This window comes from Rhodoferax sp., from assembly GCF_010365055.1.
Classification (GTDB): domain Bacteria; phylum Pseudomonadota; class Gammaproteobacteria; order Burkholderiales; family Burkholderiaceae_C; genus Rhodoferax.
In genome coordinates this window covers 1-55,680 of record NZ_JAAFHA010000010.1, presented here as the reverse complement: position 1 = coordinate 55,680, position 55,680 = coordinate 1, and the positions used below count along the sequence as shown (strand labels likewise).

Sequence of the window (55,680 nt, the reverse complement as noted above, 5' to 3'; positions counted from 1 at the left end):
GGAAAGGTGTTTTTTGATGACCGTGATGTGACCCAGATTCCAACGGCACAGAGAAATATCGCACAGGTATTCCAGTTTCCGGTGGTTTATCAATCCAAGACCGTGTTTGAAAATCTGGCATTTCCGCTGCAATGCCGCAAGTGGGAACGGTCCCGTATTCGCCCCAGAGTGGAGCAGGTGGCAGAGATGCTGGGCCTGACATCACGGTTGGGTCTGGCGGCACGGGCCCTGACGGCGGACGAAAAGCAGTTGATCTCACTGGGCCGGGGACTGGTCCGCGATGACGTCGCCTCGATATTGATGGATGAGCCGTTAACGGTGATCGATCCGCAAATGAAATTCGAGTTGCGCCGCAAGATCAAACAAGCGCATGTGCATGCGCGCCAAACGGTGATTTATGTAACGCATGACCAGAACGAAGCCATGAGCTTTGCCGATGAAATTCTGGTCATGATGGACGGTCGGATCGTGCAGCGCGGGACGCCAGAAGATCTTTTTGAGCGTCCGGCAAATACCTACGTTGGGAATTTCATTGGTTCGCCCGGCATGAACTTCTTGCCGATCAGGCGCGAGGCCGAGAAGTTGACGCTGGGGGGACTGCCTCTTCCCTATCCTCCAGTGAGGCTTCCAAAGGGTGAGATCACGTTGGGTGTAAGGCCAGAGAACTTGTCTTTCACATCGGACACAGACCCAGATAGTTTTCCGACAACTATCCTGTCCATTGAGGATCATGGCAGCGTCAGAATTCTGGAATTGGCGTTAGGTGACGCCCGTGCCCGAATGAAGCTTCCGAGAGAAAAGGCGGTGCCGCCTGGTAACACCACGTTGGCAGTGCGAGCCACCCGTTTCTGCTATTACGTGAACGGGGAACTTGTTGTCGAGCCTTCTTGACTGCCAATAGCCCACATCTGCGACATCATCCGCACCCCTTTCGGCCGCTACAGGAAGACTCGCAAGAGCGAGATTTCGTTTCCCTAAAGCGGTCGGCGACCACCGTCGAGATTTGGTCGGCTGTGTGAGTTCGCCTGGCCGCCCCGACTGCCCGGTAACGCAGCTTTGCGGGTATTGGAAGTGGCCGTCATTCCGGCCATTTATGCCTTGGTGAAGCAGTGGCGGCTGAAACGGGGGCTGGAGAGCTGAGCGGCACGATTTATAAAAATAGGCTCTAGCCCCCGTCTAAATTGCTCAAGCAGCTGCTATATTGATAGCAATTTGTGCCAGCAGTGTCATCCTTTTCTCCTCGTTTCGAACCCCACCACGAGCAGCAGACTCGCAGGGCAACGTCACTCTTCTTCCAGTCGTGGCGGCGACTGCCCCTCGGCAGGTTCTCCCGTTTCTGGGTCGATCCAGGTGGAGATTCCAATCTCTTCCTCGGCCTCCTGCAGCGTTTCGCCTGGCCCCGCATCCGGCTCATCAGATGCCGCCATATCGGCCTGGGCGAGCTCCAGGCTCTCGAAGGGACCAAACTCCTGTTTGCCATCAAGGGCCAGCCAATAATACCCATCCGGTCGCGCCATGATCCGTTCAATTTCACTGTCTGGGTCCGACTCTTTTTGGGCAAATGCTGGTTCGCTGACAGCGCCCGTGACTGGCACTTTGTGTTTCATCATGTTCCTCCGTTTGCAGTAATGTCCACGCTGGTCAGGCTACGCGCCATGAAGAATATTTGTTTGAGAAGAGTCAAGCGAGCGCGCTGCAGCACCGCCCTTTTTCAGTTGACAGTTATTTCTGCGGACTGCAACCGGATCGCCAGCGAGCGCTGCATTGAATTGCGCATGAACGTCAGCAATGGGGTTTCTGCGACGTCATTGACGAGCCTCCCGCAGGCCAGGCGCTTTGCGGCACCGATGAATGCTATGGTTGGCAGCTGTGCGCGCAGCCCCTGAACACTTGAATTAAGCCATGCGACCGTTGACTCCTGCCATGCTGCCAACCTTAGAGAGCGTTTTTGGCTATCCACAGTTTCGCCCCGGCCAGGCGACGGTGATCAGCGCGGTGCTGGCGGGCCGATCCGCCGCGGCGATTTTCCCCACGGGCTCGGGCAAGTCGCTGTGCTACCAGTTGCCCGCGCTGTTGCTGCCGCACCTGACGCTGGTGGTGTCGCCCTTGCTGGCGCTGATGCAAGACCAATTGGCCTTTTTGACACGCCATGGCATTGCGGCAGCCAGCATCGACTCGGCGCAAAGTCGCGAGCAAACGCAAAGCGTGATGGCGCAAGCCCGCGCCGGCCAGCTCAAGATCTTGATGATCTCGGTCGAGCGCCTCAAAAACGAGCGCTTTCGCAATTTCATCGTGCAAATTCCGATCTCGCTGCTGGTGGTCGATGAGGCGCACTGCATCTCGGAGTGGGGCCATAACTTCCGGCCGGACTACCTCAAGCTACCGGACTACCAGCGCCAGTTCGCTGTTCCCCAAACCCTGCTGCTGACCGCGACCGCCACGCCGCCTGTGGTGGCCGATATGCAAGCCAAGTTTGATATTGCTGCGGCTGATGTGGTCTGTACCGGCTTTTACCGCGCCAACCTGAATTTGCGGGTGGAGCCGGTCAGCGGCCGCGACAAGCTGCAGCGGCTCGTGAAGTGGCTGGCCGTGCGCGCCAAGCAGCCGACCATTGTCTATGTGACCCTGCAAAAAACCGCCGAGCAGCTGGCGCAGCAGCTAACTCAGCACGGTGTTGCCGCGCACGCCTACCACGCGGGCATGCTGCACGAGCAGCGCGAGTCCGTCCAAAAACAATTCATGGCCGGGCACATCCACTGCATCGTCGCCACCATCGCTTTTGGCATGGGCATTGACAAAAGCGACATCCGCAACGTGGTGCACTTTGATCTGCCGAAATCGATCGAGGGCTACAGCCAGGAGATTGGTCGTGCGGGCCGCGATGGCCTGCCGTCCGACTGTCTGGCGCTGGCCAACCGCGACAGCCTGCAGGTGCTGGAGAACTTTGTTTATGGCGACACGCCCGAAGCTGCGGGCATCCGCTGGGTGCTCGATGAGATTCTGGTGGTGGCGCCCGGTCAACCTTGGGAACTGATGCTCAATGCCCTCTCAGAGCAAAGCAACATTCGCCTGTTGCCGCTGAAAACCCTGCTGGTGCAACTGGAGCTGCGCGGCGTCCTGGCCGCGCGCTACGCCTATTTTGCCGAGTACCGGTTCAAATACCTGATTGAGCCCGAGGCGCTGCTGGCGCATCTCAAAGGCGAGCGCCAGCAATTTGTGCAGGCCATCCTGCGCTGCGCCAAACAGGCACGCACCTGGTGCACGCTGGACTTTGCGGCGCTGTACCAGACCTACCCGGCCGAACACAGCCGGGTGGTCACGGCGCTGGACTACCTGGCGACCCAAGGCTGGATCGAACTGGAGGCCAAGCAAATGACCGAGGTCTATACGGTGCTGGCGCCGGGCTTTGATGCGCAAACGCTGAGCGGGGAGCTGGCAGCGTATTTTCAGGCCAAGGAGGTCAGTGAAATTGCACGCATCCACGCCATGCTGGCTTTTTTCGCCAGCGAGCAATGCCTGAGCCAGCGCCTCGCCGCTTACTTTGGCGACAACGCCGGGCCGCTGCGCTGCGGGCATTGTTCGGTCTGCCACGGCCAGGTCGCGCGCTTGCCAGAACCCGCGCCACGGGCAGCGCTGGCCGGGCAGAACTTTCGGGCCTTGTGTGGCGACTTGATGGCTCGCCACCGTGCACTTAGCCCCAGCCCGATGAGCGCCGACAGTCTGACGCGTTTCTTGTGCGGCGTGGCCGCGCCGCTCTTGAGCCAACTCAAGGCGCGCAGCCTGGCGGGTTTCGCTGCGCTGGAACAGCACCCGTATGCCGAGGTGCGGCACTGGGTGGAGCAGCAATTGGCAGACCTTGAGCAGGGTCTGCCCCCAACTGATTAAGATGTGGCATCGCCTAGAGTCAGGCGACGCCTACCTGGCCCGCCCCAACCGATGAAAATGATCGCTACCCCCCAGTCCATGCAGTTCGATAGCATCTTGCCCCTGCAAAGTGGTGCCTCGCTGCGTGACTATGCGCTGAGCTTTGAGACCTACGGCGAACTCAACGCTGACAGGTCCAACGCCGTGCTGATCTGCCACGCCCTGAACGCCTCGCACCATGTGGCGGGCGTGTACGCCGGCCAGGACAAATCCGAGGGCTGGTGGGACAACATGATCGGCCCGGGCAAGCCGCTCGATACCGACAAGTTCTTTGTCATCGGCGTCAACAACCTGGGCTCCTGCTTTGGCTCCACCGGCCCGATGCACACCAACCCCGACACCGGCCGCATCTATGGTGCGGATTTTCCGGTGGTGACGGTCGAGGATTGGGTCAACGCGCAGGCCCGCCTGCTCGATGCCCTGGGCATCCAGACGCTCGCCGCCGTGATGGGTGGCTCCTTGGGTGGCATGCAGGCGCTGAGCTGGACGCTGCAGTACCCCGAGCGCGTGCGGCACGCGGTGGTGATTGCCAGCGCCCCGAACCTGACGGCCGAGAACATTGCCTTCAACGAGGTGGCGCGCCGGGCGATCGCGACCGACCCCGACTTTCATGGCGGGCATTTTTACGCGCACGGCACCGTGCCCAAACGCGGCCTGCGCATTGCCCGCATGATCGGCCACATCACTTACCTCAGCGATGACGTGATGAACGAAAAATTTGGCCGCCAGCTGATTGCCGCCAGCCAAAGAGGCGGCGGCGCCGACTATTTGTTCAGCACGCTGGAGGCGGAGTTCCAGATCGAGAGCTACCTGCGCTACCAGGGCGACAAGTTCGCCGAGTACTTTGACGCCAACACCTACCTCTTGATCACGCGCGCGCTGGACTACTTTGACCCGGCCCGCACCTATGGCGGCGACCTGAGCCACGCGCTGGCGCGCGCCCGCTGCAAATTTCTGCTGGTGAGCTTCACCACCGACTGGCGTTTTGCGCCCAAGCGCAGCCGCGAGATCGTCAAGGCGCTTTTGCACAACCGGCGCGATGTCAGCTATGCCGAGATCGACGCCCCCCATGGTCATGATGCCTTTTTGCTCGATGACCCCCGCTACAGCAGCGTTGTTCGCTCTTACTTTGATAGTGTCGAGGTATCGGCATGAGCGACCTGCAAACCATGGACGCGCTGGCCCAGCTGGTGCCGGAAGGTGCCCGGGTGCTCGACCTGGGCTGCGGCGACGGCGCCATGCTGGCGCACCTGCAGCGCACACGCGGCTGCAGCGGCTACGGCATCGAGATTGACGACGCCAACGTGCTGGCCTGCGTCAAGCGCGGGGTCAATGTGATCCAGCTCAATCTGGATGAGGGTCTGTCGATGTTTGAAGACGCATCCTTTGACGTGGTGCTGCAGATCGACACCCTGCAGCACCTGCGCAATGCCGAGGTGATGCTGCGCGAGACAGTGCGCGTCGGGCGCTTCGGCGTGGTGGCTTTCCCCAATTTTGCGCACTGGCCGAACCGCCTGAGCATTTTGACCGGGCGCATGCCGGTGACGCGCCGCTTGCCGTACCAGTGGTTTGACACGCCCAATATTCGCGTCGGCACCCATGCTGATTTGGGTATTCTGGCCGGGCGCAACGGCTTGACGGTGCTCGATAGCTTTGGCCTGCAAAACGGCCAGGTGGTGCGCCGACTGCCCAATCTGCTGGCCGGCACCTCGGTCTACAAGCTGTCAAGATAAGGCCGAGCTTTTTGGTCCCTTTGATTTCGCGCCTTTGCCCCCAGCTAGTTCATCCAACCCGTTAACCATGACTGCCTCCTATGCCACACCGCACCGCTACCCTGTTTGACCCGGTTCATGCCGGCGACTTGACGCTTGCCAACCGCATCGTGATGGCGCCGCTGACGCGCAACCGCGCGCCCGACGCCATCCCCACGGCGCTGATGGCCGAGTACTACACCCAGCGCGCCAGCGCCGGCCTGCTCATTTCTGAAGCCACCGCCATCAGCCACCAGGGTCAGGGCTATGCCGACGTGCCCGGCTTGTATGGCTCAGAGCAACTCGAAGGCTGGAAGCATGTCACGAACAGTGTGCACGGCGCCGGCGGCAAGATCGTGGTGCAGCTCTGGCATGTGGGCCGGGTCTCGCACACCAGCCTGCAGCCCGAGGGCGGCCAGCCGGTGGCGCCGTCGGCCATCGCAGCCAAAACCAAGACCGTGCTGCTGCAAGACGACGTGCCGGTCTTTGTCGACACCTCGGAGCCCCGCGCGCTTCAGGCCTATGAGTTGCCCGACATCGTGCACACCTACCAGGCGGCCGCGCGCAACGCGGTGCAGACCGCAGGCTTTGACGGGGTCGAGATTCACGCGGCCAATGGCTATTTGCTGGACCAGTTTCTCAAGGCAGGCTCCAACCTGCGCCGTGACGACTACGGTGGCAGCATCGAAAACCGCGCCCGCCTGTTGCTCGAAGTGGTGCAGGCCGTGACCGCTGCCGTGGGCGCTGGGCGCGTCGGCATTCGCCTGTCGCCCGTGACCCCGGCCAACGATGCCTTTGACCCCGATCCGCAACCTTTGTTTGACTACGTGGTGCGCGAACTGGCGGCGTTCAAGCTGGCTTACCTGCACATCATTGAAGGGGCCACCGGCGGTGCCCGCGAACTGCCTGACCGCCCGTTCGACTACACCGGTTTGCGCCGCGCCTACCGGGCCGCCGGTGGCAAAGGCGCCTGGATGGTCAACAATGGCCTGGACAAAGAGTTGGCGCAAGCCGCCATTACCGTCGGTGCTGACCTGGTGGCCTTTGGCCGGCTCTTCATTGCCAACCCGGACTTGGTCAAACGTCTGCGCGTAGGCGGCCCGTTCAACCCATGGGACAGCAATACCTTCTACGGCGGCGGCGCCAAGGGCTATACCGACTACCCCGCTTTGAAGGGCGCCTGAAGGCCGCTGCCTTCAAGCCACCGAGAGGCGCGCGCTCAAAGTGTGCGCGTGGCCCGGGGCAACGGTGATCTGATCCGGCCCGGCATTGCAGGTTTCCACGCACAGCATGCCCAGGTACTCACCTGCCGCCATGTCAGGCAAGGCTTTTTCGCGCTCGCGCCAGGGGTTCCACACCACGGTGGAGGTGCTGCCGGTTTTGGCAATTTGCAGGGTACGCTGCCAGGCGCGGTCTTCAATCCGGCAATCGGCCGTTGTGTTGATGTAAATGCGGTCGGTTTCACCCGTGAACTCAACCGCGCCCGATTGTTTGGCCAGAGCAAAATTTTGCACCTTGTCCAGGTAGTCGGTGTCGTCCAGCCCCTGCACTGATGTTTGCCCGATGTTGCCCACACAAAAATACGTGTGCAAGGCCTGCGTGATGGTGAAGGGCTTCTCCCCGGTGTTGCGGGTCGTCAGGGCCATGGCCAGGGTAGCGCCAACCGTGACCACCAGTTCCAGATCAAACGGAAAGTCCCAGAGCGCGCGGGTGCTTGCGTCGTCGCCCAGCCCGAACCGCAGCACCACTTGGCTGGCCGCATCCATCGCGGCTTCGCGCAGCGCCCACAGGCGGGTGCGTACCAAGCCATGGGCGGGCAGGCCGCCCTGCGCACCAAACCACGGCCAGCACACCGGCACGCCGCCGCGCACCGCTTGGCCCGGTTCAAACACCGCCGCCTGCGACAACCAGATCACCGGCTTGTGCCCGGCCGGCTGCCAGGCCAGCACCTGCGCGCCTTGCAGCGCCACGCGTGCGCTGGCTTGCGGCGTCTGGATGTCAGCCACCGGCAGGCCGTTGCCGTTGTCCACAAATTGAAGTTGGCCCGCCATTCGAAAACGACGGTTGAGAGTGTCAATGATTGATTTCATGGTGGGACTTTGCATGCGATAATTACTATTAAATATATAGCTATATACCCATATAAATAAAGGGCTAGAGGCCTATTTTGCTTACAATATCGCAGAATCTGCCTGAGCATGGGCGGTGCGCCGCTTGACGCGCTCAAGCACGCTCAGATTGTTTGAAACGCTGTGGCCGCGCAGGTGCACCGCAACCGGCCCCCCAGGCGCCCCGTGCCCATTTGGAGGGCGGCGCGCCGTGGCATGATGACGGCCATTGTGGCCCAACCACGCAAGGAATTTTGTATGAATGCACGCAGCCCCGCCTCGGCCTTGAACGCCGCCCAGGCGCTCAACGAAGTCGCCCAAGCCTGGGACGATGACCTGGTCGACCAACTCAGCGACTACATCGCCATCCCGGCCAAGTCGCCCATGTTCGATGCCGATTGGGTCAAGCACGGCTTCATTGACACCGTGGTGCGCAACGCCGCCGCCTGGGTCGAGTCGCAAAAGGTCGCCGGCCTGAGCCTGGAAGTCATCCGCCTGCCCGATCGCACGCCGGTGCTGTTTTTTGAAGTGGCGGCGTCCACCGGCAGCGCCAACCAGGCCGCGCCCAGCCAGACGGTGCTGATGTACGGCCACCTGGACAAGCAGCCCGAGGTCACCGGCTGGCGCAGTGACCTCGGGCCCTGGAGCCCCAAGTACGAAGACGGCAAGCTCTACGGCCGCGGTGGTGCCGACGATGGTTACGCCATTTATGCCGCCATCACCGCCGTCCAGGCGCTCAAGAGCCAAGGTGTGGCGCACCCGCGCATCGTCGGCCTGATCGAGACCTGCGAAGAAAGCGGCTCCTATGACCTGCCGCCCTACCTTGACCTGCTGCGCCCCCGGCTGGGCGATGTGGCGCTGGTGATCTGTCTGGAGTCGGGCGCGGGCAATTACGACCAGCTCTGGCTCACCAACAGCCTGCGCGGCATGGCCAGCGGCACGCTCAAGGTGCAGGTGCTGACCGAGGGAGTGCACTCGGGCGATGCCAGCGGTCTGGTGCCGTCGAGTTTTCGGATCCTGCGTCACCTGCTGGACCGGCTTGAAGACAGCGCCAGCGGCCGCCTGCTGCCCGCACCCTTTCACTGCGAAGTTCCGGCCGACAGGTTGCGCCAAGCCCAAGCCACCGCCGCCATTTTGGGCGAAGAGCTCTACAAACGATTCCCCTGGGCGCACGCGGACTGCGGCGGCGCCAGCCAGACCATGCTGCCCACCAGCACCGACCCGCTGCAGGCCCTGCTAAGCCGCACCTGGGCGCCCACGCTCAGCGTCACGGGCGCCGAGGGCCTGCCCGATCTGAAAAGCGCGGGCAACGTGCTGCGCCCCTTTACCGCCTTCAAGCTCAGCCTGCGCCTGCCGCCGCTGGTGGAGGCGGGTCCAGCCGTGCAGCAGCTCAAAGCGCTGCTGGAAGACAACGCCCCGTACCAGGCGCGGGTCAGCTTTGTGCCCGACTCCCACGCCACCGGCTGGAACGCCCCCAGCACGGCCGCCTGGTTTGAGCAGGCGCTGCAACGCGCCTCGCAAGACTACTTTGGCGCGCCCTGCGGCTACATCGGCCAGGGCGGCACCATTCCGCTCATGAACATGCTGTCCACCGGCTTCCCGAAGGCGCAAATGATGGTCTGCGGCGTGCTCGGTCCCAAGAGCAACGCGCACGGTCCGAACGAGTTCTTGCAGGTGCCCTATGCCAAGAAGTTGACCGCCGCCGTGGCGCAGGTGATCGCCCAGGTGCCCGGATGACCGACAGCACGCTGTCGACCTTTGTCGCCCTGGACGGCGACAACCTGGCGGTGCAGGACTGGCCGCGGGCACCGGGCCAGGCCTTGCGCGGTGTGGTCCTGCTGGTGCATGGCCTGGGCGAACATGCCGGGCGCTACGAGCGTCTGGCCCGCCAGCTCAACGGCTGGGGCTTTGCGGTGCGCGGCTACGACCAATATGGCCATGGCGAGTCGGGCGGGCCGCGCGGCGGTCTGCCCACCGACACCCGTTTGCTCGACGATCTGAGCGACATCGTGGACAGCACGCGCGCGCGCATCGGCCAAAACACGCCGCTGATTTTGCTCGGCCACAGCCTGGGCGGCTTGGTGGCGGCGCGTTTTGTGGCCCTGGGCCTGCGCCCGGTGCAGGCGCTGGTTTTGTCCTCGCCAGCGCTCGATGCGGGCCTCAATGCGGTTCAGAAACTGCTGCTGGCCGTGCTGCCCAGGATCGCGCCTAATCTGCGCGTCGGCAATGGACTGGACCCCTCACTCATATCCCACGATCCGGCCGTGGTGGCCGCCTACCGCGCCGACAAACTGGTGCACGACCGCATATCAGCGCGTTTGGCGCGCTTTATTGCCGAGGGTGGACCGGCGGCCTTGGCGCAGGCGTCCCGTTGGTCGGTGCCGACGCTATTGCTGTATGCCGGGGCCGACCGCCTAGTCAACCCGGCCGGCAGTCGCGCCTTTGCCGCAACCGCACCGAAGGCGGTGGTCAGCGCCCATTGCTTTGAGGGGCTCTACCACGAACTCTTCAACGAGCTCGACGCCGCGCCCGTTTTTGTTGAGCTCAAGAGGTGGCTTGATGCCCGGTTTTAGGGGTGGCGCTGGCGCCGCTGGTCATCCGAAAAATCGTGGCTTCTTCTTGACATTCGACAGTTGTCCGACCCCGGCCGTGAGTACACTCGTTCGCTTACCAACGGAGTCCTCCCATGAAAATTCTTCTCGCCGTCGACGGCAGTGCCTACACCAAAAAAATGCTGGCTTACCTGACCACGCATGATGAGTTATTCAGCCCGGGCAACGAGTACATCGTGTTCACGGTCCAGCCGGTGATACCGGCGCGGGCGCGCGCTGCCGTGGGCAAGCAAATCATGGACAAATACTATCTGGACGAGGCCGAAAAAGTGCTCGCGCCGGTCACCAAGTTCTTGCTGCGCCATGGCATCGACGCCAAAAGCGCCTGGAAGATCGGCCACGCCGGCGAGACCATTGCCCAGTTCGCCGACAGCGGCAAGTTCGACATGGTCGTCATGGGCTCGCATGGCCACGGCACCCTGGTCAACCTGGTGATGGGCTCGGTGGCCACCGCGGTGTTGGCACACTGCCAAGTGCCAATTCTGCTGGTGCGTTGAGCCGCTTGCTGGCAGGGCTGCCTTCAGCTATTTATTTAATAGCTGTAGGTGCTGTTGAATCAAGGGCTAGCGGGCGTTTAGACCCTCAAAGCAGGTACTGAGCACCATCGTCACGATTTGCTCATCCTGGTACAAGCCGCCCATCTTCAGGAACTCCAGCACCGGGTCGCAGGCGCGCGCAAAGAAGGTGTACAAAATGGCAATGGCCGGCAGCGCCGGGTTGAGCGCCCCGGCGGCCTGCGCGGCCTCGATCCACGCGCCCAGGCGGTCGCTCACCTCCATCAGACCCTCCATGTAGTCCTGGTTGCCGATGAGCGTAACGCGCAGCGTTGAGTTCTGGCTCGGCAAGGACGGCATATCGCCGGCGAGCTTGACTTCCAGTGTCCAGCGCACCACGGCGCGCAGATTCTCCAGCGGCGGCGCCTGTTCAGGCAGCGCATGGATGAAATCCTGCGCCCGGCGCATCACCCGCACCATCGCGGCCGCCGCCAGCTCTTCCTTGCTGGCGAAGTGTTTGTACAGGCTGGCTTTGGCAATGCCCACTTGCAACGCCACCTCATCGACCGTCATGGCTTCAAAGCCTTTTTCAGCCAGCAGCCGGTTGACGGTTTGAATGATGGCCTCTTCACGGGCCTTGAGCATTTGCTGTTTGAAGGACGATCTGACGACGGCGGTGGGTTTCATGCCCGGATTTTATCCAAGGGCGTCAAAATACGCATGCCTTGACTGTTTTAATACCAGTCAGTCTAAAAGGGTCGCGCGTCAGCGCAGGGCCACGGCAGCGGCGTCGGTCAGGGCCGCCGTCAGCGCATCCAGCACCACCGAGTCGAGATTCCAGCAATGCCAATACAGCTCGACCGGCAGTGTCTCCCCCAGCGCCACATCAACCAGGCGGCCGCTGCGCAGATGCTCGCGCACCTGCAACTCTGGCACCACGCTCGCCCCCCAGCCCGCCAGCACGGCACTCACCTGCCCTTGCGAGCTGGGCACGTACAACTGGCTCAGGGCCACGTGTTTGAGATTGAAGGCATGGGCAATGAACTCGCCCTGCAAGTCATCCTTGCGGTTGAACGCAACGAACGGCACGTTTCTAAAATTATGCGGCGACAAACCATCCGGGCAGTGTTCTGCCGCGTAGCCCGCCTCGGCAACGGCCACGTAGCGCATCGCCCCCAGGGGCACCATCTTGCAACTGCGCAAGGCTTGTTTGAGCGTCGTCACGCAACCCAGCACCCGGCCCTCGCGCAGCCATTCAATGGTGAAGTCCTGGTCATCGGTGATGATTTCCAGCCCGAGGCCGCGCCGCGCCAGTTCGCTCAAAGCGCCCAGCGCCCAGGTGGCAATGCTGTCGGCGTTGATCGCAATGGAGATCCGCTCCACATCGCCGCCACTGCCGACGCCCCCCGGTGCCAGGTCTTTCAGGTCACGCGCCAAGTCAGCTCGCAGCAGCCGCGTTTGCAGGGCGTGTTTGAGCAACAGTCGGCCGGCCGACGTTGGCTTCAGGGGACGGCTTCGCACGATCAACACCGTGCCCACCTGGACTTCGAGCGAACGCAAGCGCTGTGACACGGCCGACTGGGTGATCGACAGGCGCACGGCGGCGCGCTCAAAGCCCCCCTCTTCCACAATGGCGGCGAGACACTCCAAGGCATCCGGGTCAAACGTTTTCATATTAGCTAGTCTAATACCGCTTCACTGACTGCCCACGATGGCGTCCGTGCTGATTTCTGAAAACCGCACGATCTGAATTGATAAACCACAAGTCAGCACGCGATGCACAGGCCTAAGCTCTAAAAGAACGGAGATACCACCATGAATTCTGTGCGGCCGCCGGCTGTTGCTGGCACTTTTTATCCTGGGCAGCCGTCGGTGTTACTGAACGATGTCACCACCCTGCTGGCCCAGGCGCGCCTTGGTGCCGACCTGGACGCTTCTACCCCGAAGGCGTTGATCGTGCCCCATGCCGGCTACATGTACTCAGGCGCCACCGCCGCGCGGGCCTATGCAAGGCTCGCCCATGGGCGCTCCAGCATCCGGCGTGTGGTTTTGCTGGGCCCGGTCCACCGGGTGCCGGTCAGGGGCTTGGCGTTGCCAGGTGTTGACGCCTTTGACACGCCCCTGGGCCGCATCGAAGTGGATCAGGACGCCGTCGCTGCCATCGCGCACATGCCGCAAGTGGTGGTCAGCGCCGCGGCCCACGCCCAGGAGCATTCGTTGGAGGTGCAATTGCCGTTCTTGCAGGCGGTCCTCGATGATTTCAAACTGGTGCCGCTGGCGGTGGGCAATGCGACGCCCGAGCAGGTGGCCGAAGTGCTGGAAGCACTCTGGGGTGGGCCTGAGACGCTGCTGGTCATCAGCTCTGACCTGTCGCATTTTTTGCCCTACGGCACAGCACAAACCGTTGACCGCGACACGGTGCAACACATGATGCAACTCAACAGCAGCCTCACGCACCACCAGGCCTGCGGTGGCACGCCAGTCAATGGCCTGCTGCTGGCAGCGCGTCAGCACCAGCTGCAACCGGAACTGCTCGAGCTGTGCAACTCGGGTGACACGGCCGGCGACAAGAACCGGGTGGTGGGCTACGCCGCGCTGGCGTTCAGACAGGAGTCTGCCGATGTCCAAATCTCACACTAAGTCGCAGCCAGCGGCGCCCAGCGCGCCGCATGGCGCCCCGGCCAAGGGCCACACCTTGCTGCCGATCGCCCGCGCCAGCATCTCGACGGCCTTGGGGCGCCCGCTGGAAGCAGCCGAACATGAGCCCTGGCTGCAAGAGTCGGGGGCGTGCTTTATCACCTTGACGCAGCGCGGTCAGCTGCGCGGTTGCATCGGCACGCTGGAGGCGCGCCGCACCCTGCTGGCCGATGTCAAAGCCAACGCCTTGGCCGCCGCCTTTTCCGACCCGCGTTTTTCGCCGCTGGCCGCAGTCGAACTGGAGCACACCGAGATAGAAATCTCCTTGCTGTCGGCGATGCAGGTTATGCAGTTCGAAAGTGAAGCCCACGCCTTGGCCCAGTTGCAGCCCGGCATGGATGGCGTGGTGTTTGAATATGCGCATTACCGCAGCACGTTCTTGCCGCAGGTGTGGGAGCAACTGCCCAGCGTGCCCGAGTTCATGGCGCATCTGAAACACAAAGCCGGCCTGCCGCCCGACTTCTGGGCCACGGGTGTGCGCTTGCAGCGTTACAGCGTGAGCAAGTTCAAGGAATCTGACCTGCCGCCCACCAGCGCCAAAGCGCCGGTCAAGGAGAAGGCCTGATGCAGGAATCCAGCTACCCCGGTCGTTATTGGCACTGGCTCGATGACGGCCGCATGCAGTGCGACCTGTGTCCGCGCGACTGCCGCTTGCACGAGGGCCAGCGCGGCGCCTGCTTTGTGCGCATGCGCCAGGGCGAGCAGATGATTCTGACCACCTACGGCCGCTCCTCGGGCTTTTGCATCGACCCGATCGAAAAAAAGCCGCTTAACCAGTTCTACCCGGGCAGTAGCGTGCTGTCGTTTGGCACGGCCGGGTGCAACCTGGCCTGCAAGTTTTGTCAGAACTGGGACATCAGCAAGTCACGCGACATGGACCGTCTGATGGACCAGGCTTCGCCCGAGGCCATTGCCATGGAGGCCGTGAAATACGGTTGCAAGAGCGTTGCCTTCACGTACAACGACCCCGTGATCTTTGCCGAATACGCCATGGATGTGGCGGATGCCTGCCACGTACGCGGTGTGCAGACGGTGGCGGTCACCGCCGGGTACATCCACGACCAGCCCCGGCGTGACTTTTTCGCCAAAATCGACGCGGCCAATGTCGACCTCAAGGCGTTTACCGACGACTTCTATTTCAAGCTCACCGGCTCGCACCTGCAACCCGTGCTCGACACCCTGGTCTACCTCAAACACGAAACCCCGGTGTGGTTCGAAATCACCACCCTGTTGATTCCGGGTCACAACGACTCGAACGAGGAAATAACGGCCATGTGCCGCTGGCTCATGCGGGAGCTCGGGCCGGATGTGCCGCTGCATTTTTCGGCCTTTCATCCGGACCACAAGATGCCGGATGTGCCCGCCACACCACCGGCCACGCTGGTACGCGCCCGCCACATCGCGCTCAAAGAGGGCTTGCACTACGTCTACACCGGTAACGTGCACAACATCGAAGGCGACACCACCTTCTGCCCGGGCTGCCACGCGCCGCTGATCGTGCGTGACTGGTACCAGATCAAGCAATACCGGCTGGACGCCGCCGGCCACTGCCCGGACTGCGGCGCGGCCATAGCCGGGCGCTTTGACGCAAAAGCTGGCGACTTTGGCCGCCAGCGCATCCCGGTTGCGATCGGCATCTAAGCGGCGCACAGGTGTCCTGATGAAACCCAATGACACACAACTGGTCCATATTCCGGTGGAAGACGTCCACATCGAGGGCCTGCTGGAACTGCCCCCCGAGCCCCAGGGTATCGTGCTGTTTGCGCATGGCAGCGGCAGCAGCCGTCACAGCCCGCGCAATAACTACGTGGCCCGCGTGCTGCACGACAAAGGCATTGGCACGCTGCTGATGGACTTGCTCACGGTGGCTGAAGACCTGGATTACCAGACCCGCTTCGACATTGCCCTGCTGACGCACCGTCTGCTGGTGGCCACGCGCTGGGTCAGAGGGCAGGCGGCCACGCGGCAGCTGCCAATCGGCTACTTTGGTGCCAGCACCGGCGCGGCTGCAGCGCTGCAGGCCGCTGCAGCGCTGGGGGACGACATTCACGCGGTGGTGTCGCGCGGCGGGCGTCCAGACTTGGCGGGCAAACAGAGCCTGGAGCTGGTCAAGTCGCCCACCTTGCTGCTGCTGGGTGGGCGCGATGAGGACGTCATTGAACTCAACCGCGAGGCCTATGCCCGCTTGCCCGGCACCAAAGAGTTGAGCATCATTCCCGGTGCCACCCATCTGTTCGAGGAAGCCGGCACACTGGAAGAAGTGGCGCGCCAGGCCGCCGTCTGGTTTGGCCAGTACCTGAAAAGCTGACGCCAACACAATCGCCGGCCAGTCATGAATTCGCCCCCCATGCTGCTCTACTCGCTCGACTCGGATGACACCTTTGCTCAAGGCTTGGCTGCAGCTCTGGGCGTCACGCTTGCGCCTCATGAGTACCGCCGCTTTGAAGACGGCGAACACAAGCTCAGGCCGTTGCTGGACCCACGCGGCAGTGACGCCTTCGTCGTTCACAGTCTGCACGGTGATGCGCAGGACAGCCCGCACGACAAGCTATGCCAGCTCTTGATGTTCATCTCCACGCTGCGCGATCATGCTGCGGCGCGGGTGACGACGGTCGTGCCCTACCTGGCCTACGCCCGCAAGGACCGGCAAACCAAACCATTCGACCCGCTTTCCTTGCGCTATGTCGCACAGTTGTTTGAGGCCGTCGGCACGGCGCAGTTGATTGTGCTGGAGGTTCACAACGTGGCGGCATTTCAGAACGCCTTTCGTTGCCCGACCATCCACCTGGAAGCACACCAGGCGTTTAACACCATGCTGCTTGAGTTGGCAGGGGACGCCCGGTTGGTGGTGGCGTCCCCCGATCCCGGTGGCGTCAAACGGGCGCAACTCTGGCGCGAGTCACTGGAAATAACACTGCTGCGCCCGGTTGGCTTTGCCATGGTGGACAAGCGTCGCAGCGCCGGCGTTGTCAGCAGTGAAAACCTGGTGGCCGGGGAGGTCGAGGGCATGCGGGTTTTGCTGCTGGATGACCTCATCGCCGGTGGCGAGACCATGCGGCGCGCGGCGCTGGCGTTGCGGCGATCAGGTGCGCGCGAGGTGCTGGCGTGTGTTGCGCACGGACTTTTCACCGGCTCGTCGGCGCAGGTGCTGGCCGACGACAGCATTGAAAGAATCATCATCACCGACAGCGTTCCGCCCTTTCGCCTGCCGATGGACTGCGCGGTGCGCCGCAAGCTGGCCATTGCCTCCGCAGTACCCTTGTTTGCACGGGCCATCAAGGCGTCTCTGCTTGCAGGGTCTGGGTCTGATTGAACGCATCCAGTGCCAGCAGGGCCCGCGCAATATACCGTTCGGACAGCGCTGGCCAACGTTCCGGCGAACGCGGCCTGGGATCGAGCAGATGGGCCATCGCCAGGCGCGCGCGCAACATGGCACGGTACGCGGTATAAAAATGCAGCAGGCTCGGCCCAGGATGGTCACCCAGCGCGTCGACGATGCCCGCGACCAGCTGCGGGCCAATCCAGGGAGCACCCGCCATGTCGCATTCCAGGCCCAGGTAGGCCACTTCATCAAAGGGGTCCACTTGCCGCAGTTGCGGGTTGAACTCCAGGCAGTCAATCACCACCGGGGGCTCAAGCAGGCAAACATGATCGGGTCGCAGATCACCGTGCCCATCCAGCACATGACCGTGCGATGCGCGGGCCCGCAGCAAGTCGTCGCACTGCGCCAGTGCCGCGTCCAGACGATCGATGGCCAGCCGCACATCCTGGAGCCCGAATTGGGGTCGCAGCAGCACCTCGCGATTCAGCGTCTGCTCATGGCGCAAGCGCGACAGATAGTCGTTCGCGCTGATGGGAGCCGCCGGCGCCGCCCGGTAGAACGCGCCAAGCAACGCAACCAGCGCATCGATATCCTTGTCTGCCACACTGTGGCTTGCCACCATTTCAATCAACATGCGCTGCCGGGGTAGGCGCCGCATCACAACCAGCCAGTCGACGGTTTCTCCGGGGGCGGGCAGTTGCGCATCGGGCACCAGCGCAAAAACGCCATCCTGCCACTGCAACGCCACCACACCGAGATAGACACCCGGCGCCAGACGCGCATTGAGTCGCACCTCTTCGCGACAATAGAACTCGCGCGCCTGCAAGGTGGTGAAATCGAGAAACGGGAAGCGAACCGGTTTCTTGAGTTTGAAGACCCGCTGCTCCAGCAGGAAGACCCATGACATATGGGTTTCGATGAGTTCGACCTGCGGGCTCAAGGGTCCGTAGCTGGCCGGCGACTGCAAGAACGTCAACTTGGCCTCGATATTGGGCATAGGTGTGTGGGTCTTTGATACGGACCCGCCAGCCCGTTGCGGCGCTGACGGTGATGGCGGGAACCCCGGGTCAGTTTGTCAGGCCGGTCTCAGGCCTTTCGCAACAGCGCAATCACTTCATCATCATCCACCTGCGGGAAGTGCTGGTAGAACTGCCCCACCGCCTGGAAAAATGCCGGGGCTTCAAGGCACACCACCTCGTCCGCCAGATCAGCCACTTTGGCCAGCGTGTCCGGCGGCGACACGGGAATAGCGCAAATCAGTTTGGCGGGCTTCATGGCGCGCAAGCCGTGCAGTGCAGAAATCATGGTGGCACCCGTGGCCAAACCGTCGTCAATCACGATGACGATGCGCCCCGCGGGGCTGATGGAAGGGCGGATCGGCGTGTACTGGGCGCGGCGCTGCCGAATGGTCTCCATCTGGGTCCGTTTCTCGGCCTCAAGGTAGTCGGCACTGCCGCCATAGAGTTGGGCGAAATCGGCCAGATAAGTCCAGCCGCCTTCATTGACCGAGCCCAGTGCCAGTTCCGGCTGGTGCGGCGCCCGCAGCTTGCGCACCAGCACCACATCGAGTTCACCGCCCAACGTCTCGGCGATGATTTTGCCCATCGGCACCGCACCGCGCGGAATCGCCAGGATTAAGGGATTTTTTCCCCTGTAGGCCTTGAGCCGCTCGGCCAGCCGATTGGCCGCTTCATCGCGGTCACGAAACATGATGCAAGCCAGCCCGCATGCTATTTCACCTGAATCCGCGCCAGATAATCGAGCAGCGAGCTGATGCGGTTACGCGCGTGCAGGTCAGCCGGCTGCGTGTCCTCGGCCCGGTAAACATAGCCCCAGACCGGCATCTCGCGCGCGCCGTGCGCCCCAATGACGACCGACGTTCTGCCGTCGATCACCTCCCACGCATACTGGGTCGGAAACACCCCGCCGTTGCGCTTGGCCATGATGGTGAGATCGGTCGGTGCCTTGGTCAGGTACATGCGCACCGCACCATCGCCTTTGGCCGAGACACCATGGCAGCTGGCACAACTGGCCATGTACTCATTCCTTCCAAAGTCAACACTGGTCTGTGCAAAGCTTGTGCTGCTCACCACGGCCAGCGCCACCCAAAGGCCTGGCAATGACGCTGTCGACTGTTTCATGATCTGTCTCCTGAAAATGAAGAACCCTTGCCTTGTCCACTTGAAGTTTCCTTGTCTGCCGGGATTGAAACTTGATTATTCGCAACGTGGCGCAGAAAGCCACAGTTATTCTGAAATGGAAGTTTTTTGTGTTGAAGCGCTTATCAGGAGATGCCATGAAAACAGATTCAGAATTGAAGAAAGACGTACTGGCAGAGATGATGTGGGATCCCCTAATTCCCGAAGCCCGCGTGGGTGTTTCGGTCACCGACGGCGTCGTGACCTTGACCGGGCACCTCGATACCTATGCTGAAAAAGTGGCCGCCAAACGTGCGGTTGAACGCGTCAGTGGGGTCAAGGCGCTTGCGGTCGAGCTCGACGTCATCCCGGCGGGTTTGCACCAACGCAGCGACACTGAAATTGCGGCGGCGGTGGAACATGCGCTGAGCTGGAACACGTCCGTGCCACAAGACCGAATCAAGGTGACGGTGGAAAAGGGCTGGGTGACGCTCAGTGGCGAGCTGGACTGGAATTTTCAGCGCCGGGCAGTTGAACGCATGATCCGCCCGCTCAAAGGCGTGGCCGGGATCATCGACAACATCACCCTGAAAGCGATGCCCATTCCCGCCAACCTGTCGAACCGGATTCAGGATGCGCTGACCCGCCAGGCCCAGCGTGAAGCCAAGCGAATAGAGATATCGATGGACGGCAGCGTGGTGACCCTGCGTGGGCATGTGCATTCCTGGGCCGAGCGCAATGCGGCCGAAGGCGCAACCTGGTCGGCACCCGGTGTGAGCCGCGTCAACAACCAGTTGACGGTTGAGGCCTAGCACTGCCATGGCCAGCCAACTGAGGGACTTCGCAACCTCGATGGTCGCCGTCGTGGAGCCCGAGACCCCCACGCTGCTGGTCGCACAACTCATGCGCAAACACCACATTGGCGCCCTGGTGGTGGTCGATGCCCACGAGAAGACGCGCCCAGTCGGCATCGTGACGGACCGCGATCTGGTGCTTGAGTTGATGGCAGAAGGCTTGGACCCGGCGATTTTTACCGCCGGCGACATCATGTCGGTTGATCTGGTGACGGCAACACCCGAGATGGACGCGTTGGAAGCCGTGCAACTAATGAAAACGCATCGCCTGCGCCGCCTGGTGATCAACGATGACGAAGGCCGTCTGGTGGGCATCGTCACGATGGAAGACGTGCTTGAGCTGCTGGCTCGCGAGTTGGCCAATCTGGCTGCCGGACTGGCCGGCGCCCGAGACCGGGAAATCAGCGAGCGGGAATAGGCGGCGACCGCTTGGACCTCGCCGCGTTCAGACTAGGGAGGCGCATGGAGAGACCTGCCGTCATTCACAAGCTTGTGTCGAACTTGCACCCGCCGCCCAACTGGGTGGATTACGAGGCGGAGCGCCGCATTGACGTCTGGACCGAGGCCAGGCGCGCCTTGCAGGGCCTGCCCGGTGGCGGCCTGAACCTAGGTTTTGAAGCGGTAGACCGCCAGGGCACAGGCGCGCTGCGTGACCATATCGCGCTGCGCTTTGTCGCGCGCAACGCGCCCGCGCTGGACCTGAGCTACTTTGAGCTGGCGCAGCAAACGAATCGCTTTGCCAATGTGCTGCAGGGCCTGGGCGTGGGAAAAAACGATCACCTGTTTGTGCTCGCCGGGCGTATTCCCGAGCTCTACATTGCCGTGCTCGGCGCGCTGAAGAACGGCAGCGTGGTGACCCCGCTGTTCTCGGCCTTTGGCCCGGAGCCGATCGCCGCGCGCCTCCAGCTGGGCGCGGGTCAGGTGCTGGTGACCACCGACGCGCTTTACCAACGCAAGGTCAAGCAGATTCGCGCGCAGACGCCCACGCTGCAGCATGTGCTGCTGGTGGCCGAGGATGGCGGCCTGACCCATGAGCCCGACACGCTGGACCTGGGCACACTGATGGCAGCGGCCTCCAGCACCTTTCAGACGGTGCAGACGCAGCCGGACGACCCGGCCCTGTTGCATTTCACCAGCGGCACCACCGGCACGCCCAAGGGCGCACTGCATGTGCACGAGGCCGTGGTGACCCACTTTGCGACCGGGCGCTACGCGCTTGATTTGCATCCGCAGGATCGCTACTGGTGCACCGCTGATCCGGGCTGGGTCACCGGCACCTCCTACGGCATCATCGCGCCGCTGCTGCAGGGCGTCACCTCGCTGATCGACCGCGAGGAATTTGACGCCGAGCGCTGGTACACGCTGCTGGCGCAGGAGCGCATCAGCGTTTGGTACACCGCCCCGACCGCGATCCGCATGCTGATGAAAGCCGGCACGGAGCTCGCGCAGCGCCACAGTTATCCGGACCTGCGCTTCATCGCCAGCGTCGGTGAACCGCTCAACCCAGAGGCGGTCTGGTGGGGCCAGGAGGCGCTGGGCTTGCCGATTCACGACAACTGGTGGCAGACGGAGACCGGCGGCATCATGATTGCCAACACACCGGCCTTTGACATCAAGCCCGGCTCCATGGGTCGCCCCTTGCCCGGCGTCGAGGCCTTCATCGTCGAGCATCTGGAGGCCGAGGGTGAGCCGCCGCAGGTGCGCATCGTTGAGGTGCCCAATGTGGAAGGCGAGCTCGCGCTCAAAATAGGTTGGCCGTCCATGTTTCGCGGCTACCTCAACAACGAGGCTCGCTACCGCAAGTGCTTTGCCGGGGAACTGTATCTGACCGGCGATCTCGCCAAACGCGACACCGACGGCTACTACTGGTTCGTCGGCCGCGCTGACGACGTCATCAAGTCGGCCGGCCACTTGATCGGGCCGTTCGAGGTCGAGAGCGTGCTGATGGAGCACCCGGCGGTGGCCGAGGCCGGGGTCATCGGCAAGCCGGACCCGGTGGTCGGTGAAGTGGTCAAGGCCTTCGTCTCGCTCAAGAACGGCTACCAAGCCGGCGAGACCTTGCGCCTGGACATCTCGGCCCACGCGCGCCGGCGGCTCGGCGCCGCCGTCGCGCCCAAGGAAATCGCTTTCTTGCCCACGCTGCCGCGCACGCGCAGCGGCAAAATCATGCGCCGCCTGCTCAAGGCGCGGGAACTCGGGCTGCCCGAAGGCGACATCTCGACCCTGGAGGCCGGCGCATGAACAAGATGAAGGTGCCGGCCCCGCCCCATGGCCCGGTGCCATGGCAAAAAGAATTTGCCCTGAGCATGCTCGCCGACATGCTGCGCATCCGCCGCATGGAAGAACGCGCGGCGGAGCTCTACGGCCAGCAAAAAATTCGCGGCTTCCTGCACCTGTACATCGGCGAGGAAGCGGTGGCCGCCGGCGCCCTGCGTGCGCTCAACGCGGATGACAACGTCGTGGCCACCTACCGCGAACATGGTCACGCGCTCTTGCGCGGCCTCACGATGGACGCCATCATGGCCGAGATGTTTGGGCGGCAGGGCGGTTGCTCACGCGGGCGCGGGGGCTCCATGCACCTGTTTGACCGGGCACGGCGCTTCTTTGGCGGGCAGGGTATTGTGGGCGGCGGTCTGCCCCTGACCGCCGGCTTGGCGCTGGCTGACAAATTGTCAAAACGACAGGCCCTCAGCGCCTGCTTCTTTGGCGAAGGCGCGATGGCCGAGGGTGCGTTCCACGAGGCCGTGAACCTGGCCGCGCTGTGGCAGCTGCCGGTGCTGTTTTGCTGCGAGAACAACCTGTATGCCATGGGCACGGCGCTGGCGCGTTCCGAGTCCCAGACCGATCTGTGCGTCAAAGCGGCGTCCTACGGCGTGGACGTCATGACGGTTGATGGCATGGACGTGGTGGCCGTGCATGAGGCGATGCACTTTGGGGCGCAAAAGGTGCGTGACGGGAGCGGCCCGATGTTTGTGGAGCTGCGCACCTACCGCTTTCGCGCGCACTCCATGTTTGACCCCGACCTGTACCGTGCCAAGCAAGAGATTGAAGCCTGGAAGACGCGCGGGCCGATCCACACCTACACCGCCCGCCTCAAGGCGCAAGGACTTCTCTCGGAAGACGAGTTTCTGGCGCTCGACGCTGCGGCTGTTGCCGAGGTGGAGGCGGCCGTGGCCTTTGCTGAAGGATCGGACTGGGAGCCAGTAGAGAATTTGTTGCGCGACGTGCATACGTCGGCGGAGCCGGCAGTCGCCTCGGCAGCTGCGGCGGGAGCGGCATGATGGGGCGGCGCATCAGCTACCGCGATGCCCTGCGCGAGGCGCTACGCGAGGCGCTGCAAGCCGACCCACGCGTTTTCCTGATGGGGGAGGACGTGGGCTGCTACGGCGGCACCTATGCCGTCTCCAAGGGCTTGCTGGAAGAATTTGGTACCGAACGCATTCGCGACACGCCGCTGTCAGAACTCGGCTTTGTCGGCGCCGGTGTGGGCGCGGCACTGGGCGGCATGCGCCCGATTGTGGAAATCATGACAGTCAACTTCAGCCTGCTCGCGCTCGACCCGATCGTCAACAGCGCGGCCATGTTGCACCACATGTCGGGCGGACAGTTTTCAGTGCCGCTGGTGATCCGCATGGCCACCGGTGCCGGGCGTCAGGTCGCGGCCCAGCACTCGAACAGCTTGGAGGGCTGGTACGCGCATGTGCCGGGCCTGCGCGTCTTGGCCCCTGCCACGGTGGAGGATGCGCGCGGCATGCTGAAAGCCGCGCTGGCTGACCCCGACCCGGTGCTGATCTTCGAGCACGCGCAGCTCTACAACAGCGAAGGCGAATTGCCCGACGATGAGTCGCGGACGGTGGACATTGACAGCGCCCGCGTGCGCCGCACGGGTTCGGATGTCAGCGTGATCACTTACGGAGGCTGCCTGCCCAAAGCGCTGCAGGCCGCTGACGAACTCGCCGGTCTTGGAATTTCTGCCGAGGTGCTTGACCTGCGTGTGCTGCGTCCACTGGACGACGCGACCATCATGACCTCGGTGCGCAAGTGCCGCCGCGCCGTGCTGGTCGTGGAAGCCTGGCGCTCGGGCAGCCTGGCCGCCGAGGTGATGGCGCGCATCAGCGAGCAGGCGTTTTTTGACCTGGACGCGCCGCTGGCACGCGTATGCAGCGAAGAGGTGCCGATCCCGTACGCCCGGCACCTGGAAGAGGCGGCGCTGCCGCAGGTGACGAAAATCGTGGCGGCGGTGCAGGCGGTGATGGGCGCCGCGGCATGATCGAATTCAAGTTGCCGTCTCTCGGCGCCGACATGGACGAAGGCACGCTGCTCGAATGGCGGGTCAAGCCGGGCGATGCGGTCAAGCGCGGCCAGGTGGTGGCCGTGGTGGACACGTCCAAGGCGGCGGTGGATGTCGAGATCTGGCACGACGGTGTGGTGCATGAGCTACTGGTAGCAGTCGGCGAGAAGGTGCCGGTGGACACGGTGCTGGCGACGCTGCTGGCGCCGGGCGAAGCGGCGCCAGCGCTGCCGGCAACTGCGCTTGCACCACCTGAACCGGCGCCAAAAGCAGTCCATGAGCCGCTGGCTGAACTGGCGGCCGCGACGGCCTCAACGCCAGCGCCTGCCGCGCCGCCGACCGACAAGGTCGTCGCTGCGGCACGCCATCCTGTGTCGCCGTCCGCGCGCCGCCGTGCGAAGGAACTCGGCATTGACCCCGACACGGTGCGCGGCACGGGCGCGCAGGGCTCGGTCGCGCTGGCGGACGTGGAGGCGGCGGCGGCGCACGCAGCAGCCAGAACTGAGCCCCAAACTACGACGGTTGTTGCCGCAGCGGCGGCGCCCGCTGCAGCCATTGAACGCCAGAAAGCCATGCGCCAGGCGATTGCGGCCGCCATGAGCCGTTCCAAACGCGAAATTCCACACTACTACCTGTCCGAGACGATCTCGATGAACCGGGCGCTGGACTGGCTGCGCCAGCGCAACGAAGGTCTGCCGATCACCGACCGCATCCTCACCGCTGCGCTCTTGCTCAAGGCGGTCGCCGCCGCCTTGCGGCGCACGCCCGAGCTCAACGGCTTCTACCGCGATGGGCAGTTCGAGCCGAGCGCGGCCGTGCACGCGGGCGTGGCAATTTCCTTGCGCGGTGGCGGCCTGGTGGCGCCGGCGATCCACGATGTGGCAGCCAAGCCGCTGGCGCAACTGATGCGAGAGCTGGCGGATTTGGTCAAGCGTGCACGCGCCGGTTCCCTGCGCAGCTCCGAGATGAGCGACCCGACCATTACCGTCACCAATTTGGGCGAGCAGAGCGTGCAATCGGTGTTCGGTGTCATCTACCCGCCGCAAGTCGCGTTGGTGGGCTTGGGCAGCATCGACGTTCGTCCTTGGGTCGAGGCGGGCCAGGTGCGTGCGCTGCCGCTGCTGTGCGCGACGCTGGCCGCCGATCACCGCGCCTCGGACGGCCACCGTGGCGCCCTGTTCCTGGCGGAGTTGCGTGAGTTATTGCAGCAGCCGCAAACACTGGCGGATGCCAGCAGCCCAGCCGCAAGCACGCAGGGAAACGCGACATGAGCACCGACCGACCCACACTGATGGCCACTGTGGTGGCGCTGCTGCGCGCCATCGCCCCGGAAGTGGAAGCCGAGACACTGGCACCCGCGCGCCCCTTGCGTCAGCAGGTGGATCTGGACTCGATGGACTGGCTCAACTTTCTGATGAGCCTGCATGAGCACTTCGGGGTGACCATCCCAGAAGCAGACTACGCCGGGCTGGTGTCGCTCGACAACGTGGTGGACTACCTGCAGGCCCGGTTGAAATAGCCGGGGTCAGGGCTTCGTGTCGGTCTTGGGTCGTCCCACCGTTTGTGACAGCAGCACCTGATGGTCGTTGGTCAGCCCCATGGCCTGCGCCAACGCACGGCGATCCAACCAGGCGCGAATGACCGTGGCCAGACCGCTTGATGCGCAATACAGGTAAACGTTTTGCGCCATGGCCCCGGCGCAGGCAAAGGCATATGCCTCGCGCTGGGCTGCGGGCACCAGCTTCATCCGCGCATGGTCGGCCACATACACCAGATCAAGCGGCGCCGTGTCGACAAAATCCTGGTAGCCGGTGACACGGCGCACGTCGGTGGCGCTGACCAGATGCAGCGTCTGGGTGGGCGCGGCGTAGCGGTACAGGCCATCGGCCAGGGCCACGTAGACATCGACTTCCCTCGCATTCATGGCGCTGGGCGCCGTGCAGCCGCCCAACTCGGGACGGTTGATGCCGGCCGCTGCCCACAGCAAGTCGGACAACATCTGCAGCGGCAGCGCTGCAGGGTCGAACTCGCGCAAGGACTGCCGCTGCGCCAGCGCCTGCATCAGCGGCAAGCCGCCAGTGGTATGGGCCGCTGGCAGATAGAGGGTGTTGGCCGCATCGCCGGCGGCAGGCTGCGGTTTCAGCTGCCCGATCAAGCCGAGCGCCATCTTGGTCAGTGTGTTCATTCTTTTCTCTTCGCCTCAACTTTTGCTGGCGCTCAGCGCTGGCCGATCAGCCCTAATCACGCCTATTTCCCTGGAAAAACCGCCCGCACCACGCGGCGATCAGAGAGCTGGCACTGGCCCTCGCCGCCGCCGGACATGCCACGGGCCGGGTCAACCAGATGAAAGCGGCAACGCATGCGCTGGTTGTCCGGTCCCTCCAGGGTCGCCACCACCTTGCCGGAGTAATAGGTGATGAACTGGGTGGCCGGGTACGGCGGCGCTACCGGGCCGCTCCAGTACGGCCAGTCGTACCAGCCGCGGTTCCAGTGCATCCACAAGGGCGTCAGCACTTCGCCCCGCGTCTGTTGGGTAATTTGAAAGAACCGGCCCTGGTAGCTGACATTGGGCAGCACCGCTGTCATGGTGCCCGAAATGCCGCCATCGGTGCTGGTCCAACTGAACGCAACAGCTTCCTCCTGTGCGCCGGGACCTACCAACTGGCCCCCGCCAAATCCGGTGGTGGTACAGCCGACCAGAGCCGACATAAGCAGCAGAAAAAAAGCCAGGAATCGCGCGCTTTTCATGGGTCACTCCGAAATGAAGTCATACCACCTTCCTGCTTGACGGCAGGGTCCATTCCAACTGGCAATCGTGCTGCTGGATGCATCCAGTCTAGGCAATATGAGTCTTGAAGCCTTGTTTTTCTCAAGCCACGATGACGTGCTCCACACAAAGTAGCTATTTAAATAATAGCTACTTATTCAGTATATACGCGGGCTACAGGCCAATTAGTTATATAAAGCAGGCAACTTGCCAGTTGCTCCGAGCCGCCGTGACCGGGTCGGCCACAACAGCGGGCCCCCGTGTCAGCCGCAGCACCAGCGGCAAGCCGACTTCAGGTGAGCTGCCTGGGCGCGAGACCCGGCGCAGCCACCGGTGGAGCGTCCATGACGCGCAGCACGTTCCTCTGCGCACGGCCTTCGGCCAGTTTGAAAACACTCACAACTTGAACCATGCGCTCGGCCTGCTGGTTCAAGCTGTCGGCTGCAGCTGCGGCCTCTTCCACCAAGGCGGCGTTCTGCTGGGTCACGTTGTCCAACTGGGTAATGGCCTGATTGACCTGGTCGATGCCACTGGTCTGCTCATTGGCCGAGGCACTGATCTCACCGATCAGACCGGCCACGCGCTGGACCTGGGTGACGATGTCGTTCATCGACGCACCGGCCGCGCCCGCCAGGCTGCTGCCGGCTTCGATTTTCTCGACACTGGCGCCAATCAGGCTCTTGATCTCCTTGGCCGCTTCGGCGGAGCGTCCAGCCAGGCTGCGCACTTCGCTGGCCACCACGGCAAAACCGCGCCCCTGCTCGCCGGCGCGGGCCGCTTCGACTGCCGCGTTGAGCGCCAGAATGTTGGTCTGGAATGCGATGCCGTCAATCACGCCGATGATGTCTGCGATCTTGCGTGAGGCGACGGTGATGTCCTGCATGGTGCTGACCACCTGGCCCACCACCAGCCCGCCTTGCACCGCCGCCGCGCTGGCCAAACCGGCCATTTGATTCGCCTGGTGTGCGGTTTCAGCGTTGTTCTTGACCGTAGAGCTGAGTTCTTCCATGGAAGCCGCCGTCTCCTCCAGATTGCTGGCCTGGGTTTCGGTTCGCTGTGACAGGTCGGCATTGCCGGAAGCGATTTCGTTGGCGCCCGTCGAAATGTTCTCGGCCCCGGTGCGCACTTCGCCGACCATGCGGGCTAGGCCATTGCGCATCTCCAGCAGGCCTGCCAGCAGCTGTGCCGCCTCGTCGCGGCCATCGACCTGGATATCGCTCACCAAATCACCGCACGCGACGCGCGCCGTCGCCTCCTGTGCCGTCTGCAGCGGCCGGGTGATGCTCGTCGTCAGGCGCCAGGCCATGAGGCCGGCCAGCACCAGCACCAGCGCAGCGGCGATGCTGATCACATTGACGGTGGCGCGGTTGCTGGCATTGGCTTGTTCCGTGGCGTCGTCGGTGCGCTGCTTCTGGATGGCGATGAAGGCGGCCAACTCATCCGAGGCTTTGGTCAGCAGGGGATCGATCTTGCCGGTGATGACGGCGCCGGCCTGCTCGGTATTGAACTGGGAGGCCAAGTCCACGGCCTCCTTGAACTGCGCATCCATCTGGCGGTCAATGTCGGCCAAGCGGCCAAACAGCTCACGCTCCTTCGGGCCGAGGTCGGTGGCCTCCAGCTTGCCTTTGGCGACCAGGTAGGCCGCACGTTGCTTTTTGGCTTCGGCTTCATCCTTTTGAACGCCTTCCACCGTGGCCTGCAGACCCATGTTGCGCACCGCGACCGCGCTACTGAGCAAGGTATGGCGCATATGCGCCGCCAGGTCCTGATGGGCCGTCGCGCGCTGCATCGTCTCCAGCAGAGCGGCCCGGCTGGCGCCGTTGTTGATGAGCGTGCCCACCAGCATCACGCTGGCGGCCAGCAGAATCAAGCCAAAGCCCAGGCCGAGGCGCAGACCGATTTTCATGTCGCGCAAGTTCATCAGAACGCTCCAACGTGGGGTGATCAGGGGGTCAATACCGTGCCCCATGCTTGGGGCACACGGGGAAAATTACTTCTTGTAAATGCCGCAGCCGACAAAAATGTCACCGACGCGTTCAATGTAGGCGACTTTCTCTTCCATTTTTTCCGATGTCGGATTCCTGAATTTGAAAGGCTCCGACCAGCCCGAACCTTTGGTCTTTGCAAGCTCTACCAGCGGCGGAAGCAGGAGCTTGCCGTCCGGGTCCTTCAAGCCGATGAGATTCTTGCCGACCAGTTTCGGGTTGGCACCATGGGCCACATTTTTACCGGTCATGTCGTACGCATAAATGTACAGATCGCGGTCCTTGAATGACTTGCCGTTCGTGAATTCTTCGAAAGCCTTTTCCGGGCCATTGGCCTTGACGAAGGCGGCGGCCTTATGGACCATGGCTTCCGCTTCGGCGGCTGTGCCTTGCTCGGCCGCTTGGGCAGCGCCGGCCATCAAGAAGCTCATGGCGGTGGCGCTCAAGAGGGCTTTGAGAAGAGAGAAAGGTTTCATGGCGGGGCTCGTGGTTGAATTAAGAATTTGACGTCCGTGTAAGAAATACATCAGCACGTAAGCATGGAATGATACGTCATTGCCACGGCAGGCTTGCCGCCGAGCCTGGCCGGATCGCGCTTGGGCGAGCCCCCTGATCACACGCCCCAGCGCAGCCAAAACCACACAATGCCCAGCGTGGCGAGGGTGACCGGGATGCCGATCCGGGCATGGGCGCGCCAGTCGATCGTGACTCCGCTGCGCTGCGCCAGGTCCACCACGATCAGATTCGCAATCGAGCCCACCAGCAGCAGGTTGCCCGCCAGCGTGCTGACCAGCGCCAGCGTCACACCCGCTTGCATGCCCTGGAGGTGCGGCAGCAGCAGCATGACCGCTGGCACATTGGACAGCAGGTTCGACAAGCCCACGCCGGCCACGAACAGCGGGCCGGGGTCCGCAAGATGCACGCCTTGCGCGCCCAACCAGGCAACCGCTTGCGCTGCCAGACCGGTGGACTCGAAGGCGTGGTTGACCACAAACAAGCCCATGAACAGCACCAGCACATTCCAGTCAACCAGCCCCATGACCCGCGAGGAATGAAAGCGCCGACTCAGCAGCAACACCCCCGCGCCGACCAGGGCGGCGACCTCGCGCGGCCAGTCGGTGAACAAAAAGACCAGCAGCAGCGCTGCGGCAACCACCAGGCCCTTGCCGGTTTGCCAGGCATCGTAGGCTGGCGCCGCGCGCAACTCGACATCGCCTGGAACCGGAACGTCTGTAGGCAAGAGGTGGCTGCGCGCCTGCGGCCCCCACACCAACCAGGCCCACAGCACCGCCAAGCTCAAGAGCACCGGCGGCAAGGCCTGGCGCACATAAGCGCCAAAGGGCAGCTGCAGCACCGAGCCAATCAGCATGTTTTGCGGGTTGCCGATCAGCGTCGCGGCCGAGCCGATATTGGCGGCGCAGGCCAGGCCGACCAGAAAGGGCACCGGGTCCAGGCGGCGCTGCAGGCACAGCCGGGCGACCACCGGCGTCATCGCCAGGCAGACGATGTCATTGGAAAACACCGCCGACAGCGCCGCCGCCACGGCGATCAGTGCCGCCAGCAAGCCGTTGCGGCGTAGCGGCAAGGCCACCAGCCACTGCGTGACTGCGACGTAAAACCCGCTCATGCCCAACTGCGCGGAAAGCACCATGAAGGAGAACAACAGCAAAATGGTCGGCAAGTCCACCGCGCTGGCCGCTTGCGCGCTGCTCATCTCGCCCAGCCCGATGACGCCAATCGCGCCCAGCAGCGCCACGCCCGCGCGGTCGAGTTTCAGGCGCGGCAGGCCGCCCAGGATCATGCCGAGGTAGACCGTGACAAAAATCGCGACCACGCCCCAGTCAAGCGCGTCATGGTCCGGGATCATGCGCCGGCCCGGCGCAGATCGCGCGTCAGCATGGAAGGATTGAGCACGATTTGCGGCGACTCCAGGGGGTGAAGCCGCCATTGTCGACGAGGCGCCGCAGCCTTGATGTTCCAATGCAGCCCATATGAATGAAAAAATCCGCCAATTGCTCGACCAGATGAGCGCGCTTGAAGACGATTTGCGCCGCGAGGTGCAGGAACAAGAAGCCAGCGCCCTTTACCAGATCAAGGGCAAGCGCGTCGAGTTCGAGGCCGCCGTGCGCCAGGCGCACCGCAAGCTCAAAACCGGCGTCTTGCGCTGGCTGGTCGCGTACCGGCCGCAGAACCTGATCACCGGACCGATCATCTACAGCATGATCGTGCCGATGCTCCTGCTGGACCTGTGTGTGAGTTTCTACCAGGCCACCTGCTTCCCGATCTACGGCATCACCAAGGTGCGCCGGGGCGACTACATCGTGTTCGACCGCCAGCAGCTGGGCTACCTCAACTTCATCGAGAAATTCCATTGCACCTACTGCGCCTACGGCAATGGCCTGATCGCCTTTGTCAGCGAGATCATCGGGCGCACCGAAGAGTATTTTTGCCCGATCAAGCATGCGCGCAAGATGCTCGGTGCGCATTCACGCTACGCCCGCTTTCTGGCCTTTGGCGACGCCGACGACTACGAGGCCAGGTTGGAAAAATTTCGGATCGGGCTGGGCGACGCACAGCCACCCAAGCGCAGCTGAAGGCCGCTTGAGGGCCAATGGACTCAAACAAGCGGGTTTTTGGGCCCTTTCTTTGCCGTGACTGAACGGTGGGCACGCCCATAATTGTCGGAAACAAGCAAATTCCAGGAGATCCGATGACATTGCAGTACCAACTCAAGGCGGGCAACTACCATTTGTACGACCTGAGCACGCCCGCGAGCAAGGTCACCGGCCAGCACCGGCTCAAGCTCACGACCGACACGGTGGCGATTGCCTTTGACGCCAGCACCGGCGTGCTGCACGAGCATGGCAACCCCGCGCGGATTCATTCCTGGGCCACCACCGCCCGGCGCCGCCTGCGCGCTGCCGGCTCGCTGGCCAGCGCCAACGACATCGTGGTGGTGTCCGGCCCGCTGCCGGTCGACGAGATCAACAAATGCCTGCGTGTCACAGGCTACTGCCGGCGCATGTTCACGCAATTGGCGACGCTGCCGCACGGCAAGCGGCTGGCGCGCCAGGCACCATGCTAAATTCCGGCTTTCGTCTGCCTTGGAGAATTTGGCTTTGACTCACACCCAGCTCGGTTTTATCAAGGGTGACATGATCGGCATCCTGATCGGCGGCGCCGCGCTTGGCGGCCTGCTGTTGTACGGCTCCGTCACCGGCCAAGCCCTGCCCCTGTGGCCCGCCGTGATCGTCGGCCTGGTGAATGTGGTCGCCGCGGCCAATGTGGTCTGGACCGTCAAAAAAGCCAAGAAGGCGGCGCAGGCGGGTCAGACCGGCAACGCCGAGCCGCCGCCGCGCTAAGGCGCTGGGTCGACTGCCTCAGGCCTCGTCAACGCCGGCTGATACGCCAAAAACTATCATTTACATAGCTGCTCAGGCATGAGGGACGGGGGCTACCGGTCAATTTGACCAAGCTATTTGCCAAAACGGCTTGCCGTCTTGCGCCGCGCAGGGCCGCCCTGTGTCAGCCCGCGCCTGCTTTGATGCCCTGGTGGGCACTGCGCAAGCAGTCCTGAAACGCACGCGCTACACGGGGCGGCTGCGGTGAGGCGCGCACGATGCTGAAAAAGCTGCAGCTGTAGCGAAACAGGGCCGGCTGCAGCGCGCGCATCTGGCCGCTCTGCACAAAGCCGTTGGCGTAATGGTCCGGCAAGAAGCCCAGGAATTTGCCCGACAGGATCAGCGTGGCAATCGACTCCTGGTCGTAGCCGGTGGCCTTGCGCACCAGGTGCACCTGCTGGCTGACCTCCATGTTGGGCGAGTGGTAGCCCAGACCGGCAAAGTCATGCGCGCGCAGCGCGTCCCAGTCAGCAGGCTCCTGCACCGCCTGACCGTCCGGGAACAAGGCGTGCTCGGCGCCGCAATACAAAAACATGGTCTCGGTGAACAGCTCCTCATAGGCCAGCGTGTCGGAACTGCGGTGCCCAGGAATGATGCCGACCTGGAACTGGCCGTCGAGCACGCCGCGCTCGATCGTGTTGAGCGGCGCCACATGCAGATGCAAGCTGACGTCGGGCGCCAGATCCACAAACAGTGCCATCGCGGCCGCAATTTTTGCGGCGGGGTTGGTGGCGGTCTTGTCAAACACCGCAATGTGCAACTCACCGCCCATGCGCTGGTGGATTTCATCGACGCGCGTACGAAAGGCATCGACTCCCGCCAGCAGGCGCAGGGTCTCCGTGTAGATTTGCTCGCCCTCCGCCGTCAAAGCAAAGCCGGCCCGGCCACGCCGGCACAAGGTGAGGCCCAGGCGGGTTTCGAGGTCCTTGATGTGGCGGCTCACGGTCGAGACGCCGATGTTGAGCTCCAGCTCGGCTGCGGCCATGCCGCCACACTCGGCCACGCTTTTGAACACGCGCAACAGGCGAATGTCCATATCGCTCAACTGGCCCAGCACGGCCCGGCTCTTTACTTGCATGGATTGCCAACTTGGTGGTGATACTTAGACATTTATAAGAGTAACAGAGCGGCTCAGAATCGCCAATTGCCTTTGACCCAGATTGTTGATGAGCCCCGTTGGGGCTGAGCCTGCCCAAGCCCTTCGACGAGCTCAGGGCGAACAGTTCAAGTCTTCTGGGCCGGATCAATCACCCTACAAGGAGACACCATGAACCTCAACGACGCCCAAGCCCTGAGCGCACCGCGCACGGACGCTGCCTGGCTTGATGCCCACTGGATGCCCTTCAGCGGCAACCGTGAATTCAAGGCCAACCCGCGCCTGATGGTCGCAGCCAAGGGCTGCTACTACACCGACCAGCATGGCAAGCAGATTTTTGATGGTCTGTCGGGCCTGTGGTGCTGCGGCCTGGGCCATGGGCGCAGCGAGATCACCGAAGCCGTGACGAAGCAAATGGCGACCATGGACTACTCGCCCGCCTTTCAGTTTGGTCACCCGCTGTCATTCGAGTTGGCCAACAAGCTCAAAGAACTCACCCCCGCCGGACTCGACTACGTGTTTTTTACCGGTTCCGGCTCGGAGTCGGCCGACACCTCGCTCAAGATGGCACGCGCCTACTGGCGCAGCAAAGGTTTGGCCACCAAGACACGGCTGATCGGTCGCGAAAAAGGCTACCACGGCGTCAACTTCGGCGGCGTCTCGGTCGGCGGCATTGGCGGCGTTCGCAAGATGTTTGGCCAAGGCATTGAGGCCGACCACCTGCCGCACACCCAATTGGCCCGCAATGCGTTCTCGCGCGGCATGCCCGACCAGGGCGTGGAGTTGGCCGATGATCTGCTGAACGTGATCGCGCTGCACGACGCCAGCAATATTGCGGCCGTCATCGTCGAGCCGTTCTCGGGCTCGGCCGGTGTCATCATTCCGCCCAAGGGCTATTTGCAGCGCCTGCGCGACATTTGCACCGCCCACAACATCCTGCTGATTTTTGACGAAGTCATCACCGGCTTTGGCCGAGCGGGCGCCTACACCGGCGCCGAGGCCTTTGGCGTCACGCCTGACATCATGAATGTGGCCAAGCAGATCAGCAATGGCGCGCAACCGATCGGCGCGGTGCTGGCCAAAAAGGATATCTACGACACCTTCATGGCCGCTGGCGGGCCCGACTACATGCTCGAGTTTGCCCACGGCTACACCTACTCGGCGCACCCGGTGACCTGCGCGGCGGCACTGGCGACGCTCGACATTCTGGTGAAAGAAAACATGATCGACAAGGTCAAGGCATTGGCGCCCCATTTCGAGAACGCGGTGCACAGCCTCAAGGGCGCCAAGCACATCACCGACATCCGCAACTTCGGCCTGGCCGCGGGTTTCACCATCGCGTCCTTGCCCGGGGAACCGGCCAAGCGGCCCTTCGAGATTGCCATGGCGATGCTGAAAAAAGGCTTTTATGTGCGCTACGGTGGCGATACCATCCAACTGGCGCCACCTTTCATCTCGACCCCGGCCCAGTTGGACAGCCTGGTCAACGCGCTGGGCGAGACCTGCAATGCCACCGCGTGAGCCAAGCCGCCTCATAAGACTCTTTTATTCATAGCTGCTTACGCCCGTTTTATAAGGGCTAGAGCCTTATTTAACTCATTATTCTGGAGCCTTCGCATGGCATCAACGCTTCCTCAAATTCAACACCTGATCGACGGCCAGCTGGTCTTTGGAGGCACGCGCTCCCAAGACGTGTTCAACCCGGCGACCGGCCTGGCTGAAAAACGCGTGCTTCTGGCCGACAAACACACGGTCGAACAGGCGATTGCCTCGGCCCACGCCGCCTACCCGGCCTGGCGCGCCACGCCGCCCCTGAAGCGTGCGCGCGTCATGAGCCGGCTCAAGGTGTTGCTCGAAGAGAACGCAGAGCAACTCTGTGCGCTGCTCACGGCCGAGCACGGCAAGGTGCTGTCCGACGCCATGGGCGAGTTGCAGCGCGGCATTGAAAACGTCGAATACGCCTCTTATGCGCCTGAGCTGCTCAAGGGCGAGCACAGCAAGAACGTCGGGCCGGCGATGGACTCCTGGAGCGAGTTCCAGCCGCTGGGCGTCACCGCGGGCATCACACCGTTCAACTTCCCCATCATGGTGCCGCTGTGGATGTGGCCGATGGCGGTTGCCTGCGGCAACACCTTTGTGCTCAAGCCGTCCGAGCGCGACCCGAGCAGTGCGCTGCTGGTGGCTGAACTCGCGCTGCAGGCGGGTCTGCCGCCAGGCGTGCTCAATGTCGTCAACGGTGACAAGGAGGCGGTGGACACGCTGCTGCTAGATAAGCGCGTGCAGGCCATCAGCTTTGTCGGCTCCACACCGATTGCCGAGTACATCTACGCCACCGGCTGTGCCCATGGCAAACGCGTGCAGGCCCTGGGCGGTGCCAAGAACCATGCGGTGCTGATGCCCGACGCCGACATCGCCAATGCCGTGAGCGCCTTGATGGGCGCCGCTTACGGCTCGTGTGGCGAGCGCTGCATGGCGATTCCGCTGGTCGTCGCGGTGGGCGACGCCACCGCCGACGCGGTGGTGGCCGGCTTGAAGGCCGAGATCGCCAAGATGAAAGTCGGCCCGGGCATCGACAGCGCCAACGACATGGGGCCGCTGGTGACCCAGCAACACTTGGACAAGGTCAGGGGTTATGTGGATCAAGGCGTGGCCGAGGGCGCCACCTTGGTGGTTGATGGCCGCGGCATCAAAGTGCCGGGTCATGAGGCTGGCTACTTCATGGGTGCCTGCCTGTTTGACCATGTCAAACCCGGCATGACGATTTACCAGGAAGAAATTTTCGGCCCGGTGCTGGGCGTGATGCGCGTAGCCACCTTGCAGGACGCGATGGAGCTGATCAACGCCCATGAATACGGCAACGGCACCTGCATCTTCACCCGCGACGGCGAAGCGGCGCGCTATTTTTCAGACCACATCCTGGTCGGCATGGTCGGCATCAACGTGCCGCTGCCGGTGCCGGTGGCCTACCACTCCTTTGGTGGCTGGAAGCGTTCGTTGTTTGGTGACCTCTCGGCCTACGGGCCCGATGCCGTGCGCTTTTACACCAAGCGCAAGACCATCACGCAGCGCTGGCCCTCAGCGGGCGTGCGCGAAGGCGCCGTGTTCAGCTTTCCGACCAATCGCTAGCGCGCGACCAGCCCGCCATACCCAGGCAGCGCTAATGCTGCCTGGGACAGCTGTTTTGTCCAGGATTTACAAGCATTTATGAAGCACCTTGGCCACCGGGTTGTGCCGCAGCCGGAAGGCGTCGGGCATGCCGGAGCCGAGCAGCGGGCGCAGGTACATGCGAAACGCGTCGGTGACATCGGTGCCGCTGGCGGCGATGAATTCGTCTTCCATCACCCGCGTCTTGCCAGCCACCGCGTCAAGGGGCAGCAATTCATAGTCGACCGAGTAGAAGCCGGTGCGCTTGATCGCTACCGAGCCGTCGTGCCCGCCCCACATCGCAAACTGCACGGCTTTTTCGCCGACCTCGCGGGCTTCGCGCTGGTCGACGTCCGAGACGCAGCCGATGAACGAGCGCTGCAGGTAGCCAAAGGTGTCGCCGCGCACGCGCTTGATGTTGAGCTTGGCCTTGATCTCGTTGCACAGCAGGTCGGCCAGCGCGCCGTTACCCGAGAGCTGCACGTTGCCGTGCGCGTCGTGCTCCATTTCCTTGGCCAGCAGCGCGGTAATGGGCGTGCCGCGGGCATCGTGAATGCCTTCGGAAACGGCGATGACGCAGCGACCAAAGCGCTCATAAGTGGCCTTGACGTCAAGCAGGAATTTGTTCAGATCGAAGGTGCGCTCGGGCAGGTAGATCAGGTGCGGGCCGTCATCCGGAAATTTCTTGCCCAAGGCGGACGCGGCCGTCAGAAAGCCGGCGTGCCGCCCCATGACCACACCGACATAGACCCCGGGCAGCGCCGCATTGTCCAGGTTGGCGCCGGCAAAGGCCTGCGCCACAAAACGCGCCGCCGACGGGAAACCCGGCGTGTGGTCATTGCCCACCAGGTCGTTGTCGATGGTCTTGGGGATGTGAATGCTGCGCAGCGGGTAGCCCGCTTTTTGCGCTTCCTGGCTGACAATGCGCACCGTGTCGCTGGAGTCGTTGCCGCCGATGTAGAAGAAGTGCTCGATCTGATGCGCCTGCAGCACCTTGAAAATCTCCTGGCAGTAGGCAATATCAGGCTTGTCGCGGGTTGAACCCAGGGCGCTTGAAGGCGTGTTGGCCACCAGTTCCAGGTTGTGGCTGGTTTCCTGGGTGAGATCGACAAATTCTTCGTCGACGATGCCGCGCACGCCATGGCGCGCGCCATAAATGTGGGCCACCTGGCTGAAGCGCCGTGCCTCCAGCGCGACGCCGACCAGCGACTGGTTGATCACTGCGGTGGGGCCGCCGCCTTGCGCGACGAGTATTTTTCCGGATGCCATGGGGTGTCCTCGAAGGTTGGAGCGATGCTCGGTTTCTATCGGGTGATTGTGCCCTTGAAACGCCAGCCAGCCAGTGGCGGGCATTCAGTGGTTTGCCAATCGGGCAAGCACTTGACGTGGCGCAAACCATGGATCAGGGCCGTGTTGATAATCAGCGCCAGCCAAACCTCTTGCGGGCTCGCCCGCAGTGACGCAGCCACAAGTTTTGCCCCCAACTGACCAACCAGGATGTGAACCATGAGCGCCTTCCCCGAACCCTTCAGCTTTGTTGCGCTGGATGCGTGTCACCAGCAAATGCAGATGCATTTGGCTGAGTTGGCGGCCTTGGCGCGTCAGATGGAAACCTCCGGCGTGGACGCCAAGGCCCAACGCCAGGCCGGGGCCATCGAAGCCTTTTTCTCCAGCACCGCGCGCCAGCACCATGCCGAGGAAGAAAAAAACGTGTTTCCAGACCTGTTGGCGAGCGGCAGCACCGAATTGGTGGCGGCTGTGCAAGCCCTGCAACAGGATCATGGCTGGATCGAAGAAAACTGGATTGAGCTGGGGCCGCAGTTGCGCGCCATTACGCTGGGCAATAACTGGTTCGACACCGCCGACTTTGTGCACGGCGTCGAGGTGTTCCTGACCTTATGCCAGGACCATATCGCCCTGGAAGAATCCCTGGTTTACCCCGAAGCCAAGGCGCGCCTGGCACAGACCCTGGCCAACCGGGCCAAGCGCGCACCCGGATGACACACGGCGTGGGCCGTCAACGCGTCACTGGTGCGTCAGCACCTGGTGAATGGTGGCGGCCAGCTCTTCGGCGACAAACTTGGCCACGTAAGCGTCGGCGCCCACGCTCCTGACATGCCCTTCATTGGTGCTGCCGGTCAGCGACGAGTGAATCACGACGGGGATCGACTTGAAACGACTGTCTTGCTTGATGTTGCGCGTGAGCGTGAAGCCGTCCATCTCGGGCATCTCCAGGTCGGTCAGGACCAGCGCCACTTTGTCCTGGACGGTCTTGCCCTCAGCCACAGCTTGCACCGACAGGGCCTGTAGCCGGTCCCACGCTTCCTGGCCGGTCTTGGCCATGATGTAGGGCGCGCCCATGGCTTTGAGTCCCTGCTCAATCATCATCCGGGCGACCGCTGAGTCATCGGCGGCCAAGATGACCGTGCCGGGCGGTAGCTGCAATTTGGGCTGCATGGCGTCATTGTTCTGGGTCGCAGGCGGAGGCGGGAACACGTCGCGCAGGATCTGTTCCACATCGAGCACCTGCGCCAATCGGGTGTTCTCGGCGTGACCGTCGAGCCGGGCGATGCTGGTGACCAGCCCCCCGCCGTTGCCCTCGGCCGACAGCACATGCTTCCATTCGAGTCGCACAATCTCATTGACTTCTTCCACCGCAAAGGCCTGGGTGGTCCGGGCAAATTCCGTGACCAGCAAAATGCCCAATCCCTGGGTCGGATTGCAGCCGGCCACGGCCGACAGGTTGATGACGGGAATCATTTGCCCCCGAATATTGGCCACCCCCATGACCGAAGGCGGTGCATTGACCATGACGGTGACCTCGGGCATCACCATGATCTCACGCACCTTGAACACGTTGATGCCAAACAACTCGCGTCGCTCCGATCCTGGGGCGCGGCCCAAGCGAAACAAGAGCAACTCAAACATGCTGTTGCCGGTCAGGTTGGTTCGCTCGTCAATATCGCGCATTGCTTTGTTCATAAATTCATTCGTTGGGGGGGTATGGGCGCAAAAGAGATCGCTGGCACGCATGGTAACTTGCGGGCGGCTTATTTGGGCCACAGCACCCACAGGCGCAAGGGCTGTTTGAGGCGACCGGCCAGTTCGGCAGCGTCGTTGCCCCAGCCGACAAAGTAGTCGGCCCGGACGCCGCCGACGATGGCACTGCCGGTGTCTTGCGCCAGCACCAGCTTTTGCAGGCTGAGATTGGCGCCACGCGAGGCCAGCCACACCGGCGTGCCATACGGAATGCTGCCCGGGTCGACCGCAATTGAGCGCCCAGGCGTCAGCGGCACGCCCTGGGCGCCCTTGGGGCCCCAGGCCGCATCGAGCGCCGACATCGCCTCTTCGCGGAAAAACACGGTGCGCGGGTTGCTCCACAGCAATTCATTCACGCGACCCGGGTTTTGCGCCAGCCAGGCCTTGATGGCGGGCCACGAGGCATCGCGGACCTCGCCCTGATCGAGCAGCCAGCGGCCCACGCTTTTATACGGTTGACCATTGGAGCCCGCGTACGCCAGCCGCACCAGTGTTTGGCTGCCGTCGGGCTGATTGACGCGCACCCGCCCGGAACCCTGAATTTGCAGCACCAGGGCATCGATGGGGTCGGCCAGAAACACGATCTCCCGGCCTTTCAAGGTCGCTTGCACCTGCGCCGAGCTGTCAATCTGCTGGCGCGTGTACCAGGGCAGGTTTTGCGCCAGGCCCAGGGGCGGCTGGTACAGCGGAACGCTGAACTCGGCACTGGCGCTGCGCGCGGCGTCCAGCACCGGCTCGAAATAGGCCGTCAGCAAGCCCTCGGTGTCACCCGTCAGCGTGTCGACCCGGTACGGTTGCAGGCGCTCCCGCAGCCAGGCCCGGCGTTGCGTCTCGTCGCCTATGCTCAAGCGCCGCACCTCGCCGCACAAGGGCGCAAACACCGGGCCAGGGCGCTCGCAGCTCTTGATCCAGGCGTTCCAGGCCTCAAACAAGGGATCATTCTCGAATCCCGGCAACTCTGCCCAAGTCACGGCCGTCCAGCGGCTTTTGGCGCGGGTGATGGTCCCGGGCAAGGGCCCCTCGTCATCGGGCCGCGTGCTGCTGGTCGGCGCGTCCCATTCAGTGGCCGGGGCGGCCTGCTGAGGCAGCATCGGCGCACTGCTGCACGCGACCAGCATCCCTACAATCGAGGCATATAAAACGTTACGTCGGAGTCGATTCATGAGTTTGCTCTTGCTTGAAGCGCTGGGTGCTCTGCTGGTGCTGGTGCTGATTGTCTGGTGGACCATGTTTTCCGGGCGTCGCCGGGGGGAATTGCCTGCTGCGGCCATTGAGCCCGATGACGCTGTGCCGCCGGCACCATCCGCGGCTGATAAATCCTGATTGCAGCCGGTCATGGCCGGCCGCATCAATCCATGATCGTCAGCGCGGCGGGTCATTCGTGCTCCCGGTCTTGCGTTGCACGCGGGTGATCCGGGGGTCGGCCCAGCTGCCGTCAATGTGAAACTCCTGGGTCGCGGCTTCGGTCAGCGGCTTGCGCAAAAACAGCTGGGCCAAAAAGGTGCCAACGCCGACTGCCGGGTTGATGACGGAGGCAATCAGCGACGCCGTGCCGGCGTTCAGCTCCGGCACCACGACCACTTTGAGATCCTGAGTTTCCTTGGCAATGTCGGCCTGCCCCTCCATCAGGACCGCTGCATTCACCCCCTTCATCTGCAAATTGTTGGTTCTGGCAATGCCCTGTTCAATGGCGACATCACCGCGCACAAAGTCAAACGAGAAGCCTTCACTGAAGACGTCCCTGAAATCAAGCGTCAAGCGCCGCGGCAAAGCTTGCAGACTCAGGACGCCCAGCAGCTTGGCCATGCCCGGGTCGGCCTTCAAGAACTGGCCCGACGCCATGTTGACAGTGAACGCGCCCGTCATGGACGGGTAGTCAAGGCTGATCGGCGAGCCCATCCAGGCCACTTGCCCTTCCATCTGGCCGCGCCCTCTTCGGACCACGCCCGGCATGCCAAAACGCGTCAACAGGTCGCCGCCGTCGGCAATGACCAGCTTGAAATTCATCACCGTGCGACGGCGCGCGTTCAGGCCCGGCGGGGACAACGCGGCCCAGTTGCCTGTGCCGGTGAGCACCGCCTCTGGGGTCGTGATGTTGAATTTGTTGAGTCGCCACTCGCGGGCCAGACCCTTTGGCGTCGCCGCAACGGCAGCTTGGTTGACCGCCTCCACCTCGACGCGCCCGAGCCGTTTGCCGCGCAACTCAAAATCCTCCACCACGATATCAAGCGCCGGAATGCTGGCGGGTTGCTCTTCGAGCAGCGCTTCCACGTCACTGGCGGTGCTGGGTGCAATGGTCAACCGGGCCAGCCGCCCATACAGGCGACCCTCCCCGGAGCCCGAGGGTTGGCGGTATTCCACGTAGCCGTTGAGTTCAGTGGCATCCAGATTGGCCCGCCACAGCAAGCCCTCGCGCGAGCCGCCGACCACGACGTTGTGCAGCGTGCGCCCGCCAAAAGTCAAGGCCTGTGCCCGCACAGCCATGCGGGTGGGCAGGTAGCTCAAGGTCGCGCTCGCTGCCCCGGCCGTTGGTTGCCGAGTTGCGGTGGCCAGCGCCGCGTCGGCCAGCGAGCTGCCCGCAGCTTGTTCAAGTACACGGCCCCAGGCGTCAAGATTCACGGTGCTCAGATTGATGTTAGCCACCACCCCTTCATCGGGCATAGGGACTGACTCTTGCGGCGTCAAGCCAACCCCCAGGCTGCCGCGCGTCACGCGTGGTTCCGGCCCTGAGAGATCGCGGACATAGCTGATCGAGGCCAGCCGCCCCAGGCTCACGGTCAACTGGTCGCGCAAGGGCGGTGACGCGACCGGGGCCGGCAGCAAAGGGTCCCCCATCAGCATCGTCTCCAGGCGAAACGGCAGCAGCGCGTCCGCACTCTTGTTCAGGGGAGGGGGAAGAGTCAGGCTCAGCCCCTGCAAATTGCTGTTGACCGTGAGCTCAGGTGCGCCGCCGCGAAAGCCCAGCACCGCGCTGTAAGCCGTGCTGCCACTGGCATGTTGTGCCAGGCGCGCCGCAAAGCCGAGCTCTTGGGCCTGGCGCAAACCTTCCGCTGACACGGTGCCGCTGGCGCGTATCACCACGGGGGCCGCAGTGCGGTTGGCATTGGCGCCCGCTACTGGCATCGAGCCCCCCTCCAGCCGCGCCTCGCCGCCCAGGAGCCGCGCCTGGCCGCCCACAATCGAAAACCCACTGTCAGAGAAATTGACGACACCCCTGGCCCGGGCCAATTTGGGCGTATCCGGTGTGATCTGAAGGTCGTTATTGCGCAGCGTGACGCTGCCCAGGACCGTTGATTTCTCCAAGGCTGCGATGGGCAGCGTCAGCTTCAACCTGTAATCGGCACTGCCGCTCGCCACGGCCCGGTCCAGTGCGTTGCCGATCATTGACCCCAAGGGGGAGCCCTTGACAATACCCAGTCCCTCGGCCAACGCGCCCTGAAGATCGGCTGTCACCGTCACCGTGGCGGCGTTCAAATCGGCGATCAGGGCTTCGACCTTGGTGGCCTGCAGGCTAGACGCCGCACCCATCCGCGCCTGTGCCCCCCTGACCTGCAGTTGCGCCCGGTCAAACACCAACTCGCCACTAAGTTGCGTCAAAGGTGGCCAAGGCAGGGCTTGCGGGTCCTGGATGCTGCGCGGCACGTAGACCAGGGTGGCATTTTGTACATCGGCTGAAATCCGGAACTCCCCCTCCTTTGGGTCGCGAAAGGGCATGTTGTTCAGATCTCCCCGGACCGTGGCCTTGACGCCGCTGGCCGTCCCGGCTGTCACCGCCTCACGCACATAGTCGCGTACCGGCTGTCCAATCAGGCTGGGCAAATAGCGGTGCACGCGCGTGCCATCGGCGCGACTCAGGGTGGCCTGCAGATCGATCACGCCTGGAAACCGGGCGCGGCCGCTGGAATGGGCCGGATCGCTGGTTTCCCATTTGACTTGCGCCTCGCCTTCGGCGTCGGCATTGCTGAACTTGAGGTTGGGCAGTTGCACGGCAATATGCTCACCCTTGATCTGCCACCTGGCGTCAGTGGACAACTGCGTAACTGGTATCAGCGCCTCATCAAATATGCCGGGCAACAGCAAGGCGCCGTTGCGCAGGCTGATGCTGGCCTTGCCAGCGGATTGGTTGAAGTCAAAATCAATGCGGGCACCGCGCACGCCCGCTGAGTCCGTCGCGGGCACTTCTTGGGTGGGCGCGATTTTGCGGGCGTTCGCTGCCAGTTCCAGCTGATTGACCAGGCCCTTCACCGCATACTGGCTGAAGTCGCCCATTGGCCCCTGCCAACTGGCCTGGAGTCGTTCCACCAGCCCCTTGGGGGCATAGGCCAGCAGCGCTGCGCGCGTCACTGGGTCAATTGGCAAGCGGTCGGCAATTTGCGACAGGGCCTGCAGGTCCAGCTTGTCCGCCTTGAGTTCGCCGTGCGCGGCCGTCTGGCCTTGGGCAGCGGTGTAATCAACTGAGAGATTGCCACCCGGCCAGCGCAAGCCGTCACGGGTGTCAAATGCCAGTGCCTGGGTGGAAAACTGAAAACCGTTGGCCGGCAAGCGCCCACCCAGGCGCCCGCTGACTGACAGCAGTTCCAGCGCCTGCAATTGCGCGCCCAGGGTGACGTTCACCTCCGACAAGGCCACGTCGGCGGTGCCGCCTGTCACCTCGCCTCGGCTGACATCGACCCAGGCGCGCAGTGCGCCCCTGCCCTGGCGCAGATCGACGCCGACATCGGCGTAGCGCCGCAGCTCCGACAGGTCGACCCGCGCGAAGGCGGCGTAGAGCTGGCCTTGCCAGTCCCGCCAATGGCCCCTGTGGCGTGATAACAAGGGCTGCGTCATCAGGCCCCGCACACTGAATCGCTCACCCCACAGTTCGGGAGGCGTGGCATCGAACCGAAGGTCGTGGTGGCGGCCCGCATTGCGCACCACCAGGTCTACCTGCTGCAGCGTCAAGGTCGGGGCAGCGCGCAATTCGTCGGTCCACAGGAGGCTGCCGTCGCGAATGACAAACTCGAGTTGCGAAAAAAACCAGTCGGTCGCGCTGCTGCCGGTGTCGCCGGTTTTGGAAAAATCGAGTCCGGCGACGGTAATTTTTCCATCCGGCGCACGCCGGATGCTGAGCTCCGGACGCTCGACATAAAGCTGCTCAAAGCCCAGCCGCCAGACCGAGCGCGGCGACAGGGCAGCCAGCACGCGCGGTAGCCGCAAGGCCCTGCGGCCTTGCGCGTCAAACAACTCGACATCGGTCAGTTCGAAGGACGGCATCATGCCGCTCGATGTGGCTGCAATGGCGCCAATGCGCACCGGCACCCCCAGTGCCTGCGCGACGTAGGCTTCCAGCTGCGGGCGAAATTCGCCGATTCGCGGCACAATCAGCCAATGCAACGCCCCCCAGGCCAGCCCAAAAACAAACCACGCAGCCAACACCACACCCAACGACCAGCGGGCCACGGTGGACCAGGTTTTCAGCAGTGAGGATGGGGCGGGCGTCAAGTCAATCATTGTGAGCTTGTAAATATGACAGGAATTATGACCGGCCCCGCTTTATCAGGGCACTCGCGTTTTGGTCAGCGTGTGCGACGCCGCTTTGAGAGTCAGCTGCATTTATTGCCCCCTGGTTTGCCCAGTCCGGCGTCGATGGCGCAGGCCTGTGACGCCTTGCGCGCGCTGGGGATGGACAGCGCCAGCGCCTTGCGCACCACACGCCAATTGGTGCTGGAGAGGCTGCTGTGCCTGGATTGCGACCAGCAAGCGCCTTTGCAGCAGGTGACGCAGGCCATGACCGACCTGGCCGAGTTTGCGCTGAACACCGCCTGTGCCGAGGTTGAACTGGCGCTCGACCAGACCCACGGTGCGCCCACCAACGCAGCGGGTGGGCGCGCGCAACTCTGGATTGTCGGCATGGGCAAGCTCGGTGCGCGTGAGCTCAACGTGTCGAGCGATATCGATCTGATCTACGTCTACGACGAAGATGGTGAAACGGCTGGGGACGCCCAAGGGCGTGGCCGCATTTCCAACCAGGAGTATTTTGCCAAGGCGGTGCGTGCCATCTACAGCCTGGTGGGCGACACCACTGAACATGGCTTTGTGTTCCGGGTCGATCTGGCGCTGCGTCCCAACGGCAACTCCGGCCCGCCTGCCGTGTCGCTGGACGCACTGGAGCAATACCTGCATGTGCAAGGTCGCGAGTGGGAACGCTTTGCCTGGCTCAAGAGTCGCGTGGTGGCCCCAGCGGCTTGTGTGGATGATGGCTCGACCCTGGCCTTGCGCAGCGTGGTGATGCCGTTCGTATTCAGGCGCTATCTGGACTACAACGTGTTTGATGCGTTGCGCGTGCTGCACCGGCAGATTCGCGAGCATGCCAGCAAACGCAGTGCCGGACACCCGGAGCGCGCCAATGATGTCAAGCTGTCACGCGGCGGCATCCGCGAAATCGAGTTCACCGTGCAACTGCTGCAGGTGGTGCGTGCCGGGCAATTCCCCGAACTGCGAACGCGGGCGACCCTGAGTGCACTGCCGCGGCTGGTCAAAGCCGGCCTGATGCCGCCAAAGACGGCACAGGCGCTGGCCGATGCCTATGTTTTTTTGCGCCAGGTTGAGCACCGGATTCAGTACCTGGACGATCAGCAAACCCATGTGCTGCCCACGCAGGACCAGGATCTGGCCTGGATCGCCAGCACCATGGGCTTTGACACCGCATGCCAGCTTCTGCATCAGCTCGATGCCCACCGCGAGGTGGTCGCTGAAGAATTTGACAAGCTGCTCGGCGGTGGCGCGCAGCAGGAATGCAAGGGCTGCAATGGCGGCAACGGGGGCAATAGCCACAAGCCGAGCGTCGCGCCGGGCTTTGACGATGTGCTGGCGCAACTGCCTGAAGAGTTTCGCCAGCGGGTGGCCAACTGGCGCGAGCACCCCAGGGTGCTCGCTTTGAAAGAAGAATCGCGCACGCGGCTTCTGCGGCTGATTTTGCGCACCGCGCAGTGGGTACGCGAGGGCCGGGCCACCGAGGCCGCGGCCGTGCGTCTGGTGGACTGGATGGAGCCGCTCTTGCGGCGCGAAAGCTATCTGGCCCTGTTGCTGGAGCGCCCCAATGTGCACGAGCGCTTGCTGCGACTGCTGGACGCGGCGCGTTGGCCGGCGCGCTATCTGCTGCTGCACCCTGGCGTGATTGATGAGTTGGCCAGTGCCGACTTTTTGGACGAGCGCTTCTCCGCCAGCGACTTCGAACACGAACTCGACCACCGGCGGGCCGCGCTGGCGGGCACCGGCGAAGACGACGACGAAACCCTGCTCAACCTGCTGCGCCGCGCCCACCACGCCGAGGTGTTTCGGACCCTGGCACGCGATGTCGAGGGCAAGTTGACGGTTGAGGCTGTTGCCGACGACCTGAGCTCCCTGGCCGAGGCGGTGCTGCGTGTGACCACCCGCTGGTGCTGGAGTCGCCTGAAAAACAGACACCGCGAGACTCCGCAATTTGTCATCATCGCCTACGGCAAACTTGGCGGCAAAGAGCTCGGCTATGGCAGCGATCTGGACCTTGTGTTCGTCTATGACGACAATGATGAGCGCGCCCCGGAGGTCTATGCCAGCCTGGTGCGCAAGCTGATCAACTGGCTGACCGTCAAGACCGGCGAGGGCGACCTGTATGAGATTGACACCGCCTTGCGCCCCAACGGCAACGCTGGCCTGCTGATTACCAGTTTTGACGCCTACGCCAACTACCAGCAGCGCCGGGGCAGCAACACGGCCTGGACCTGGGAACACCAGGCCATGACGCGCGCCCGCTTTGTGTTGGGTGACGACACGCTGCGCCAGCGCTTTGATGCCATTCGCACCGCCGTGATCGCTGCGCCGCGCCAGGCCGAGGACTTAAAAGCTGAAATCAAGGCGATGCGCGAGAAGCTGCGCAGCGCCCACCCTGACAAGGATGGCCTGTTTGACGTCAAGTACAGCCCCGGCGGCATGATTGATGCGGAATTTGTCATGCAATATTTGGTGCTGTCGCAGTCAGCGCAGCATCCCGAGTTGCTGGCCAACCTGGGCAACATCGCCCTGCTGGAACGCGCAGAGGTGATGGGACTGCTGCCCGTCGGGGTGGGGCATGCGGCGGCCAGCGCCTACCGCACCCTGCGCCAGGTGCAGCACCGCGCCCGCTTGAATGACGAGCCCTACCATGTTCGACTGCCGCAATTGCAGGCTGAGCGCGATGCCGTGCTGGCACTGTGGCACGCGGTGTTCGACAGTGCGCAGCCTTGACCCCGACCTCGGCCAGGTCGCGGTTTGCCCATTTGCTGATGTAGATCAACCGCAGACATAATGAAATTTGTGACCAGGACAAAAACACAAAAACACTACAGTTAGTGGTTAATATCTTGTTCCGCACTACCTATAGTGTTTGGAGGGGACAAGATGAGCGCAACAAAACAAGCAGTTTTCACCCACATCATCAAGCGCGATGGCGGCATCAAGCCGTTTGATGCTACAAAAATTGCACAGGCACTGGAGCGCGCGGCGCAAGTCAGTGGCGAATTCGATTGCGTCGAGGCGCAGCGCCTGACGCAGTACCTGGTTTGCCCGAAGATCAAGGTGCAAGGGCATGTCATGCCGCACATTGAGCAAATTCAGGATGCGGTGGAAGCCGCCCTGTTTGATGCCGGCTACCCCAAAACACTGCGCGCCTACATCGTTTACCGCGAGCAGCACCACAAATTGCGCAGCGATCGCAAGACCCTGGTCGACGTTGAGGCGAGCATGAACGAGTACCTGCAGCAACTGGACTGGCGCGTCAACGCCAATGCCAACCAGGGCTACTCGCTCGGCGGCCTAATCCTCAGCGTGTCAGGCAAGGTGATTGCCAATTACTGGTTGAATCACGTCTACCCGCCCGAAGTGGGTGCCGCGCACCGCAGTGCCGCCCTGCACATTCACGACCTCGACATGCTGGCCGGTTATTGCGCCGGCTGGTCGCTGCGCACGCTCTTGCATGAAGGGCTCAACGGCGTGCCGGGCAAGGTCGAATCCGGGCCACCGAAACACCTGTCGAGCGCGGTTGGCCAGATTGTCAATTTTCTGGGGACGCTGCAAAACGAATGGGCCGGTGCCCAAGCTTTCAGTTCGTTTGACACTTACATGGCTCCCTACATCCGGCAGGACAAGCTGAGTTATGACGAGGTGCGCCAGAGCCTGCAGGAGCTGATCTACAACCTGAATGTGCCCTCGCGCTGGGGCACCCAAACACCGTTTACCAACCTGACCTTTGACTGGGTCTGCCCGGAAGACCTGCGCGAGCAAGTTCCCGTGATTGCCGGAAAAGAGATGGCATTCAGTTACGGCGATCTGCAGCCCGAGATGGACATGATCAACCGGGCCTATATCGAGATCATGATGGCCGGAGACGCCAAAGGACGGGTGTTCACCTTCCCGATTCCCACTTACAACATCACCGAAGACTTTGACTGGTACAGCCCGAACGCCGAACTGCTGTTCGAGATGACCGCCAAATACGGCCTGCCTTACTTCCAGAACTTCATCAATTCGGAACTCAAGCCGAACATGATCCGCTCCATGTGCTGCCGCCTGCAGCTCGACCTGCGCGAGCTGCTCAAGCGCGGTAACGGCCTGTTTGGTTCGGCCGAGCAAACGGGTTCCCTGGGTGTGGTTACGATCAACTGCGCACGCCTGGGGTATTTGCATCAGGGCGACGAGGCGGCTATGTTGGCCGCGCTTGACACACTGCTGGACCTGGGGCGCGACAGCCTGGAGATCAAGCGCAAGGTGATCCAGCGCCACATGGACAACGGCCTGTTCCCATACACCAAGCGCTACCTGGGCACACTGCGCAACCATTTTTCCACGCTCGGCGTCAACGGCATCAACGAGATGATCCGCAATTTCACGCAGGACCAGTTTGACATCAGCAGCGACTGGGGTCATGCCTTTGCGGTGCGCCTGCTCGACCATGTGCGCGCCCGTATGCTCGAATTTCAAGACCAGACTGGCCACATGTACAACCTGGAGGCCACGCCAGCCGAAGGCACCACCTACCGCTTCGCCAAGGAAGATGCCAAGCAGTTTCCCGGCATTTTGCAGGCGGGCACCAAGGACATGCCCTACTACACCAACTCCAGCCAATTGCCGGTGGGCTTCACCGACGATCCGTTTCAAGCGCTGGAACTGCAGGACGATCTGCAGCGCAAGTACACCGGCGGCACCGTGCTGCACTTGTACATGACCGAGCCGCTCTCCAGTGCCGAGGCCTGCCGCCAGCTGGTCAAGCGCGCGCTGTCGCGTTTCTCGCTGCCCTACATCACCGTGACACCCACCTTCTCGATCTGCCCGAAACACGGCTACCTTGGCGGGCGCCATGACTTTTGCCCCAAGTGCGACGCCGACCTCATTGCACGCAAGCAACTGCAGGCCGCTTGACAGCGATCCATTAACAATAGGAGAAACAATATGACCGACCTGTGCCAACAACAAGATCTCGCCCCCAAGACCGTGATTCTGCGCGACGACGAACGCCAACGCTGCGAGGTGTGGACGCGCGTCATGGGCTACCACCGCCCGATGGCGTCCTTCAACACCGGCAAGAAGGGCGAGTTCCATGAGCGTACCTACTTTGACGAGCGCACCTGTCAGCCGACTCAACCCGGCGCCTGATGGGGTCGGCGGGTTGGCGCCCAGCGCGCCAGCCCTCACCCTCAAAGTAGGCGGCGTCACGCCCTTCAGTGCCACCGACTACCCCGGCCAGTTCACTGCAGTGGTGTTTGTGCAAGGCTGCCCCTGGCGCTGCGGCTACTGCCACAACCCGCACTTGCAGCCCCGCACCGCGCGCAGCCCGGTTCCCTGGAGCGACGTGCTGGCCTTGTTGCAGCGGCGCGTCGGGCTGATCGATGCCGTGGTCTTCAGCGGCGGCGAGCCCACCATGGACCCCGCCCTGCTTGATGCCGTGCGCGCGGTGCGTGCGCTCGGATTTGGTGTTGGCTTACACAGCGCCGGCATGTACCCGCGGCGCCTGGCCGAGGTGTTGCCCCTGGTGGATTGGCTTGGCCTGGACGTCAAGGCCTCATGGCAGGGCTATGACGCCATCACCGGCATCTCTGACAGTGCGCGTCAAGTGCGCGCTGGCGTAGAGCGGGTGCTGGCCAGCGGCGTGGCGTACGAATGTCGCACCACGGTGCATCCCGCTCTCCACAGCGAAGCCGACATCCTGGCGCTGGCGCAAGGCCTGCAGGCGATGGGCGTTCGTCACTATGCGCTCCAGGTTTTTCGTGCAACCGGCTCTCGCGACGCCCGGCTAACGGCTGCCTCCACCCTGGGCTACCCCGGCGCCGAGCTGCTGGCCCGAATAGCGCCCATGTTTGACAGCTTCAGCTTGCGGCAAGCCTGAGCGCACAGGCCGGCACTGGCTTGCACGTCGATTGAGGATGCAGCACCGCCAGAGTGGCAGGTAGTAACATGACTCAATCAGGGTAAACCCTGATATCTTTTTTCCTATTTGAAAGCCGGATCAATGACCATGAAACTTGCCACCTTTTGCCCCATTTCACTTCGCCTGACGGCTGTGGCCGCGTTGGGCCTGACCGCTGCGGGGGCCTTCGCTCAGGAGGTCCAGATTGTCCGCATCGCCCATGCCGGCCCCACGTCGGGCGGCATTGCCCATATCGGCAAGGACACCGAAAACGGCGTTCGCCTCGCCATCGACGAGCTCAATTCGCAGGCGCTGGTGATTGGCGGCAAGAAGATCAAGTTTGAACTGGCCGCCGAGGACGACGCCGGCGACCCGCGTCAGGCCACCACGGTGGCGCAGAAGCTGTGCGACTCCAAGGTGGCGGGCGTGGTCGGCCACCTGCAGTCGGGCACTACGATCCCGGCCTCCTCGGTTTACGCCAAGTGCGGCCTGCCGCATATCACGGCCGCGGCCACCAACCCGGACGTAACCAAGCACGGCTACCCCACCACGTTTCGCCTGATCGCCAACGACAACGCGCTGGGCGCGGCGCTGGCGTACTTTGCCCACGACGCGCTTAAGCTCAAGACCGTCGCCGTCATCGACGACCGCACCGCTTATGGCCAGGGGTTGGCCGACGTGTTCAAGGCCACGGCCCAGCAAAAAGGCATGCGCGTCGTGGCCGAGGAGTTCACCACCGACAAGGCGACCGATTTCATGGCCGTTCTCACCGCCATCAAGAGCAAGAAACCCAACGCGATCTTCTACGGCGGCCTGGACGCCCAGGCTGGCCCGATGCTGCGCCAGATGGAGCAGTTGGGCATGGCCGACGTCAAATATTTCGGTGGCGACGCCCTGTGCACCGAAAAGCTGCCGGAGTTGTCGGCCAAGGCTGCCACGCTCAAGAACGTGACCTGCGCCACCGGCGGCGCGTCGGTGCAGAAGATGCAGGGCGGCCTTGCCTGGAAGAAGAAGTACGACGAGCGCTTTCCGGGCCAGTTCCAGATCTACAGCCCCTATGCCTATGACGCGACTTTTGTGCTGGTGGACGCCATGAAGCGCGCCAACTCGGTGGACCCCAAGGCCTATGTCCCGTTCATCGGCAAGACCCATTACAAGGGTGTCACCGCCAACATCGCATTCACGCCCAAGGGCGAACTGACCACGCCGAGCGTCACGCTCTACACCTACAAGGACGACGTGCGCGCCGCGCTGAACTGAGATTGGTTTTTTATTCAGGCAAGGCCGCGGGCCAAGCTGGCCCTGGCGGCTATTGACCCTGCTGGTGGTGCTGGGCTTGAGCTGGTCCACGCAAGCTTGCCCTGAAAGCGGTTAAGAATCAACGACTTGTGAGACTTAATAAATCAATGGACCCAAGCCCAGCACCCGCCCAAGCCCCGGACCTGTCTTCGTTTCCCAGCGGATTTCGCGCCCTGGTCATCGGAGCCAGTGGCGGCATCGGGCAGGCCATGGTGCAGCACCTGGCCAACGAGCCGCGCTGCGCGGCAGTGCTTGGCCTGCACCGCCGCTCCAGCCCCCACATTGATTTTGACGACGAGGCCAGCATTGCCAGCGCCGCAGAGGCTGTGCAGGCGGGCGGCAAGTTTCACCTCATCATCAATGCGGCTGGCCTGCTGCACAGTGGCAACTTCATGCCCGAGAAAAAACTGGGCGACCTGAGTTATGCCCAACTGGAAGCCACCTTTCGCACCAACACCTTTGGCCCGGCCCTGGTGCTGCGCCACTTCGCCCCATTGCTTGGTGCTGAACGTGGCGTACTGGCGTTGCTGTCGGCCAAGGTGGGCAGCATTGAAGACAATCGCCTGGGCGGCTGGTACAGCTACCGGGCTTCTAAAGCGGCGCTGAACATGCTGCTGAAAACAGCCGCCATCGAGGTCAAGCGCAGCAACCCGCAGGCGGTGCTGGTCAGCCTGCACCCCGGCACGGTGAATACCGGGCTGTCCAAACCTTTCAAGGGTGCGCAGATTGGCCGCGCGGCCCCGGATGCCGCCTGCGACATGCTCAACGCACTGGCGCAGTTGACGCCTGTCGACACCGGCGGCTTTTTTTCATACGCCGGTGAGCGGCTGCGCTGGTAGCTGAATAAAGGCATTGCAAGGCGCCAATTCAAGGGGCTCACTGTGTCAATCAACGAGGTTTGTTTGATGGGCAACGCAAGCACGGTCATGTCACCCCTGACGGCGGCCGATATTTCTCGCGTGAGCAAACAGGCGGCCTTGCGCGATGCCAAGGTGCTGCGCCACCGGGCCACCCAGCCCCGGCCGTAAAAGCACCACACCCAAACGACGCGCCAGCTTGGGGGACAATCTGCACCCCATGCGCACGCTCCAACCCAATGACCTCGAGCTGCCCCCGCTCAACGCCAGCCCGCCAGGGCTTTACCAGCATTACAAAGGCGGCTGGTACGAGGTGCTTGACACCGTGCGGTGCAGCGAAACCCTGACTGGCATGACGCTATACCGTGCGCTTTACGGCGGCTTTGGTCTATGGGTGCGCCCAGCGGCCATGTTCGCTGAGATTGGTGCGTTTCAGGGCAAAACACAGCCCCGTTTTGTGCGCCACGACATCCTGAACGTGGTGCTGGCAGACCTGCCCACCGCACAAGCCCTGGTGGCCCACCTGATGGGGTTGGCGCAAAGGCGCGGCGTGGCGCTTGACACGGTGCTGCGTCCTGCGCCCACAGCCCCTTGCGCCGGCTTTGGACGTGGCTGCAATGGCGGAGTGTGGGAATGCTACTTTGCCGCGCTGCGGCAATGGCGAGAGGATGCCTGCGACTGGCTGTCCAAATTTCCCGAACGTCCCGCGCATTGATCATTCCCCATTGAGCCCATGGGGCGGTACGCAGACGCGATCATGTCGGGGGTTGCAGCGCCTGTGCACACGCAGGCAACGCGTGCCAAGGCACCCCCTGAGCAACTGCGCCAGTTCGCGCTACAGTGCCCATGACCACCCGTGGTAGCCATACGAGGCTAAAAACTTACCGATTGGTATTTTTTAATACCACAAAGTTTTAAGTGTTATCGATTGCCGGTAAAGTTCGGTTGCGCCACATTTTTGGCGGAGTTTGATAACCTGATCCACATCTGGAGAACATTGTGAAAAAGACCCTCATTGCATCTTTGCTTTCTCTTGGCTTTGTACTTTCTGCTCAAGCAAAAGACATCGTTGACACCGCCATAAGCGCGGGCAGTTTTAAGACCCTCACCACGGCATTGACGGCTGCGGGCTTGGTAGACACGCTCAAGGGCAAAGGGCCATTTACCGTTTTTGCGCCCACGGACGAGGCCTTTGCCAAAATCCCTAAAGCTGATCTGGACGCCTTGCTCAAAGACAAGGCCAAACTAACGGCCGTACTGACCTACCACGTGGTCTCAGGCAAAGTCATGGCTGCTGATGTCAAGGCTGGCAACGTCAAGACCGTTCAAGGCTCCGAATTGACAGTGACCACCATGAACGGCGTCAAGGTCAACAACGCCAACGTGGTGAAAACTGACATCGTGGCCGACAACGGTGTCATCCACGTCATCGACACCGTCGTCATGCCCAAATAAGGCATAGATCCAAGGCCATGGCTGACGCACACACTTGGCGCCGCATGGTGCGCTGTCTTTTTGCGGCATGGGTGGTCGCGTTTGGTGCCGTGCCAGTCAGTGCCATGGACGCGTGGTCAAGCGTCACCCCCGGTGCCGTTGTGCTGTTTCGCCACGCGCTGGCGCCGGGTGGTGGTGACCCGGCAGGCTTTCAACTCAACGACTGCGCGACACAACGCAACCTGAGCGTTGATGGGCGGGCCCAGGCACTGCGCATCGGTGAAGCGTTTCAACGCCGTGGCATAGAAGTCACAACCGTCTGGAGCTCCCAGTGGTGCCGTACACGTGAAACCGCCGACCTGGCTTTTCCTGCGAAGCGCACTGACCAAGCCCTGTTCAACTCATTTTTTAATAGGCCAGAGCGGGAGCCCGCACAGACCCGTGCAGCCTTGGACTTGCTGGCCTCATGGCGCGGTTCGGGGGTGATGGTGGTTGTGACCCATCAGGCCAACATCACGGCCCTGACCGGTGTCGTGCCGAACTCCGGTGAAGGTGTTGTCATTGCGCTGCGGGGGCGTGATCTCAAGGTGCTGGGCCGCATCACGCCATGAAAGCCCCACTCCAGACCGAGGCCGAATTGCGCCACCAGATTTGGCGTGAATTGCAACTCGCCACGCACGACCGGCACCACGAATGGCGCACGCCGGTGCTCGCCACTTTGGGGGCCCACGGGGTGCCTCAAGCGCTGGGGTTGGAAATTCCGGCACGCAAACGACCATGCACCACCTTGCTGTGCTGACTGCGCAGGTTCAGCATATAGACTGGCTGGAACTCGGTCACAGCGGCCATCGCCGCGCGGTGTTTGGCGTCAATACATGGGAATGGCGGGTGCCCTAATTCTTGGCCCGGCGGGTGACGCGCTATCGACGCCCTGTGCAGTGCTTCAGCCAGAGCATCGTCTAGGGTGGCGCCGACGGTTTGATTTGGGTGGTGGACCGAAGGAGGATCGAACTCCTGACCTCTGCATTGCGAACGCAGCGCTCTCCCATCTGAGCTACCGGCCCCACAA

52 protein-coding genes, 1 tRNA gene and 2 pseudogenes (1 of these 55 only partly in view) are annotated in these 55,680 nt (G+C 62.9%); 37 read left to right on the top strand and 18 right to left on the bottom strand.

Translation table 11 applies throughout. The features are described 5' to 3' along the window. A protein-coding gene (locus tag GZ093_RS04505) for an ABC transporter ATP-binding protein (RefSeq protein ID WP_296482686.1) crosses the window boundary here: on the top strand, window positions 1-891 show its 3' portion. The gene continues 174 nt to the left of window position 1, outside the view; only the last 891 of its 1,065 coding nucleotides appear in the window; its start codon lies off the left edge, out of view; its stop codon occupies window positions 889-891. 392 nt (window positions 892-1,283) lie between these two features. On the opposite strand, the gene GZ093_RS04500 is transcribed toward GZ093_RS04505, so the two are convergent. Next, a complete protein-coding gene (locus tag GZ093_RS04500) occupies window positions 1,284-1,607 on the bottom strand; it encodes a hypothetical protein (protein ID WP_296482681.1) in 324 nt (107 codons plus the stop codon). Between the two features lie 316 nt (window positions 1,608-1,923). Between GZ093_RS04500 and GZ093_RS04495 the strand changes: the two genes are divergently transcribed. The 4 genes from GZ093_RS04495 (at window position 1,924) to GZ093_RS04480 (ending at window position 6,859) form a co-directional block, all read left to right on the top strand. Continuing rightward, window positions 1,924-3,885: a RecQ family ATP-dependent DNA helicase gene (locus GZ093_RS04495; RefSeq protein ID WP_296482678.1), complete on the top strand. Its 1,962-nt coding sequence runs from the start codon at window positions 1,924-1,926 to the stop codon at window positions 3,883-3,885. Between the two features lie 51 nt (window positions 3,886-3,936). Then, window positions 3,937-5,079, top strand: coding sequence for a homoserine O-acetyltransferase (locus GZ093_RS04490; protein WP_296482675.1), 1,143 nt, complete (start codon window positions 3,937-3,939; stop codon window positions 5,077-5,079). Continuing rightward, on the top strand, window positions 5,076-5,657 hold the full coding sequence (metW, locus tag GZ093_RS04485; protein ID WP_296482672.1) for a methionine biosynthesis protein MetW: 582 nt from the start codon (window positions 5,076-5,078) through the stop codon (window positions 5,655-5,657). Before GZ093_RS04490 ends, metW begins: the two co-directional genes overlap by 4 nt. 80 nt (window positions 5,658-5,737) lie before the next feature. Continuing rightward, entirely contained in the window at window positions 5,738-6,859 is a 1,122-nt protein-coding gene (locus GZ093_RS04480; protein ID WP_296482669.1) for an alkene reductase, read from the top strand. A gap of 12 nt (window positions 6,860-6,871) precedes the next feature. Here GZ093_RS04480 and GZ093_RS04475 read toward each other — a convergent pair whose 3' ends face one another. Next, window positions 6,872-7,765 carry a D-hexose-6-phosphate mutarotase gene (locus GZ093_RS04475; RefSeq protein WP_296482667.1) on the bottom strand — a complete coding sequence of 298 codons (894 nt, stop codon included), beginning with the start codon at window positions 7,763-7,765 and terminating at the stop codon, window positions 6,872-6,874. Between the two features lie 276 nt (window positions 7,766-8,041). On the opposite strand from GZ093_RS04475, the gene GZ093_RS04470 reads away from it, so the two are divergent. The 3 genes from GZ093_RS04470 to GZ093_RS04460 all read left to right on the top strand — a co-directional run bounded on the left by GZ093_RS04470 (window position 8,042) and on the right by GZ093_RS04460 (window position 10,892). Continuing rightward, window positions 8,042-9,520: a M20 family metallopeptidase gene (locus GZ093_RS04470; RefSeq protein ID WP_296482665.1), complete on the top strand. Its 1,479-nt coding sequence runs from the start codon at window positions 8,042-8,044 to the stop codon at window positions 9,518-9,520. Continuing rightward, window positions 9,517-10,356, top strand: coding sequence for an alpha/beta hydrolase (locus GZ093_RS04465; protein WP_296482662.1), 840 nt, complete (start codon window positions 9,517-9,519; stop codon window positions 10,354-10,356). The genes GZ093_RS04470 and GZ093_RS04465 overlap by 4 nt, the downstream gene beginning before the upstream one ends. A 113-nt stretch (window positions 10,357-10,469) precedes the next feature. Then, on the top strand, window positions 10,470-10,892 hold the full coding sequence (locus tag GZ093_RS04460; RefSeq protein WP_296482659.1) for a universal stress protein: 423 nt from the start codon (window positions 10,470-10,472) through the stop codon (window positions 10,890-10,892). Window positions 10,893-10,958: 66 nt separating this feature from the next. On the opposite strand, the gene GZ093_RS04455 is transcribed toward GZ093_RS04460, so the two are convergent. Together GZ093_RS04455 and GZ093_RS04450 are read right to left on the bottom strand one after the other, a co-directional pair. Then, on the bottom strand, window positions 10,959-11,576 hold the full coding sequence (locus tag GZ093_RS04455) for a TetR/AcrR family transcriptional regulator (RefSeq protein ID WP_296482656.1): 618 nt from the start codon (window positions 11,574-11,576) through the stop codon (window positions 10,959-10,961). A 78-nt stretch (window positions 11,577-11,654) separates the two neighbouring features. Beyond that, window positions 11,655-12,563 (bottom strand): LysR family transcriptional regulator ArgP, encoded by a 909-nt coding sequence (locus GZ093_RS04450; protein ID WP_296482653.1) that lies wholly within the window; start codon window positions 12,561-12,563, stop codon window positions 11,655-11,657. Between the two features lie 141 nt (window positions 12,564-12,704). Between GZ093_RS04450 and amrB the strand changes: the two genes are divergently transcribed. The 5 genes from amrB to prs are packed head-to-tail and all read left to right on the top strand — an operon-like array spanning window position 12,705 to window position 16,899. After that, window positions 12,705-13,529, top strand: coding sequence for an AmmeMemoRadiSam system protein B (amrB, locus tag GZ093_RS04445; RefSeq protein ID WP_296482651.1), 825 nt, complete (start codon window positions 12,705-12,707; stop codon window positions 13,527-13,529). Further along, the gene (amrA, locus tag GZ093_RS04440; protein WP_296482648.1) at window positions 13,510-14,151 is read left to right on the top strand and encodes an AmmeMemoRadiSam system protein A; all 642 of its coding nucleotides are present in this window, start codon (window positions 13,510-13,512) and stop codon (window positions 14,149-14,151) included. Before amrB ends, amrA begins: the two co-directional genes overlap by 20 nt. Then, on the top strand, window positions 14,151-15,227 hold the full coding sequence (gene amrS, locus GZ093_RS04435; protein ID WP_296482646.1) for an AmmeMemoRadiSam system radical SAM enzyme: 1,077 nt from the start codon (window positions 14,151-14,153) through the stop codon (window positions 15,225-15,227). Before amrA ends, amrS begins: the two co-directional genes overlap by 1 nt. Window positions 15,228-15,246: 19 nt before the next feature. Beyond that, on the top strand, window positions 15,247-15,894 hold the full coding sequence (locus GZ093_RS04430; protein ID WP_296482644.1) for an alpha/beta hydrolase: 648 nt from the start codon (window positions 15,247-15,249) through the stop codon (window positions 15,892-15,894). A gap of 24 nt (window positions 15,895-15,918) precedes the next feature. Further along, a complete protein-coding gene (prs, locus tag GZ093_RS04425) occupies window positions 15,919-16,899 on the top strand; it encodes a ribose-phosphate diphosphokinase (protein WP_296482643.1) in 981 nt (326 codons plus the stop codon). Here the strand turns inward: prs and GZ093_RS04420 are convergent. The 3 genes from GZ093_RS04420 to GZ093_RS04410 form a co-directional block, all read right to left on the bottom strand. Beyond that, entirely contained in the window at window positions 16,862-17,905 is a 1,044-nt protein-coding gene (locus tag GZ093_RS04420; RefSeq protein WP_296482641.1) for a hypothetical protein, read from the bottom strand. The genes prs and GZ093_RS04420 overlap by 38 nt on opposite strands. Before the next feature lie 89 nt (window positions 17,906-17,994). Continuing rightward, window positions 17,995-18,618 carry a phosphoribosyltransferase family protein gene (locus GZ093_RS04415; protein ID WP_296482637.1) on the bottom strand — a complete coding sequence of 208 codons (624 nt, stop codon included), beginning with the start codon at window positions 18,616-18,618 and terminating at the stop codon, window positions 17,995-17,997. A gap of 20 nt (window positions 18,619-18,638) precedes the next feature. Continuing rightward, entirely contained in the window at window positions 18,639-19,049 is a 411-nt protein-coding gene (locus GZ093_RS04410) for a c-type cytochrome (RefSeq protein ID WP_296482634.1), read from the bottom strand. Between the two features lie 155 nt (window positions 19,050-19,204). Here GZ093_RS04410 and GZ093_RS04405 point away from each other — a divergent pair, with 155 nt between their 5' ends. The 7 genes from GZ093_RS04405 to GZ093_RS04375 are packed head-to-tail and all read left to right on the top strand — an operon-like array spanning window position 19,205 to window position 25,710. Next, window positions 19,205-19,858 carry a BON domain-containing protein gene (locus GZ093_RS04405; RefSeq protein ID WP_296482632.1) on the top strand — a complete coding sequence of 218 codons (654 nt, stop codon included), beginning with the start codon at window positions 19,205-19,207 and terminating at the stop codon, window positions 19,856-19,858. Between the two features lie 7 nt (window positions 19,859-19,865). Beyond that, the gene (locus GZ093_RS04400) at window positions 19,866-20,318 is read left to right on the top strand and encodes a CBS domain-containing protein (protein ID WP_296482629.1); all 453 of its coding nucleotides are present in this window, start codon (window positions 19,866-19,868) and stop codon (window positions 20,316-20,318) included. 44 nt (window positions 20,319-20,362) lie between these two features. Then, entirely contained in the window at window positions 20,363-22,141 is a 1,779-nt protein-coding gene (acsA, locus tag GZ093_RS04395) for an acetate--CoA ligase (RefSeq protein WP_296482626.1), read from the top strand. Next, a complete protein-coding gene (pdhA, locus tag GZ093_RS04390; RefSeq protein ID WP_296482624.1) occupies window positions 22,138-23,181 on the top strand; it encodes a pyruvate dehydrogenase (acetyl-transferring) E1 component subunit alpha in 1,044 nt (347 codons plus the stop codon). Before acsA ends, pdhA begins: the two co-directional genes overlap by 4 nt. After that, entirely contained in the window at window positions 23,181-24,170 is a 990-nt protein-coding gene (locus GZ093_RS04385) for an alpha-ketoacid dehydrogenase subunit beta (protein ID WP_296482621.1), read from the top strand. The genes pdhA and GZ093_RS04385 overlap by 1 nt, the downstream gene beginning before the upstream one ends. Beyond that, window positions 24,167-25,462: a dihydrolipoamide acetyltransferase family protein gene (locus GZ093_RS04380; protein WP_296482619.1), complete on the top strand. Its 1,296-nt coding sequence runs from the start codon at window positions 24,167-24,169 to the stop codon at window positions 25,460-25,462. Before GZ093_RS04385 ends, GZ093_RS04380 begins: the two co-directional genes overlap by 4 nt. Continuing rightward, a complete protein-coding gene (locus GZ093_RS04375) occupies window positions 25,459-25,710 on the top strand; it encodes an acyl carrier protein (protein ID WP_296482617.1) in 252 nt (83 codons plus the stop codon). Before GZ093_RS04380 ends, GZ093_RS04375 begins: the two co-directional genes overlap by 4 nt. Window positions 25,711-25,716: 6 nt before the next feature. Here GZ093_RS04375 and GZ093_RS04370 read toward each other — a convergent pair whose 3' ends face one another. From GZ093_RS04370 to GZ093_RS04350, 5 genes are all read right to left on the bottom strand, one after another. After that, window positions 25,717-26,376, bottom strand: coding sequence for a nitroreductase family protein (locus GZ093_RS04370; RefSeq protein WP_296482615.1), 660 nt, complete (start codon window positions 26,374-26,376; stop codon window positions 25,717-25,719). 62 nt (window positions 26,377-26,438) lie between these two features. Beyond that, complete coding sequence (locus GZ093_RS04365) at window positions 26,439-26,939, bottom strand: hypothetical protein (RefSeq protein ID WP_296482612.1); 501 nt, start codon at window positions 26,937-26,939, stop codon at window positions 26,439-26,441. Between the two features lie 311 nt (window positions 26,940-27,250). Continuing rightward, window positions 27,251-28,879, bottom strand: a complete 1,629-nt coding sequence (locus tag GZ093_RS04360; protein ID WP_296482609.1) for a methyl-accepting chemotaxis protein — start codon at window positions 28,877-28,879, stop codon at window positions 27,251-27,253. A gap of 69 nt (window positions 28,880-28,948) precedes the next feature. Beyond that, the gene (locus GZ093_RS04355; protein ID WP_296482605.1) at window positions 28,949-29,419 is read right to left on the bottom strand and encodes a cache domain-containing protein; all 471 of its coding nucleotides are present in this window, start codon (window positions 29,417-29,419) and stop codon (window positions 28,949-28,951) included. Window positions 29,420-29,556: 137 nt separating this feature from the next. Then, window positions 29,557-30,810: an anion transporter gene (locus GZ093_RS04350; RefSeq protein WP_296482602.1), complete on the bottom strand. Its 1,254-nt coding sequence runs from the start codon at window positions 30,808-30,810 to the stop codon at window positions 29,557-29,559. A gap of 124 nt (window positions 30,811-30,934) precedes the next feature. Between GZ093_RS04350 and GZ093_RS04345 the strand changes: the two genes are divergently transcribed. The 3 genes from GZ093_RS04345 to GZ093_RS04335 all read left to right on the top strand — a co-directional run bounded on the left by GZ093_RS04345 (window position 30,935) and on the right by GZ093_RS04335 (window position 32,305). Further along, a complete protein-coding gene (locus tag GZ093_RS04345) occupies window positions 30,935-31,537 on the top strand; it encodes a hypothetical protein (RefSeq protein WP_296482599.1) in 603 nt (200 codons plus the stop codon). A gap of 116 nt (window positions 31,538-31,653) precedes the next feature. Beyond that, the gene (locus tag GZ093_RS04340) at window positions 31,654-32,028 is read left to right on the top strand and encodes a hypothetical protein (RefSeq protein WP_296482596.1); all 375 of its coding nucleotides are present in this window, start codon (window positions 31,654-31,656) and stop codon (window positions 32,026-32,028) included. Window positions 32,029-32,062: 34 nt separating this feature from the next. Then, complete coding sequence (locus GZ093_RS04335; protein WP_296482593.1) at window positions 32,063-32,305, top strand: hypothetical protein; 243 nt, start codon at window positions 32,063-32,065, stop codon at window positions 32,303-32,305. Window positions 32,306-32,468: 163 nt separating this feature from the next. Here the strand turns inward: GZ093_RS04335 and GZ093_RS04330 are convergent, their stop codons facing one another. Continuing rightward, a complete protein-coding gene (locus tag GZ093_RS04330) occupies window positions 32,469-33,422 on the bottom strand; it encodes a LysR family transcriptional regulator (protein WP_296482591.1) in 954 nt (317 codons plus the stop codon). Window positions 33,423-33,611: 189 nt separating this feature from the next. Between GZ093_RS04330 and GZ093_RS04325 the strand changes: the two genes are divergently transcribed. Both GZ093_RS04325 and GZ093_RS04320 read left to right on the top strand, forming a co-directional pair. Continuing rightward, complete coding sequence (locus GZ093_RS04325; protein WP_296482588.1) at window positions 33,612-34,961, top strand: aspartate aminotransferase family protein; 1,350 nt, start codon at window positions 33,612-33,614, stop codon at window positions 34,959-34,961. A 96-nt stretch (window positions 34,962-35,057) separates the two neighbouring features. Beyond that, a complete protein-coding gene (locus tag GZ093_RS04320) occupies window positions 35,058-36,566 on the top strand; it encodes a CoA-acylating methylmalonate-semialdehyde dehydrogenase (protein ID WP_296482585.1) in 1,509 nt (502 codons plus the stop codon). Window positions 36,567-36,632: 66 nt separating this feature from the next. Here GZ093_RS04320 and GZ093_RS04315 read toward each other — a convergent pair whose 3' ends face one another. Beyond that, the gene (locus GZ093_RS04315) at window positions 36,633-37,853 is read right to left on the bottom strand and encodes a 6-phosphofructokinase (protein ID WP_296482582.1); all 1,221 of its coding nucleotides are present in this window, start codon (window positions 37,851-37,853) and stop codon (window positions 36,633-36,635) included. 237 nt (window positions 37,854-38,090) lie between these two features. Between GZ093_RS04315 and GZ093_RS04310 the strand changes: the two genes are divergently transcribed. Next, window positions 38,091-38,585, top strand: coding sequence for a hemerythrin domain-containing protein (locus GZ093_RS04310; RefSeq protein WP_296482579.1), 495 nt, complete (start codon window positions 38,091-38,093; stop codon window positions 38,583-38,585). 24 nt (window positions 38,586-38,609) lie between these two features. Here GZ093_RS04310 and GZ093_RS04305 read toward each other — a convergent pair whose 3' ends face one another. Continuing rightward, window positions 38,610-39,566 carry a chemotaxis protein gene (locus GZ093_RS04305; protein ID WP_296482578.1) on the bottom strand — a complete coding sequence of 319 codons (957 nt, stop codon included), beginning with the start codon at window positions 39,564-39,566 and terminating at the stop codon, window positions 38,610-38,612. A gap of 68 nt (window positions 39,567-39,634) precedes the next feature. Then, window positions 39,635-40,852 carry an MltA domain-containing protein gene (locus GZ093_RS04300; protein WP_296482575.1) on the bottom strand — a complete coding sequence of 406 codons (1,218 nt, stop codon included), beginning with the start codon at window positions 40,850-40,852 and terminating at the stop codon, window positions 39,635-39,637. Here GZ093_RS04300 and GZ093_RS04295 point away from each other — a divergent pair. Next, window positions 40,785-40,946, top strand: a complete 162-nt coding sequence (locus tag GZ093_RS04295; protein WP_296482574.1) for a hypothetical protein — start codon at window positions 40,785-40,787, stop codon at window positions 40,944-40,946. The two genes, GZ093_RS04300 and GZ093_RS04295, sit on opposite strands and share 68 nt — an antisense overlap. Window positions 40,947-40,985: 39 nt before the next feature. Here the strand turns inward: GZ093_RS04295 and GZ093_RS04290 are convergent, their stop codons facing one another. Next, entirely contained in the window at window positions 40,986-45,113 is a 4,128-nt protein-coding gene (locus GZ093_RS04290) for a YhdP family protein (protein WP_296482571.1), read from the bottom strand. A gap of 15 nt (window positions 45,114-45,128) precedes the next feature. On the opposite strand from GZ093_RS04290, the gene glnE reads away from it, so the two are divergent. The 10 genes and pseudogenes from glnE to GZ093_RS04240 all read left to right on the top strand — a co-directional run bounded on the left by glnE (window position 45,129) and on the right by GZ093_RS04240 (window position 55,410). Further along, entirely contained in the window at window positions 45,129-47,867 is a 2,739-nt protein-coding gene (gene glnE / locus GZ093_RS04285; protein ID WP_296482569.1) for a bifunctional [glutamate--ammonia ligase]-adenylyl-L-tyrosine phosphorylase/[glutamate--ammonia-ligase] adenylyltransferase, read from the top strand. A gap of 153 nt (window positions 47,868-48,020) precedes the next feature. Then, a pseudogene (locus tag GZ093_RS04280) lies at window positions 48,021-50,270 on the top strand (ribonucleoside triphosphate reductase). After that, window positions 50,215-51,000, top strand: a complete 786-nt coding sequence (locus GZ093_RS04275) for an anaerobic ribonucleoside-triphosphate reductase activating protein (RefSeq protein ID WP_296482567.1) — start codon at window positions 50,215-50,217, stop codon at window positions 50,998-51,000. The pseudogene GZ093_RS04280 and the gene GZ093_RS04275 overlap by 56 nt, the downstream one beginning before the upstream one ends. Before the next feature lie 129 nt (window positions 51,001-51,129). Continuing rightward, on the top strand, window positions 51,130-52,281 hold the full coding sequence (locus GZ093_RS04270; RefSeq protein ID WP_296482565.1) for a branched-chain amino acid ABC transporter substrate-binding protein: 1,152 nt from the start codon (window positions 51,130-51,132) through the stop codon (window positions 52,279-52,281). A 146-nt stretch (window positions 52,282-52,427) separates the two neighbouring features. Continuing rightward, on the top strand, window positions 52,428-53,159 hold the full coding sequence (locus GZ093_RS04265) for an SDR family NAD(P)-dependent oxidoreductase (protein WP_296482563.1): 732 nt from the start codon (window positions 52,428-52,430) through the stop codon (window positions 53,157-53,159). Between the two features lie 66 nt (window positions 53,160-53,225). Beyond that, on the top strand, window positions 53,226-53,348 hold the full coding sequence (locus tag GZ093_RS04260; protein ID WP_296482561.1) for a hypothetical protein: 123 nt from the start codon (window positions 53,226-53,228) through the stop codon (window positions 53,346-53,348). Window positions 53,349-53,397: 49 nt separating this feature from the next. Next, a pseudogene (locus tag GZ093_RS04255) lies at window positions 53,398-53,640 on the top strand (DUF1653 domain-containing protein); the annotation flags it as partial. A gap of 536 nt (window positions 53,641-54,176) precedes the next feature. Then, window positions 54,177-54,632, top strand: a complete 456-nt coding sequence (locus tag GZ093_RS04250) for a fasciclin domain-containing protein (RefSeq protein WP_296482559.1) — start codon at window positions 54,177-54,179, stop codon at window positions 54,630-54,632. A 17-nt stretch (window positions 54,633-54,649) separates the two neighbouring features. Further along, window positions 54,650-55,222, top strand: a complete 573-nt coding sequence (locus tag GZ093_RS04245) for a histidine phosphatase family protein (protein ID WP_296482556.1) — start codon at window positions 54,650-54,652, stop codon at window positions 55,220-55,222. Beyond that, entirely contained in the window at window positions 55,219-55,410 is a 192-nt protein-coding gene (locus GZ093_RS04240) for a hypothetical protein (protein ID WP_296482553.1), read from the top strand. The genes GZ093_RS04245 and GZ093_RS04240 overlap by 4 nt, the downstream gene beginning before the upstream one ends. A 189-nt stretch (window positions 55,411-55,599) precedes the next feature. Here the strand turns inward: GZ093_RS04240 and GZ093_RS04235 are convergent. Beyond that, window positions 55,600-55,675: transfer RNA gene (locus GZ093_RS04235), tRNA-Ala, on the bottom strand. Window positions 55,676-55,680: the final 5 nt, after the last annotated feature.

Excerpts from the sequence above, each read along its gene's own strand:
- GZ093_RS04295 (WP_296482574.1), top strand. The coding sequence starts at position 40,785 with ATGAGTTTGCTCTTGCTTGAAGCGCTGGGTGCTCTGCTGGTGCTGGTG.
- GZ093_RS04315 (WP_296482582.1), bottom strand. The coding sequence starts at position 37,853 with ATGGCATCCGGAAAAATACTCGTCGCGCAAGGCGGCGGCCCCACCGCA.
- amrS (WP_296482646.1), top strand. The coding sequence starts at position 14,151 with ATGCAGGAATCCAGCTACCCCGGTCGTTATTGGCACTGGCTCGATGAC.
- GZ093_RS04270 (WP_296482565.1), top strand. The coding sequence starts at position 51,130 with ATGAAACTTGCCACCTTTTGCCCCATTTCACTTCGCCTGACGGCTGTG.
- GZ093_RS04275 (WP_296482567.1), top strand. The coding sequence starts at position 50,215 with ATGAGCGTACCTACTTTGACGAGCGCACCTGTCAGCCGACTCAACCCG.
- GZ093_RS04455 (WP_296482656.1), bottom strand. The coding sequence starts at position 11,576 with ATGAAACCCACCGCCGTCGTCAGATCGTCCTTCAAACAGCAAATGCTC.
- GZ093_RS04260 (WP_296482561.1), top strand. The coding sequence starts at position 53,226 with ATGGGCAACGCAAGCACGGTCATGTCACCCCTGACGGCGGCCGATATT.
- GZ093_RS04460 (WP_296482659.1), top strand. The coding sequence starts at position 10,470 with ATGAAAATTCTTCTCGCCGTCGACGGCAGTGCCTACACCAAAAAAATG.
- GZ093_RS04500 (WP_296482681.1), bottom strand. The coding sequence starts at position 1,607 with ATGAAACACAAAGTGCCAGTCACGGGCGCTGTCAGCGAACCAGCATTT.
- GZ093_RS04330 (WP_296482591.1), bottom strand. The coding sequence starts at position 33,422 with ATGCAAGTAAAGAGCCGGGCCGTGCTGGGCCAGTTGAGCGATATGGAC.
- GZ093_RS04240 (WP_296482553.1), top strand. The coding sequence starts at position 55,219 with ATGAAAGCCCCACTCCAGACCGAGGCCGAATTGCGCCACCAGATTTGG.
- GZ093_RS04245 (WP_296482556.1), top strand. The coding sequence starts at position 54,650 with ATGGCTGACGCACACACTTGGCGCCGCATGGTGCGCTGTCTTTTTGCG.
- metW (WP_296482672.1), top strand. The coding sequence starts at position 5,076 with ATGAGCGACCTGCAAACCATGGACGCGCTGGCCCAGCTGGTGCCGGAA.
- GZ093_RS04420 (WP_296482641.1), bottom strand. The coding sequence starts at position 17,905 with ATGCCCAATATCGAGGCCAAGTTGACGTTCTTGCAGTCGCCGGCCAGC.
- GZ093_RS04430 (WP_296482644.1), top strand. The coding sequence starts at position 15,247 with ATGAAACCCAATGACACACAACTGGTCCATATTCCGGTGGAAGACGTC.
- GZ093_RS04465 (WP_296482662.1), top strand. The coding sequence starts at position 9,517 with ATGACCGACAGCACGCTGTCGACCTTTGTCGCCCTGGACGGCGACAAC.
- GZ093_RS04475 (WP_296482667.1), bottom strand. The coding sequence starts at position 7,765 with ATGAAATCAATCATTGACACTCTCAACCGTCGTTTTCGAATGGCGGGC.
- GZ093_RS04300 (WP_296482575.1), bottom strand. The coding sequence starts at position 40,852 with ATGGTCCACCAGACAATCAGCACCAGCACCAGCAGAGCACCCAGCGCT.
- GZ093_RS04265 (WP_296482563.1), top strand. The coding sequence starts at position 52,428 with ATGGACCCAAGCCCAGCACCCGCCCAAGCCCCGGACCTGTCTTCGTTT.
- GZ093_RS04415 (WP_296482637.1), bottom strand. The coding sequence starts at position 18,618 with ATGTTTCGTGACCGCGATGAAGCGGCCAATCGGCTGGCCGAGCGGCTC.
- amrA (WP_296482648.1), top strand. The coding sequence starts at position 13,510 with ATGTCCAAATCTCACACTAAGTCGCAGCCAGCGGCGCCCAGCGCGCCG.
- GZ093_RS04480 (WP_296482669.1), top strand. The coding sequence starts at position 5,738 with ATGCCACACCGCACCGCTACCCTGTTTGACCCGGTTCATGCCGGCGAC.
- GZ093_RS04310 (WP_296482579.1), top strand. The coding sequence starts at position 38,091 with ATGAGCGCCTTCCCCGAACCCTTCAGCTTTGTTGCGCTGGATGCGTGT.
- GZ093_RS04410 (WP_296482634.1), bottom strand. The coding sequence starts at position 19,049 with ATGAAACAGTCGACAGCGTCATTGCCAGGCCTTTGGGTGGCGCTGGCC.
- GZ093_RS04380 (WP_296482619.1), top strand. The coding sequence starts at position 24,167 with ATGATCGAATTCAAGTTGCCGTCTCTCGGCGCCGACATGGACGAAGGC.
- GZ093_RS04375 (WP_296482617.1), top strand. The coding sequence starts at position 25,459 with ATGAGCACCGACCGACCCACACTGATGGCCACTGTGGTGGCGCTGCTG.
- GZ093_RS04470 (WP_296482665.1), top strand. The coding sequence starts at position 8,042 with ATGAATGCACGCAGCCCCGCCTCGGCCTTGAACGCCGCCCAGGCGCTC.
- GZ093_RS04305 (WP_296482578.1), bottom strand. The coding sequence starts at position 39,566 with ATGAACAAAGCAATGCGCGATATTGACGAGCGAACCAACCTGACCGGC.
- GZ093_RS04385 (WP_296482621.1), top strand. The coding sequence starts at position 23,181 with ATGGGGCGGCGCATCAGCTACCGCGATGCCCTGCGCGAGGCGCTACGC.
- GZ093_RS04400 (WP_296482629.1), top strand. The coding sequence starts at position 19,866 with ATGGCCAGCCAACTGAGGGACTTCGCAACCTCGATGGTCGCCGTCGTG.
- GZ093_RS04355 (WP_296482605.1), bottom strand. The coding sequence starts at position 29,419 with ATGAAACCTTTCTCTCTTCTCAAAGCCCTCTTGAGCGCCACCGCCATG.
- glnE (WP_296482569.1), top strand. The coding sequence starts at position 45,129 with ATGACAGGAATTATGACCGGCCCCGCTTTATCAGGGCACTCGCGTTTT.
- GZ093_RS04495 (WP_296482678.1), top strand. The coding sequence starts at position 1,924 with ATGCTGCCAACCTTAGAGAGCGTTTTTGGCTATCCACAGTTTCGCCCC.
- GZ093_RS04365 (WP_296482612.1), bottom strand. The coding sequence starts at position 26,939 with ATGAAAAGCGCGCGATTCCTGGCTTTTTTTCTGCTGCTTATGTCGGCT.
- GZ093_RS04325 (WP_296482588.1), top strand. The coding sequence starts at position 33,612 with ATGAACCTCAACGACGCCCAAGCCCTGAGCGCACCGCGCACGGACGCT.
- GZ093_RS04450 (WP_296482653.1), bottom strand. The coding sequence starts at position 12,563 with ATGAAAACGTTTGACCCGGATGCCTTGGAGTGTCTCGCCGCCATTGTG.
- GZ093_RS04345 (WP_296482599.1), top strand. The coding sequence starts at position 30,935 with ATGAATGAAAAAATCCGCCAATTGCTCGACCAGATGAGCGCGCTTGAA.
- GZ093_RS04405 (WP_296482632.1), top strand. The coding sequence starts at position 19,205 with ATGAAAACAGATTCAGAATTGAAGAAAGACGTACTGGCAGAGATGATG.
- prs (WP_296482643.1), top strand. The coding sequence starts at position 15,919 with ATGAATTCGCCCCCCATGCTGCTCTACTCGCTCGACTCGGATGACACC.
- amrB (WP_296482651.1), top strand. The coding sequence starts at position 12,705 with ATGAATTCTGTGCGGCCGCCGGCTGTTGCTGGCACTTTTTATCCTGGG.
- acsA (WP_296482626.1), top strand. The coding sequence starts at position 20,363 with ATGGAGAGACCTGCCGTCATTCACAAGCTTGTGTCGAACTTGCACCCG.
- GZ093_RS04350 (WP_296482602.1), bottom strand. The coding sequence starts at position 30,810 with ATGATCCCGGACCATGACGCGCTTGACTGGGGCGTGGTCGCGATTTTT.
- GZ093_RS04340 (WP_296482596.1), top strand. The coding sequence starts at position 31,654 with ATGACATTGCAGTACCAACTCAAGGCGGGCAACTACCATTTGTACGAC.
- GZ093_RS04320 (WP_296482585.1), top strand. The coding sequence starts at position 35,058 with ATGGCATCAACGCTTCCTCAAATTCAACACCTGATCGACGGCCAGCTG.
- GZ093_RS04490 (WP_296482675.1), top strand. The coding sequence starts at position 3,937 with ATGAAAATGATCGCTACCCCCCAGTCCATGCAGTTCGATAGCATCTTG.
- GZ093_RS04360 (WP_296482609.1), bottom strand. The coding sequence starts at position 28,879 with ATGAACTTGCGCGACATGAAAATCGGTCTGCGCCTCGGCCTGGGCTTT.
- pdhA (WP_296482624.1), top strand. The coding sequence starts at position 22,138 with ATGAACAAGATGAAGGTGCCGGCCCCGCCCCATGGCCCGGTGCCATGG.
- GZ093_RS04290 (WP_296482571.1), bottom strand. The coding sequence starts at position 45,113 with ATGATTGACTTGACGCCCGCCCCATCCTCACTGCTGAAAACCTGGTCC.
- GZ093_RS04370 (WP_296482615.1), bottom strand. The coding sequence starts at position 26,376 with ATGAACACACTGACCAAGATGGCGCTCGGCTTGATCGGGCAGCTGAAA.